Source organism: Streptomyces caelestis (assembly GCF_001279005.1).
GTDB classification, from domain to species: Bacteria; Actinomycetota; Actinomycetes; order Streptomycetales; family Streptomycetaceae; genus Streptomyces; species Streptomyces heliomycini.
The window spans coordinates 1-56,501 of record NZ_LGCN01000143.1 but is presented as its reverse complement, the minus strand read 5'-3'; the positions used below and the strand labels follow the sequence as shown (position 1 = coordinate 56,501).

The 56,501-nt window shown below is 71.5% G+C and carries 52 protein-coding genes, 1 tRNA gene and 2 pseudogenes (1 of these 55 running past the window's edge); 19 read left to right on the top strand and 36 right to left on the bottom strand.

From position 1 onward, the window contains the following. A protein-coding gene (locus ADK41_RS14055; protein WP_030828963.1) for a PepSY domain-containing protein crosses the window boundary here: on the top strand, positions 1-268 show its end. It extends 377 nt beyond the left edge of the window; only the last 268 of its 645 coding nucleotides appear in the window; its start codon lies off the left edge, out of view; its stop codon occupies positions 266-268. 163 nt (positions 269-431) lie between these two features. Here the strand turns inward: ADK41_RS14055 and meaB are convergent, their stop codons facing one another. Next, a complete protein-coding gene (gene meaB / locus ADK41_RS14050; RefSeq protein WP_030828960.1) occupies positions 432-1,388 on the bottom strand; it encodes a methylmalonyl Co-A mutase-associated GTPase MeaB in 957 nt (318 codons plus the stop codon). A 40-nt stretch (positions 1,389-1,428) separates the two neighbouring features. Continuing rightward, positions 1,429-2,577, bottom strand: a complete 1,149-nt coding sequence (locus ADK41_RS14045; protein WP_030828957.1) for an acetyl-CoA C-acetyltransferase — start codon at positions 2,575-2,577, stop codon at positions 1,429-1,431. 240 nt (positions 2,578-2,817) lie between these two features. Here ADK41_RS14045 and mce point away from each other — a divergent pair, with 240 nt between their 5' ends. From mce to ADK41_RS14010, 7 genes are all read left to right on the top strand, one after another. After that, positions 2,818-3,258: a methylmalonyl-CoA epimerase gene (gene mce / locus ADK41_RS14040; protein ID WP_030828954.1), complete on the top strand. Its 441-nt coding sequence runs from the start codon at positions 2,818-2,820 to the stop codon at positions 3,256-3,258. A gap of 228 nt (positions 3,259-3,486) precedes the next feature. Continuing rightward, entirely contained in the window at positions 3,487-7,365 is a 3,879-nt protein-coding gene (scy, locus tag ADK41_RS14035) for a polarized growth protein Scy (protein WP_030828950.1), read from the top strand. A gap of 187 nt (positions 7,366-7,552) precedes the next feature. Beyond that, positions 7,553-8,491, top strand: coding sequence for a cellulose-binding protein (locus ADK41_RS14030; protein WP_030828947.1), 939 nt, complete (start codon positions 7,553-7,555; stop codon positions 8,489-8,491). A gap of 74 nt (positions 8,492-8,565) precedes the next feature. Further along, positions 8,566-9,519, top strand: coding sequence for an ABC transporter ATP-binding protein (locus ADK41_RS14025; protein ID WP_030828944.1), 954 nt, complete (start codon positions 8,566-8,568; stop codon positions 9,517-9,519). A gap of 2 nt (positions 9,520-9,521) precedes the next feature. Next, a complete protein-coding gene (locus tag ADK41_RS14020) occupies positions 9,522-10,295 on the top strand; it encodes an ABC transporter permease (protein ID WP_030828940.1) in 774 nt (257 codons plus the stop codon). 121 nt (positions 10,296-10,416) lie between these two features. Beyond that, a complete protein-coding gene (locus tag ADK41_RS14015) occupies positions 10,417-11,682 on the top strand; it encodes an ABC transporter ATP-binding protein (protein WP_030828937.1) in 1,266 nt (421 codons plus the stop codon). Continuing rightward, positions 11,679-12,551, top strand: coding sequence for an ABC transporter permease subunit (locus ADK41_RS14010; RefSeq protein WP_030828935.1), 873 nt, complete (start codon positions 11,679-11,681; stop codon positions 12,549-12,551). The genes ADK41_RS14015 and ADK41_RS14010 overlap by 4 nt, the downstream gene beginning before the upstream one ends. Before the next feature lie 6 nt (positions 12,552-12,557). On the opposite strand, the gene ADK41_RS14005 is transcribed toward ADK41_RS14010, so the two are convergent. Beyond that, complete coding sequence (locus tag ADK41_RS14005; RefSeq protein WP_030828932.1) at positions 12,558-12,890, bottom strand: hypothetical protein; 333 nt, start codon at positions 12,888-12,890, stop codon at positions 12,558-12,560. 241 nt (positions 12,891-13,131) lie between these two features. On the opposite strand from ADK41_RS14005, the gene ADK41_RS14000 reads away from it, so the two are divergent. Next, on the top strand, positions 13,132-14,160 hold the full coding sequence (locus ADK41_RS14000) for an LLM class flavin-dependent oxidoreductase (protein WP_030828929.1): 1,029 nt from the start codon (positions 13,132-13,134) through the stop codon (positions 14,158-14,160). 82 nt (positions 14,161-14,242) lie between these two features. Here the strand turns inward: ADK41_RS14000 and ADK41_RS13995 are convergent, their stop codons facing one another. Then, on the bottom strand, positions 14,243-14,635 hold the full coding sequence (locus ADK41_RS13995) for an SCO5389 family protein (RefSeq protein ID WP_030828926.1): 393 nt from the start codon (positions 14,633-14,635) through the stop codon (positions 14,243-14,245). A 289-nt stretch (positions 14,636-14,924) separates the two neighbouring features. Here ADK41_RS13995 and nucS point away from each other — a divergent pair, with 289 nt between their 5' ends. Next, on the top strand, positions 14,925-15,596 hold the full coding sequence (gene nucS, locus ADK41_RS13990) for an endonuclease NucS (RefSeq protein WP_030828923.1): 672 nt from the start codon (positions 14,925-14,927) through the stop codon (positions 15,594-15,596). A 75-nt stretch (positions 15,597-15,671) separates the two neighbouring features. Here the strand turns inward: nucS and ADK41_RS13985 are convergent, their stop codons facing one another. The 3 genes from ADK41_RS13985 to ADK41_RS13975 form a co-directional block, all read right to left on the bottom strand. Next, a complete protein-coding gene (locus ADK41_RS13985) occupies positions 15,672-18,233 on the bottom strand; it encodes an ATP-binding protein (protein WP_030828920.1) in 2,562 nt (853 codons plus the stop codon). A 265-nt stretch (positions 18,234-18,498) separates the two neighbouring features. After that, positions 18,499-18,822 carry an anti-sigma factor antagonist gene (locus ADK41_RS13980; RefSeq protein WP_030828917.1) on the bottom strand — a complete coding sequence of 108 codons (324 nt, stop codon included), beginning with the start codon at positions 18,820-18,822 and terminating at the stop codon, positions 18,499-18,501. Between the two features lie 155 nt (positions 18,823-18,977). Beyond that, entirely contained in the window at positions 18,978-19,826 is an 849-nt protein-coding gene (locus ADK41_RS13975; RefSeq protein ID WP_030828913.1) for a 3-hydroxyacyl-CoA dehydrogenase family protein, read from the bottom strand. A 233-nt stretch (positions 19,827-20,059) separates the two neighbouring features. Here ADK41_RS13975 and ADK41_RS39235 point away from each other — a divergent pair. Then, a pseudogene (locus ADK41_RS39235) lies at positions 20,060-20,723 on the top strand (maltokinase N-terminal cap-like domain-containing protein). Positions 20,724-20,729: 6 nt separating this feature from the next. On the opposite strand, the gene ADK41_RS13970 reads toward ADK41_RS39235, so the two are convergent. Then, positions 20,730-21,365 carry a TetR/AcrR family transcriptional regulator gene (locus ADK41_RS13970; RefSeq protein WP_030828910.1) on the bottom strand — a complete coding sequence of 212 codons (636 nt, stop codon included), beginning with the start codon at positions 21,363-21,365 and terminating at the stop codon, positions 20,730-20,732. A 91-nt stretch (positions 21,366-21,456) separates the two neighbouring features. Between ADK41_RS13970 and ADK41_RS13965 the strand changes: the two genes are divergently transcribed. The 3 genes from ADK41_RS13965 to ADK41_RS13955 all read left to right on the top strand — a co-directional run bounded on the left by ADK41_RS13965 (position 21,457) and on the right by ADK41_RS13955 (position 23,667). After that, on the top strand, positions 21,457-22,239 hold the full coding sequence (locus ADK41_RS13965) for an ATP-binding cassette domain-containing protein (RefSeq protein ID WP_030828907.1): 783 nt from the start codon (positions 21,457-21,459) through the stop codon (positions 22,237-22,239). Positions 22,240-22,249: 10 nt separating this feature from the next. Further along, positions 22,250-22,999: an ABC transporter permease gene (locus ADK41_RS13960; protein ID WP_030828904.1), complete on the top strand. Its 750-nt coding sequence runs from the start codon at positions 22,250-22,252 to the stop codon at positions 22,997-22,999. 95 nt (positions 23,000-23,094) lie between these two features. Continuing rightward, on the top strand, positions 23,095-23,667 hold the full coding sequence (locus ADK41_RS13955; RefSeq protein WP_030828901.1) for a cob(I)yrinic acid a,c-diamide adenosyltransferase: 573 nt from the start codon (positions 23,095-23,097) through the stop codon (positions 23,665-23,667). A 3-nt stretch (positions 23,668-23,670) separates the two neighbouring features. Here ADK41_RS13955 and ADK41_RS13950 read toward each other — a convergent pair whose 3' ends face one another. Beyond that, positions 23,671-23,868, bottom strand: a complete 198-nt coding sequence (locus ADK41_RS13950) for a DUF5708 family protein (RefSeq protein WP_030828899.1) — start codon at positions 23,866-23,868, stop codon at positions 23,671-23,673. Further along, entirely contained in the window at positions 23,865-24,449 is a 585-nt protein-coding gene (locus ADK41_RS13945; RefSeq protein WP_030828896.1) for a hypothetical protein, read from the bottom strand. Before ADK41_RS13945 ends, ADK41_RS13950 begins: the two co-directional genes overlap by 4 nt. Before the next feature lie 152 nt (positions 24,450-24,601). On the opposite strand from ADK41_RS13945, the gene ADK41_RS13940 reads away from it, so the two are divergent. From ADK41_RS13940 to ADK41_RS13930, 3 genes are all read left to right on the top strand, one after another. Further along, positions 24,602-25,795, top strand: coding sequence for a sensor histidine kinase (locus tag ADK41_RS13940; RefSeq protein WP_030828893.1), 1,194 nt, complete (start codon positions 24,602-24,604; stop codon positions 25,793-25,795). After that, complete coding sequence (locus tag ADK41_RS13935) at positions 25,792-26,433, top strand: response regulator (protein WP_030828890.1); 642 nt, start codon at positions 25,792-25,794, stop codon at positions 26,431-26,433. Before ADK41_RS13940 ends, ADK41_RS13935 begins: the two co-directional genes overlap by 4 nt. 137 nt (positions 26,434-26,570) lie before the next feature. Then, positions 26,571-28,394: a glycoside hydrolase family 18 chitinase gene (locus ADK41_RS13930; RefSeq protein ID WP_030828887.1), complete on the top strand. Its 1,824-nt coding sequence runs from the start codon at positions 26,571-26,573 to the stop codon at positions 28,392-28,394. A gap of 65 nt (positions 28,395-28,459) precedes the next feature. Here the strand turns inward: ADK41_RS13930 and ADK41_RS13925 are convergent, their stop codons facing one another. From ADK41_RS13925 to ADK41_RS13805, 25 genes are all read right to left on the bottom strand, one after another. Beyond that, the gene (locus tag ADK41_RS13925) at positions 28,460-28,906 is read right to left on the bottom strand and encodes a DUF2550 domain-containing protein (protein WP_030828884.1); all 447 of its coding nucleotides are present in this window, start codon (positions 28,904-28,906) and stop codon (positions 28,460-28,462) included. 127 nt (positions 28,907-29,033) lie between these two features. Next, positions 29,034-29,411 (bottom strand): F0F1 ATP synthase subunit epsilon, encoded by a 378-nt coding sequence (locus ADK41_RS13920; RefSeq protein WP_030828881.1) that lies wholly within the window; start codon positions 29,409-29,411, stop codon positions 29,034-29,036. A 131-nt stretch (positions 29,412-29,542) separates the two neighbouring features. Next, entirely contained in the window at positions 29,543-30,979 is a 1,437-nt protein-coding gene (atpD, locus tag ADK41_RS13915) for a F0F1 ATP synthase subunit beta (RefSeq protein WP_030828878.1), read from the bottom strand. Beyond that, positions 30,976-31,896: a F0F1 ATP synthase subunit gamma gene (locus ADK41_RS13910; RefSeq protein ID WP_030828875.1), complete on the bottom strand. Its 921-nt coding sequence runs from the start codon at positions 31,894-31,896 to the stop codon at positions 30,976-30,978. Before ADK41_RS13910 ends, atpD begins: the two co-directional genes overlap by 4 nt. Positions 31,897-31,917: 21 nt before the next feature. Then, positions 31,918-33,507, bottom strand: coding sequence for a F0F1 ATP synthase subunit alpha (atpA, locus tag ADK41_RS13905; protein ID WP_030828872.1), 1,590 nt, complete (start codon positions 33,505-33,507; stop codon positions 31,918-31,920). A 134-nt stretch (positions 33,508-33,641) separates the two neighbouring features. Then, positions 33,642-34,457, bottom strand: coding sequence for a F0F1 ATP synthase subunit delta (locus ADK41_RS13900; protein WP_030828869.1), 816 nt, complete (start codon positions 34,455-34,457; stop codon positions 33,642-33,644). Beyond that, positions 34,454-34,996, bottom strand: coding sequence for a F0F1 ATP synthase subunit B (locus ADK41_RS13895; protein WP_030828868.1), 543 nt, complete (start codon positions 34,994-34,996; stop codon positions 34,454-34,456). The genes ADK41_RS13900 and ADK41_RS13895 overlap by 4 nt, the downstream gene beginning before the upstream one ends. Positions 34,997-35,037: 41 nt before the next feature. Continuing rightward, a complete protein-coding gene (atpE, locus tag ADK41_RS13890; protein WP_009321656.1) occupies positions 35,038-35,268 on the bottom strand; it encodes an ATP synthase F0 subunit C in 231 nt (76 codons plus the stop codon). A gap of 74 nt (positions 35,269-35,342) precedes the next feature. Continuing rightward, on the bottom strand, positions 35,343-36,170 hold the full coding sequence (atpB, locus tag ADK41_RS13885; protein ID WP_030828866.1) for a F0F1 ATP synthase subunit A: 828 nt from the start codon (positions 36,168-36,170) through the stop codon (positions 35,343-35,345). 225 nt (positions 36,171-36,395) lie between these two features. Beyond that, the gene (locus tag ADK41_RS13880; protein WP_030828863.1) at positions 36,396-36,833 is read right to left on the bottom strand and encodes a hypothetical protein; all 438 of its coding nucleotides are present in this window, start codon (positions 36,831-36,833) and stop codon (positions 36,396-36,398) included. 312 nt (positions 36,834-37,145) lie between these two features. Next, positions 37,146-38,462: an MraY family glycosyltransferase gene (locus tag ADK41_RS13875; RefSeq protein ID WP_030828861.1), complete on the bottom strand. Its 1,317-nt coding sequence runs from the start codon at positions 38,460-38,462 to the stop codon at positions 37,146-37,148. A gap of 138 nt (positions 38,463-38,600) precedes the next feature. Then, positions 38,601-39,839 carry a serine hydroxymethyltransferase gene (glyA, locus tag ADK41_RS13870; RefSeq protein ID WP_030828859.1) on the bottom strand — a complete coding sequence of 413 codons (1,239 nt, stop codon included), beginning with the start codon at positions 39,837-39,839 and terminating at the stop codon, positions 38,601-38,603. Between the two features lie 246 nt (positions 39,840-40,085). Beyond that, complete coding sequence (locus ADK41_RS13865; RefSeq protein ID WP_030828856.1) at positions 40,086-40,763, bottom strand: low molecular weight phosphatase family protein; 678 nt, start codon at positions 40,761-40,763, stop codon at positions 40,086-40,088. Then, positions 40,760-41,407: an L-threonylcarbamoyladenylate synthase gene (locus ADK41_RS13860; protein ID WP_030828853.1), complete on the bottom strand. Its 648-nt coding sequence runs from the start codon at positions 41,405-41,407 to the stop codon at positions 40,760-40,762. The genes ADK41_RS13865 and ADK41_RS13860 overlap by 4 nt, the downstream gene beginning before the upstream one ends. Before the next feature lie 53 nt (positions 41,408-41,460). After that, the gene (gene prmC, locus ADK41_RS13855; RefSeq protein WP_030828850.1) at positions 41,461-42,306 is read right to left on the bottom strand and encodes a peptide chain release factor N(5)-glutamine methyltransferase; all 846 of its coding nucleotides are present in this window, start codon (positions 42,304-42,306) and stop codon (positions 41,461-41,463) included. A gap of 27 nt (positions 42,307-42,333) precedes the next feature. Then, positions 42,334-43,401: a peptide chain release factor 1 gene (gene prfA, locus ADK41_RS13850; RefSeq protein ID WP_030828846.1), complete on the bottom strand. Its 1,068-nt coding sequence runs from the start codon at positions 43,399-43,401 to the stop codon at positions 42,334-42,336. Positions 43,402-43,506: 105 nt separating this feature from the next. After that, positions 43,507-43,728, bottom strand: a complete 222-nt coding sequence (gene rpmE, locus ADK41_RS13845) for a 50S ribosomal protein L31 (RefSeq protein WP_030828843.1) — start codon at positions 43,726-43,728, stop codon at positions 43,507-43,509. 194 nt (positions 43,729-43,922) lie between these two features. After that, complete coding sequence (locus ADK41_RS13840; protein WP_030828840.1) at positions 43,923-44,996, bottom strand: LCP family protein; 1,074 nt, start codon at positions 44,994-44,996, stop codon at positions 43,923-43,925. A gap of 345 nt (positions 44,997-45,341) precedes the next feature. Continuing rightward, on the bottom strand, positions 45,342-47,378 hold the full coding sequence (gene rho / locus ADK41_RS13835; RefSeq protein WP_030828837.1) for a transcription termination factor Rho: 2,037 nt from the start codon (positions 47,376-47,378) through the stop codon (positions 45,342-45,344). Between the two features lie 402 nt (positions 47,379-47,780). Then, positions 47,781-48,698 (bottom strand): homoserine kinase, encoded by a 918-nt coding sequence (gene thrB / locus ADK41_RS13830; protein ID WP_030828834.1) that lies wholly within the window; start codon positions 48,696-48,698, stop codon positions 47,781-47,783. Positions 48,699-49,059: 361 nt separating this feature from the next. After that, positions 49,060-50,118: a threonine synthase gene (gene thrC, locus ADK41_RS13825; RefSeq protein WP_030828831.1), complete on the bottom strand. Its 1,059-nt coding sequence runs from the start codon at positions 50,116-50,118 to the stop codon at positions 49,060-49,062. 6 nt (positions 50,119-50,124) lie between these two features. Continuing rightward, the gene (locus ADK41_RS13820) at positions 50,125-51,417 is read right to left on the bottom strand and encodes a homoserine dehydrogenase (RefSeq protein ID WP_030828828.1); all 1,293 of its coding nucleotides are present in this window, start codon (positions 51,415-51,417) and stop codon (positions 50,125-50,127) included. 206 nt (positions 51,418-51,623) lie between these two features. Further along, the gene (gene lysA, locus ADK41_RS13815; RefSeq protein ID WP_030828825.1) at positions 51,624-53,015 is read right to left on the bottom strand and encodes a diaminopimelate decarboxylase; all 1,392 of its coding nucleotides are present in this window, start codon (positions 53,013-53,015) and stop codon (positions 51,624-51,626) included. A gap of 20 nt (positions 53,016-53,035) precedes the next feature. Continuing rightward, positions 53,036-54,052, bottom strand: a complete 1,017-nt coding sequence (nrtL, locus tag ADK41_RS13810; protein ID WP_030828822.1) for an ArgS-related anticodon-binding protein NrtL — start codon at positions 54,050-54,052, stop codon at positions 53,036-53,038. A 77-nt stretch (positions 54,053-54,129) separates the two neighbouring features. Beyond that, on the bottom strand, positions 54,130-54,612 hold the full coding sequence (locus ADK41_RS13805) for a response regulator (protein ID WP_078662015.1): 483 nt from the start codon (positions 54,610-54,612) through the stop codon (positions 54,130-54,132). Positions 54,613-54,716: 104 nt separating this feature from the next. Between ADK41_RS13805 and ADK41_RS13800 the strand changes: the two genes are divergently transcribed. Further along, positions 54,717-54,788: transfer RNA gene (locus ADK41_RS13800), tRNA-Arg, on the top strand. A gap of 342 nt (positions 54,789-55,130) precedes the next feature. Further along, positions 55,131-55,739, top strand: a complete 609-nt coding sequence (locus ADK41_RS13795) for a hypothetical protein (RefSeq protein WP_158717682.1) — start codon at positions 55,131-55,133, stop codon at positions 55,737-55,739. Between the two features lie 72 nt (positions 55,740-55,811). Here the strand turns inward: ADK41_RS13795 and ADK41_RS13790 are convergent. Beyond that, positions 55,812-56,270: pseudogene (locus ADK41_RS13790) on the bottom strand (tyrosine-type recombinase/integrase); the annotation flags it as partial. Positions 56,271-56,501: the final 231 nt, after the last annotated feature.

The following is a 56,501-nucleotide window of genomic DNA, read 5'->3' as shown; positions in this document are numbered from 1 at the left end:
GGGCGACGGCAAGGTCCTGGGCGCCCAGAAGGACGACGAGGACGACGCCGCCGAGGTGCGGGCCGCGTTGAAGGGGGCGTCGGTGTCGGCCGCGGAGGCCGCGGAGGCGGCTGCCGCCGAGGGGACGGTGACGTCGGTGGAGCTGGACGACGACAAGGGGTGGGAGGCCGAGACGCGTGCCTCCGGCGGGGACGAGCGGGACTGGCGGGTCGACCCGGGCAGCGGCAAGGTCACGGCCGACCGGGGCGACGGCTCCGACGACGACTGAGCGGGGGGCGGGCGTTGAGGGTTTTCGCCCCCGCCGCCCCTTCCCTCCCCGTCCCCGGGGGCTGCGCCCCCGGACCCCCCTTCGGCCCTGCGGGCCTTGTCCTCAAGCGCCGGACGGGCTGGTTGACGCCGGACGGGCTGGTGGTGCCGGACGGACTGAGAAGTCAGCCCCGTGTCAGCCCCGCCACCAGTTCGTCCGCCGCCCGGTACGGGTCCAGGTCGCCGGCGATGATGCGTTCGGCCAGGGCGTCCAGGCGGCGGTCGCCGTGGAGGTCGCCGATGCGTTCGCGCAGGGCCGTGACCGCGATGGTCTCGACCTCGCGGGAGGCGCGGGCCAGGCGGCGGGCCGTCAGGACACCATGCTCCTCCATCCAGGCCCGGTGCTTCTCCAGGGCCTCGACGACCTCGTCGACGCCCTCCTGGCGCGCGGCGACCGTCTTGACGATCGGGGGGCGCCAGTCGCCGGGGGCGCGGGACTCGCCGAGGCCCAGCATGTGGTTCAGCTCGCGGGCGGTGGCGTCGGCGCCGTCGCGGTCGGCCTTGTTGACGACGTAGACGTCGCCGATCTCCAGGATCCCGGCCTTGGCGGCCTGGATGCCGTCGCCCATGCCGGGTGCCAGCAGCACCACCGACGTGTCGGCCTGGGAGGCGATCTCCACCTCCGACTGGCCCACGCCCACCGTCTCGACCAGGACCACGTCGCAGCCCGCCGCGTCCAGGACGCGGATGGCCTGCGGGGCGGCCCACGCGAGGCCGCCCAGGTGACCGCGGGTGGCCATGGAACGGATGTAGACGCCGGGGTCGGAGGCGTGCTCCGACATGCGGACGCGGTCGCCGAGCAGGGCGCCGCCGGAGAAGGGGGAGGACGGGTCGACGGCCAGGACGCCGACCCGCTTGCCCTGTTTGCGGTACGCGGTCACCAGGGCCGAGGTGGACGTCGACTTGCCGACGCCCGGGGAGCCGGTGAGGCCGACCACGTACGCGTTCCCGGTGAGCGGCGCCAGGGCCGCCATAACCTCCCTGAGCTGCGGGGACGCCCCCTCCACCAGGGAGATCAGCCGGGCCACGGCCCGCGGCCTGCCGTCCCTGGCCTGGGCGACCAGCGAGGAGACGTCCTGCATCACAGCTCCGTTCACGAGAGGGAAATCGGCACAACCCGGCTCAGGCCTTGGGGACCCGCACGATCAGCGCGTCGCCCTGGCCGCCGCCGCCGCACAGCGCCGCCGCGCCGATGCCGCCGCCGCGCCGCTTCAGCTCCAGGGCGAGGTGCAGCACGAGCCGGGCGCCGGACATCCCGATCGGGTGACCCAGCGCGATGGCGCCGCCGTTGACGTTCACCTTTTCGGTGGAAACGCCGAGGTCCTTCATTGACTGCACGGCGACCGCGGCGAAGGCCTCGTTGATCTCGACGAGGTCGAGGTCGGAGACCTCCAGGCCCTCCTTCTTCAGCGCGTGCCGGATCGCGTTGGACGGCTGCGACTGGAGGGAGTTGTCGGGTCCGGCCACGTTGCCGTGGGCGCCGATCTCGGCGATCCAGTCCAGGCCCAGTTCCTGCGCCCTGGCCTTGCTCATCACGACCACGGCCGCCGCGCCGTCCGAGATCTGCGAGGAGGAGCCGGCGGTGATGGTGCCGTCCTCGGCGAACGCCGGACGCAGCCTGCCGAGGGACTCGGCGGTGGTGTCGCCGCGGATGCCCTCGTCCTTGCTGAACAGGACCGGGTCGCCCTTGCGCTGCGGGATCTCGACCGGGGTGATCTCGGCCTCGAAGACGCCGTTCTTCTGCGCGGCGGCGGCCCGCTGGTGGGAGAGGGCGGCGATCTCGTCCTGCTCGGGGCGGGCGATGCCGAGGCGGGTGTTGTGCTTCTCGGTGGACTCGCCCATGGCGATGTTCTCGAAGGAGTCGGTCAGACCGTCGTGCGCCATGGCGTCGAGCATCTGCACCGCGCCGTACTTGAAGCCCTCGCGGGACTTCGGCAGCAGGTGCGGGGCGTTGGTCATGGACTCCTGGCCGCCGGCGACGACCACGTCGAATTCACCCGCGCGGATCAGCTGGTCCGCGAGCGCGATGGCGTCGAGGCCGGAGAGGCACACCTTGTTGACGGTGAGCGCCGGGACGTTCATCGGGATGCCGGCCTTGACGGCGGCCTGGCGGGCCGGGATCTGCCCCGCCCCGGCCTGGAGCACCTGCCCCATGATCACGTACTGGACCTGGTCGCCACCGATCCCCGCACGGTCGAGGGCGGCCTTGATCGCGAAGCCGCCGAGGTCGGCTCCGGAGAAGGACTTCAGCGAGCCGAGCAGCCGGCCCATGGGGGTGCGGGCGCCCGCGACGATGACGGACGTCGTGCCGTTCGCCGCGGAAGATGTGGATGATGCAGATGCTGCGGATGATGCGGAAGTCATGAGCTGCGGTCCCCTTCCGGCTGCACAGCCGAGGAGTGAACGAGGGTTTACTTCGAATGTACTGACGTGCGGTGGACCACGTCATCGGCCTTTCGGTGTGATCGCGCGCACGTTGCGTAACCACCGCGGGAGCGCTGCACTGAATCCATGCTGACGCGAATCGACCACATCGGGATCGCCTGCTTCGACCTCGACAGGACCGTCGAGTTCTACCGGGCCACCTACGGCTTCGAGGTGTTCCACTCCGAGGTCAACGAGGAGCAGGGCGTGCGCGAGGCCATGCTCAAGATCAACGACACCTCCGACGGCGGGGCCTCCTACCTGCAGCTGCTGGAGCCGACCCGGGAGGACTCCACCGTCGCCAAGTGGCTGGCGAAGAACGGGGAGGGCGTCCACCACATCGCTTTCGGCACGGCGGACGTGGACGCGGAGGCCGCCGACATCAAGGGCAAGGGCGTACGCGTTCTGTACGAAGAGCCCCGGCGCGGCTCCATGGGGTCACGAATCACCTTCCTGCACCCCAAGGACTGCCATGGCGTACTGACAGAACTGGTCACTTCGGCGCCCGTTGAGTCGTCCGAGCACTGACCCACGTACATAAGGGCCGGTAGGGTTGGGTCCGGTCGCCGCTCATGCGTGGTGACCCAGTCCCGTCGTCTCCGGCGGCGGGATCGCCGGGGTCCGGGTTTCGGGGGGCGAGCGCGGGGCGGCAGCCCATGCTCCGCCGTTGATCTGACACCATTCCCCGGGGGCCCCGTTCGGCGGATGGACGGAGCTCGGCCAGACTTGCGACCAGGGGACGGATGGGACCGCGCAGTGCGGGGCTACGAGAGCCAGGAGCGAGAGCCGGCGGCTGACGTCGACCACCTCTCTCGGTTCGAAGCCGAGATGAAGCGGCTGAAGACCGAGCGGGAAAAGGCGATCCAGCACGCCGATGACCTCGGCTACCAGGTCGAGGTGCTGCGCGCCAAGCTGCACGAGGCGCGGCGCACCATCATGTCCCGGCCCGCGTACGACGGCGGTGACCTCGGCTATCAGGCCGAGCAGTTGCTGCGCAACGCGCAGCTGCAGGCCGACCAGCTGCGCGCGGACGCCGAGCGGGAGCTGAGCCAGGCGCGGGCGCAGACCCAGCGGATCCTCCAGGAGCACGCGGAGCAGGCGGCCCGGCTCCAGGCGGAGCTGCACCAGGAGGCGGTGACGCGGCGCCAGCAGCTCGACCAGGAGCTGGCGGAGCGCCGGCAGACCGTCGAGTCGCACGTCAACGAGAACGTGGCCTGGGCTGAGCAGCTGCGGGCCCGCACCGAGCAGCAGGCCCGCCGGCTGCTCGACGAGTCCCGCGCGGAGGCCGAGCAGGCCCTGGCCGCCGCCCGCGCGGAGGCCGAGCGGCTGACGGCCGAGGCCCGGCAGCGGCTGCAGGGCGACGCCGAGGCGGCCCGCGCGGAGGCCGAGCAGATCCTGCGTCGCGCCCGCGCGGACGCCGAGCGGCTGCTGAACGCCGCCTCGACGCAGGCCCAGGAGGCCACCGACCACGCCGAGCAGCTGCGGACGTCCACGGCCAGCGAGTCGGAGTCCGCGCGCCGTCGGGCGCAGGAGCTCGGCCGGGCCGCCGAGGAGCGGATGTCCCAGGCCGAGTCCGCGCTGCGCGAGGCCCGTGCCGAGGCGGAGAAGGTGCTCGCCGAGGCGAAGGAGTCCGCCGCGAAGGCGCTCGCCTCCGCCGAGTCCGCCAACGAGACCCGTACGCGGACCGCCAAGGAGCAGGTGGCGCGGCTGGTCGGCGAGGCCACCAAGGAGGCGGAGGCCACCAAGGCGGATGCCGAGCAGCTGGTCGCGGACGCCCGCGCGGAGGCCGAGAAGATCGTCGCCGAGGCCGCCGAGAAGGCCCGCGCGGTCACCGCGGAGGAGTCCGCGACGCAGCTGTCCAAGGCGGCCAGGACCGCCGAGGAGGTGCTCAACAAGGCGTCGGAGGAGGCCAAGCGGACCACCAGGGCGGCGGCCGAGGAGGCCGAGCGGATCCGCGGGGAGGCCGAGGCCGAGGCGGACCGGCTGCGCGCCGAGGCGCACGACATCGCCGAACAGCTCAAGGGCGCGGCGAAGGACGACACCAAGGAGTACCGCGCCAAGACGGTCGAGCTGCAGGAGGAGGCCCGTCGGCTGCGCGGCGAGGCCGAGCAGCTGCGCGCCGACGCGGTCGCCGAGGGCGAGAAGATCCGCGCGGAGGCCCGCAAGGAGGCCGTGGCGCAGATCGAGGAGGCGGCGAAGTCCGCCGAGGAGCTGCTCGCCAAGGCGAAGGCGGACGCCGACGAGCTGCGCTCCACCGCGCAGGGCGACAGCGAGAAGGTCCGCACCGAGGCCATCGAGCGCGCCACGACGCTGCGCCGGCAGGCCGAGGAGACCCTGGAGCGCACCCGCCAGGAGGCCGAGCGGCACCGCGCGGAGGTCGTCGAGCAGGCCGACGCGCTCAAGGAGGACGCCGAGCGGGCCGCGCGCGAGCTGCGCGAGGAGACCGAGCGGGCCGTGGAGGCCCGTCGCGCGCAGGCCGCCGCGGAGCTGACGCGGCGGCACGCGGAGGCCGAGGAGCGGCTCGCCGCGGCCGAGCAGGCGCTGAGCGACGCGCGCGAGGAGGCCGCCCGGATCCGCCGGGAGGCGTCCGAGGAGACCGAGCGGCTGCGCGCGGAGGCCGCCGAGCGGATCCGTGCGCTGCGGCAGCAGGCGGAGGCGGAGGCCGAGCGGCTGCGGGACGAGGCCGCCGCGGACGCGTCGGCGTCCCGTGCGGAGGGCGAGGCCGTCGCCGTACGGCTGCGGTCGGAGGCCGCGGCCGAGGCGGAGCGGCTGAAGTCGGAGGCGCAGGACAGCGCCGACCGGATGCGCGCGGAGGCGCAGGCCGCCGCCGAGCGGATCGGTACGGAGGCGTCCGAGACGCTGGCCGCCGCGCAGGAGGAGGCCGCCCGGCGGCGCCGCGAGGCCGAGGAACTCCTCGGCGCGGCCCGGCAGGAGGCCGACCAGGAGCGCGAGCGGGCCCGCGAGCAGAGCGAGGAGCTGCTGGCGTCGGCGCGCACCCGCGTGGAGGAGGCGCAGGCCGAGGCCGTGCGGCTGGTCGAGGAGGCGGACCGGCGCGCCACGGAGACGGTGTCGGCGGCCGAGCAGCACGCGCAGCAGGTGCGGGACTCCGTCGCGGGGCTGCACGAACAGGCGCAGGAGGAGATCGCCGGGCTGCGCAGCGCCGCCGAGCACGTGGCGGAGCGCACCCGTCGCGAGGCCGAGGAGGAGGCGGACCGGGTCCGCGCCGACGCCTACGCGGAGCGGGAGCGGGCGAGCGAGGACGCGGGCCGGCTGCGGCGCGATGCGCAGGAGGAGACGGAGGCCGCGAAGGCGCTGGCCGAGCGGACGGTGTCCGAGGCCATCACGGAGGCCGAGCGGATCCGCGCGGACGTGTCCGAGCACGCCCAGCGGGTGCGCACGGAGGCGTCGGACGCGATCGCCGAGGCGGAGCAGGCCGCGGCCCGTACCCGGGCGGACGCCCGTGAGGACGCCAACCGGATCCGTTCGGACGCGGCGACGCAGGCGGACACCCTCATCACCGAGGCCCGCAGTGAGGCGGAGCGCCTCACCGAGGAGACGGTCGCGGATACCGACCGGCTGCGCACGGAGACGGTCGCCGAGGCCGAGCGGGTGCGCGCGGAGTCGGTGTCCGCGGCGGAGAAGCTGATCGCGGACGCCACCGGGGACGCGGAGCGGCTGCGGGCCGAGGCCGCGGAGGCGGTCGGGTCCGCGCAGGCGCACGCGGAGCGGATCCGCCGGGAGTCCGAGCGGGTCAAGGCCGACGCGGAGTCGGAGGCCGAGCGGATGGTGTCCGCCGCGCGCGGGGAGGCCGAGCGGACGCTGGACGAGGCCCGCAAGGACGCCAACAAGCGGCGCTCCGAGGCGGCCGAGCAGGTGGACACGCTCATCACGGAGACCGCCGCCGAGGCGGACAAGCTGCTCACCGAGGCGCAGCAGCAGGCGCTGAAGACGACGGCGGAGGCCGAGTCGCAGGCGGACACGATGGTCGGCGCGGCCCGGCAGGAGGCCGAACGGATCCTCTCCGAGGCGACCGTCGAGGGCAACTCCCGGGTGGAGAGGGCCCGTACGGACGCGGACGAGCTGCTGGTCGGCGCGCGCCGGGACGCGACGCAGATCAGGGAACGCGCCGAGGAGCTGCGCGACCGCCTCACGCGTGAGATCGAGGAGCTGCACGAGCGGGCCCGCCGTGAGGCGGCGGAGACGATGAAGTCGACGGGCGACCGCTGCGACGCGCTCATCAAGGCCTCCGAGGAGCAGCTCGCCAAGGCGGAGGCGAAGGCCAAGGAGATCGTCTCCGAGGCCAACTCCGAGGCCGGCAAGGTGCGCATCGCCGCCGTGAAGAAGGCCGAGGGCCTGCTGAAGGAGGCCGAGCAGAAGAAGGCCCGCCTGGTGAAGGAGGCCGAGGAGCTGAAGGCCGAGGCGGTCCGGGAGGCGCGGCGCACGGTCGAGGAGGGCAAGCGCGAGCTGGAGGTGCTGGTGCGGCGCCGCGAGGACATCAACGCCGAGATCTCCCGTGTGCAGGACGTGCTGGAGGCGTTGGAGTCCTTCGAGGCGCCCGGAGGCGCCAAGGACAACGGGGTCAAGGCGGGGGCCGGGGCGGGTGCTACCCGTACGGGTGGCAAGTCGGCGGAATAGCCGGCAAAGCGGACGAAATCCCTTGTACGGTGGGGGCTTTGATCATGGCTTTGGCAAGTCTTCCAGCGGCGAGCCACTCAAAAGGGGTGTCATTCTCCGTATCAAACGTGCATCCGCTCGATGACACAGCGCTTCGGCCCCTAGGATTCCACCTATCACCTCACCGGTCTCATTCGACAGGAACCCCATGAGCGACACTTCCCCCTACGGCTTCGAGCTTGTGCGGCGTGGGTACGACCGCGCTCAGGTGGACGAACGTATCTCCAAGCTCGTCTCCGACCGTGACAGCGCTCTCGCCCGCATCACCGCTCTGGAAAAGCGCATCGAGGAGCTCCATCTCGAGACGCAGAACGCCCAGGCCCAGGTCACCGACGCCGAGCCGTCGTATGCGGGTCTCGGCGCGCGCGTGGAGAAGATCCTCCGCCTCGCCGAGGAGGAGGCGAAGGAACTGCGCGAGGAGGCCCGGCGCGCGGCGGAGCAGCACCGCGAGCTCGCCGAGTCGGCCGCCCAGCAGGTGCGCAACGACGCCGAGTCGTACGCCGCCGAGCGCAAGTCGAAGGCGGAGGACGAGGGCGCGCGGATCGTCGAGAAGGCCCAGGGCGACGCCGCCCAGTTGCGTTCCGAGGCGCAGAAGGACGCGCAGTCCAAGCGGGAGGAGGCGGACGCCCTCTTCGAGGAGACCCGCGCCAAGGCCGCGCAGGCCGCCGCCGACTTCGAGACGAACCTCGCCAAGCGCCGTGAGCAGTCCGAGCGCGACCTGGCCTCGCGCCAGCAGAAGGCCGAGAAGCGCCTCGCGGAGATCGAGCACCGCGCGGAGCAGCTGCGGCTGGAGGCCGAGAAGCTGCGCACCGACGCCGAGCGCCGGGCCCGCCAGACGGTGGAGACGGCCCAGCGTCAGGCGGAGGACATCGTGGCCGACGCCAACGCCAAGGCCGACCGGATCCGTTCGGAATCCGAGCGCGAGCTGGCGGCGCTGACCAACCGCCGCGACTCGATCAACGCCCAGCTGACGAACGTCCGCGAGATGCTCGCCACGCTCACGGGCGCCGCGGTGGCCGCGACCGGTGCGCCCTCCACCGACGACGAGCCGATCTCCCGCGGGGTCCCGGCCCAGCAGTCCCGGTAACACCGGGCGAAGGATCGGCGAAGCCCTCTGCCACTGAGGTGGCAGAGGGCTTTGTCCCGTTCTAGCGTGGCCGCATGATCGAGCTCGAGGGGCTGACCAAGCGGTACGGCGAGAAGGTGGCGGTCGACGGTCTGACCTTCACCGTCCGGCCGGGCATCGTCACGGGCTTCCTCGGCCCGAACGGCGCCGGCAAGTCGACCACCATGCGGATGATCCTGGGCCTGGACCACCCGACCGCCGGGGACGTGCGGATCGACGGCACGCACTACGACCGGCTCGAGGACCCGCTGACGTGCATCGGCGCCCTGCTGGAGGCCAAGGGCGTGCACCCGGGCCGCAGCGCCTACCACCACCTGCTGTGCCTCGCGCAGAGCAACGGCCTCCCGCGGCAGCGGGTGCACGAGGTGCTGGACACGGTCGGGCTGACGGCGGTGGCGCGGAAGAAGGCCAAGGGGTTCTCGCTCGGCATGGGCCAGCGGCTCGGCATCGCGGCGGCGCTGCTCGGCGACCCGCGGATCCTGATGTTCGACGAGCCGGTCAACGGCCTCGACCCCGAGGGCATCCACTGGATCCGCACACTGATGAAATCGCTCGCCGCCCAGGGCCGTACGGTCTTCGTCTCCTCCCACCTGATGAGCGAGATGGCGCTGACCGCCGACCACCTCGTCGTCATCGGCCAGGGTCGGCTGCTCGCCGACACCTCCATGGCCGAGTTCATCGAGCGCAACTCCCGCTCGTACGTCCGTATCCGCGGCCCGCAGCGCGAGCGGCTGCTCGACGTGCTGCACCAGGCCGGGATCACCGCCGTGGAGAGCGGCGACGGGTCGCTGGAGGTGGACGGCTCCAAGGCCGAGTACATCGGGGAGCTGGCGGCCCGGCACCGGCTGGTGCTGCACGAGCTGAGCCCGCGGCAGGCCTCCCTGGAGGAGGCGTTCATGCGGCTGACCGCCCAGTCGGTGGAGTACCACGCCCACACCGGCGTCTCCGCGCCCCCGCAGCGGTGGGGCGACGACTGGAAGAGGGGCTGAGCATGGCGGCGACGCAGGTCGTCCGGTCGGAGTGGACCAAGATCCGGTCGGTGGCGTCCACCGTGTGGACGCTCTCCCTGGCGGTGGTCGTCACCATCGCGCTCGGCATGCTGATCTCGGCGCTGTCGAGGAACGAGTACGAGACCCTGGGCGCACGGGAGCGGCTCTCCTTCGACCCGACGTTCATCAGCTTCGCGGGGATGAGCCTCGGTCAGCTCGCGATGATCGTGTTCGGGGTGCTGGTGGTGTCGAACGAGTACAGCACCGGCATGATCCGCGCCTCGCTGGCGGCCGTCCCCCGGCGCGGCACGTTCCTGCTGAGCAAGCTGACGGTGGCCACCGCGCTCGCCTTCGTCGTCTCCATGGCCACCAGCTTCGCCGCCTTCTTCCTGGGCCAGGCGATGCTCGGCGCGTACAGGGCGTCGATCGGGGACGAGGGGGTGCTGCGGGCGGTCATCGGCGGCGGCCTCTACATGACGCTGATCGCGCTGTTCTCGATGGGCGTCGCCGCGATGCTGCGCTCCCCCATGCTGTCGCTGGGCATCCTGATGCCGTTCTTCTTCCTGATCTCCAACATCCTCGGCAACGTCGACGCCACGGAGAAGGTCGGCCGGTTCCTGCCCGACCAGGCGGGCAGCAGGATCATGCAGGTGGTGACGCCCCCGGGCGACGACACCCCGTACGGCCCCTGGGGCGGCCTGGGGATCATGGCGCTCTGGGTGCTCGCGGCGGTCGTCGGCGGCTACGTCCTGCTGAGGCGGCGCGATGCCCAGTGAACGACCGCGTGGGACCGGTTTTTACCTCGACTTGAGCGGAACCGACAGCGCCTCGATAAGCTCCTAACCCTTACGGGGGGCGTGTGCCCCGCTGTCCTGAACCTTCCGATGGGTGCGGAGCATGATCGAGGCAGTCGGCCTGACCAAGCGGTACGGCGACAAGACCGCTGTGTACAACCTCTCCTTCCAGGTGCGTCCCGGCGCCGTCACCGGGTTCCTGGGCCCCAACGGTTCGGGCAAGTCGACGACGATGCGGATGATCCTCGGCCTGGACAACCCCACCTCGGGACAGGTCACGATCGGCGGCTACCCGTACCGCAGGCTGCCCAACGCCCCCCGTCAGGTCGGCGCGCTGCTGGACGCGAAGGCGGTGCACGGCGGCCGGTCCGCCCGCAGCCACCTGCTGAGCCTGGCCCAGCTCTCGGGCATCCCGGCCCGGCGCGTGGACGAGGTGCTGGGCGTGGTGGGCCTGCACGACGTGGCGCGCAGGCGGTCCAAGGGCTTCTCGCTGGGCATGGGCCAGCGGCTCGGCATCGCCGCCGCGCTGCTCGGCGACCCCCAGGTGCTGTTGTTCGACGAGCCGGTCAACGGCCTCGACCCCGAGGGCATCCTCTGGGTGCGCAACCTGATGAAGGCGCTGGCCGCCGAGGGCCGTACGGTCTTCGTCTCCTCGCACCTGATGAGCGAGATGGCGCTGACCGCCGACCACCTCATCGTCATCGGGCGCGGACAACTGCTCGCCGACATGAGCGTGACGGACTTCATCTCCGCCAACTCCGCCGACTTCGCGCGCGTGCGCACGCCCGACACCGAGCCGCAGCAGCGCGAGAAGCTGTCCGCCGCGATCACCGAGGCCGGCGGCAACGTGCTGCCCGAACAGGACGGCGCGCTGCGGGTGACGGGACTGGCGCTGCCGCGCATCAGCGACATCGCCCACGACTCCGGCGTACGGCTGTGGGAGCTGTCGCCGCACCAGGCCTCGCTGGAGGAGGCGTACATGCGGATGACGCAGGGCGCCGTCGACTACCGCTCGACCACCGACCAGAAGGCCGGGCTCCAGCAGCCGCTGCCGCCCGGCGCGCAGCCGCCGATGCCGGTTCCGGGGCAGGGCCAGCCCGGCTGGTACGCCCCGCCGCCGCCCCAGCAGGGCGGGCAGCCCTTCGCCGCGCCGCAGGGCGTGCCCGCACAGGCCCCCGCGGGCCCCTACGGCGCTCCGGGCGCCCCTGGAGCGGCCCCGGGCGCCCCCGCCCCCAACCCGTACGCACAGCCCGCTCCGCAGGCCCCCCGGACGCCGCCCGGCGCGGCTCCGGCGGCGCCGCCCGCCGCACCCGCCGTGCCCCCGACCGCCCCCGCAGCCGACCTGACCAAGCCCGAGGACGCCCGATGAGCACGCCCCCGCCTCCGATGCCGCAGACCGCCGCACCCGACTGGCAGGCGGCGCCCGGCTCCCCGTACCCCACCTACACCTCGCCGATCCCCGTGGTCCGCACGCACCTCGGGCACGCGCTCGCCTCCGAGTGGACGAAGATCAGGTCCGTGCGCTCGACCATGTGGACGCTGGGCGTGTTCGTGCTGCTCGTGGTCGGCGTCGGCCTGCTGACCGGCCTGGTGGTGTCGAGCGCCGACCCCGACATGAGCGGCGAGAGCCCGCTGGCCCTCGGCTTCTTCGGACTGCTGCTCGGCGGCATGTGCATCATCACGCTGGGCGTGCTGACCACGGCGTCGGAGTACGGCACCGGCATGATCCGCACCACGATGGTCGCCTGCCCCTCGCGCGGACGGGTGCTGCTGGCGAAGGCCCTGGTGTTCTTCCTGATCGCCTTCGTGGTGACCCTGGTGTGCACGACGCTGGTCGGCTTCCTGCACGTGGCGCTGCTGGAGGGCCACAACGCGAAGGAGCCCACCGGCGAGGAGTGGCTGAAGGGCACGCTCGGCGTCTCGCTGTACGTGGCGCTGCTCGGCACGCTGTCACTGGCGATCGGCTCGATCATCCGGCACTCGGCGGGCGCCATCACCATCATGATCGGCGCCGTGCTCGCCCCGCTGGTGATCGCGCTGTTCATGTTCTCGTCCTCGCTGGCGGACGTGCAGCAGGCGCTGTTCGAGTACTCCATCCCGAACCAGATGAGCATCTTCTACGCCAACTCGCTGAGCGAGTCGGGCCCGTCGGGCTGGGACCCGCTGTGGATCATGCTGGTCGTCACGGCCGCCGCGCTCGGCGGCGCCTTCGCCCTGCTGCAGAAGCGGGACGTGTGACGGGGTTCAGAACCTCGGCGCGTTACGGGACCGCTGCACCCGCGTGGTGCGGCGGTCCTTCGCGTTCCAGCACGCCTTGTGCCAGTGCCGGCGGTCGTCGACGCCCGCGTGCTCGGGCCAGGCCACCACGTGCGGCACCCCGTCCGGGATCAACTGGTCGCAGCCGGGGCACCGGTAGGCCTTGCCCTGGGCGCTGGCGCCCGCCACGTGCCGCACGCTCCACTCCTCGCCCTGCCAGCTCTCCGTGGACTGCCAGCCGCCATAGCGGCCGGAACGGTCGTCCTCGGCGCTCCGGCCGGACGGACAGGCTCCCTTGGGTCGGTTGCGACGCGGGGACACAGGACACCTCACGGGGCTCTACGGGATGCTGGGGCCGCGTCCAGCCTACGCGGCGCGCCCAGGGGTACGCGTAGGGCGCCAATCGCCACAAGTCCCCTCCGCGGTGATGCGGCACCCCTCCTGAGCGGCCGATTCTGCAGACAATCCGCAAAGTCCCCCGCCCAGCCGTGTCCTCGGCACGTGTCGGGCGGTTATGCCCTGCGGGGGAGCTCCGTGTCGGAGCCAAGGAAGCAGGAAAGCGATGCGCGTGGGAAGTTTCGTGTTGGCCGCCCGGTTCCCCGGGCAGGGCGAGGGAGAGGCGCTGCACCGCGCGGTCCGCTCGGCCGAGGTCGCCGAGGAGGCGGGGCTCGACGCGGTCTGGCTGGCCGAGCACCACTTCGTGCCCTACGGCACCTGCCCGTCGGCCGTCACCCTGGCCGCGCTGCTGCTCGGCCGCACCCGCCGGCTGCGGGTCGGCACGGCGGTCAGCGTGCTGCCCACCGTCCATCCGGTCGCCCTCGGCGAACAGGCCGCGCTGCTGCACGTCACGAGCGGCGGCCGGTTCTCGCTGGGCCTCGGGCGCGGCGGACCGTGGGTCGACCTGGAGGTGTTCGGGGCCGGACTGGAGGCGTACGAGAAGGGGTTCCCGGAATCACTCGATCTGCTGGTGCGCTGGCTGCGCGAACCGGCCGTCGGGGCCGACGGCGAGCGGTACCGCTTCCGCGAGGTGCCCGTCGTCCCCCGCCCGTCGGAGGCCCTGGACGAGGCGGAGGGGCCCGAGGTCGTGGTCGCCTGCACCTCCCCGGCGGGCGTACGGCTGGCCGCCGAGCGCGGGCTGCCGATGCTGCTCGGCATGCACGTCGGGGACGAGGAGAAGGCCGAGATGGTCGCCCTGTGGCGGCGGCACGCGCGCGCCTGCGGGCGGCCGGCCCGGGAGATCCACCGCGCGGCCCACGTCTCGGCCGGCGTCTGCCAGATCGCGGACCGGCGCGCGGACGCGGCGGAGACCCTGATGAAGGCGATGCCCGGCTGGCTGAAGCAGGGTCTCGAGGCCCATGTCACGGTGGACGGGCGGCAGCGGCGGATGCGCGATCCGCTGGCGTACACCGAACTCCTCTGCGGGCTGCACCCGGTGGGTCCGCCGCGGCTGTGCGCCGACCGGCTCGCCGCGACCAGCGAGCGGACCGGCATCTCCCGCTTCGCCCTGCTCGTCGAGGGCTCCGGCGACCTGGCGGCGACCGAGGAGAACGTGCGGCGGCTCGGAACCGAGGTACTCCCCCACCTCGGCTGAGCGAGCGGGGTTCGCGCGGGCTTGCCGCCCCGGTACGACTGCACCTTCCGCGTACGGAGCGGCAAGCGAACGGTGGAACGCGTCAGCAGTCGCGCAGCTGCGGCGACTGGTTCAGTATCTGACCGCGCACCGAGGTGAAGCGGGCCAGCTTCTCGTCGACCGAGGAGTCAAGCGGGAACACGGCCACCCGGTGGCAGTTCTGGAAGGCCAGCCGTACACCGAAGTGGCGTTGCAGCGCCCCGCGTATCGCGTCACTCGCGAGCGCACGCAGCAGCTGACCGCGTGCCTGCTCGTCCGGCGGGGGCGTCTGGTTGTCGGCGAAGGCTCCGCCGTCCACCTTCAGCTGGGCCACCAGGGAGCTGATCATCTCCCACGCGAAGGGCAGGGAGGTCCGGACGCAGTCGACGAATTCAGCTTCGTCGACCTCGCCTCGCTCGGCCTGTTCGAGTAGGGCCGGTGAGACGTCGAGCGACATGGGTTCTCCTCTCGCACCCCCAACGATCAGGGGTTGCCTGACAGATAAGGGAGTGCGCGTTGTCGGACACGCTGCGTACACAGGTCGCGACCTCCCGTTCACCACCGTAAGCAACGGGCGGTGACGGCACCAGGCGAATGCCCGGATGCGGAACTTCCTGTGGGCCGGTAATCGGCCACCGCCGAAACACGCGTTTTCCTGGAGATTCAGGACGCGTCGCGTGGGACCCGAGGGGCCTGTGGGACGACGAATCGCGTCGGGGCGGGCCGGTCGAGTAGCGTTGCCGACCATGCGTCTCGTCATTGCCCGCTGCTCCGTGGACTACGCCGGGCGGCTCACCGCGCACCTGCCGTCGGCACCCCGTCTCATCCTGGTCAAGGCGGACGGCAGCGTCTCGATCCACGCCGACGACCGGGCCTACAAGCCCCTGAACTGGATGTCGCCCCCCTGCACGCTGAAGGAGGGCGCCGGCGACGAAGAGGGCGTCTGGACCGTCGTCAACAAGGCGGGCGAGAAGCTCATCATCACGATGGAGGAGGTCCTCCACGACTCCTCGCACGAACTGGGCGTCGACCCCGGCCTGATCAAGGACGGCGTGGAGGCGCACCTCCAGGAACTGCTCGCCGACCGCATCGAGACCCTCGGCGAGGGGTACACCCTCATCCGCCGCGAGTACATGACGGCGATCGGCCCGGTCGACATCCTGTGCCGGGACGCCGAGGGGCGGACGGTCGCGGTGGAGATCAAGCGGCGCGGCGAGATCGACGGCGTGGAGCAGCTCACGCGCTATCTGGAACTGCTGAACCGCGATCCCCATCTCGCCCCGGTGCGGGGCGTCTTCGCCGCGCAGGAGATCAAGCCGCAGGCCCGGGTCCTCGCGACCGACCGGGGCATCGGCTGCCAGGTCCTCGACTACGACGCGCTGCGCGGCATCGAGGACGACAAGCTGCGGCTGTTCTGACCGCCCCGGCACAGAGCGGAGGGCCGGGTTCCGTCGGGAACCCGGCCCTCACCCGTGTCCACGGGCGTCCGCGGGTCAGATCATCCGGTCCGGGCCGCCGGGCGTGCCGGCGTCGCCGCTCTGCGGGGCGCTCGCGCTCGTCTCCACGGGGGTCGACGGCGCGGTGTCGCTCGCCGTGGTCTCCGGTCCGTCCGGAGGCGTCTCCGGCTCTGTGGGGGTCTCCGGCTCCGTCGGCGTCCCCGGCTCCGTGGGAGTCTCCGGTTCCGTCGGCGTCTGCGGTTCCGTCGGCGTCTGCGACGTGGGCGGCGGCTTGGACGGCGACGTGGAAGGCGACTTCGAGTTCGAGGGGGACTCGGTCGGCTCGTCCGGCTCCGCCGTCCCGCTCGGACCGTCCGACGGCTCCCCCGACTCACCGGCCGTCGGCGTCGGGTCGTCGGAGGTGCCCGGGGTGCCGTCCGGGCCCGGGTCGGCCGGCCGGCCGGCGGCCTCGCCGGTGTCGCCCTCGTCCCCGGCCGCCGGATCGGCGCCGAGGCTGCCGTCGTCGACGCCCTGGCTGGCGGAGGGGTTGACGCCGACGTTCTCGGACGGGGTGCCGGCGTCGTTCTCCGACGTGGCGCCCAGGGTGACCACCGTGCCCAGCACGGCGACGAGCAGCGCGCCCGCGCCGGCCGCCACCAGATTGCGCTTGGCCAGTCCCTTGAGACCACCGCCCGGCTTGGCCGGCGGCGCGGACGGCGACGGCATCGGGCGGTGGACGACCAGGGCGGTGTCGGCGGGCGGCTGGAGCTCCGGGAAGGCCGTCGGCGCCCTGCGCGGCGGTGCGGCCGGCTCCTCGTAGTGGGCCTCGGGCACCTCCTCCCCCGCGGTCGGCACGATCGTCAGCGGGGTTCCGGAGCGGTCGGCGACCAGGGCCAGCGCCCTGCGTCCGGCGACGGTGCCGCGCTTGTCGGCGAGGGCACCGCGCAGCCCGATGGACGCCTCCAGTTCGGCGCGCGCCCGGTCGAGCTGTCCGGCGCACAGCGCGTGGACGCCGAGCTCGTGGTGGAAGTAGGCCTGTTCCGCCACGTCCCCCGCGAGCCGGGCGGCCTCCACACCGGCCCGCAGCGCCTTCTCCCAGGCGCCCCAGTGCAGGCCCGAGGCGAACGCGGGCGCGGCGGTACGGGCCAGCCGCACGGCCGCGCTCCGCTCGCCCTCGGTGGTGTCCGTGGCGAGCGGGGACAGCACGGAGAGCGCGGCGAGCACCGCGTCGGCCTCGGCGCAGACCCGCTCCGGGTCGACCGAGGGGTGTCCGGTCCACCAGGCGTAGTGCCGGGCGGCGTCGCGGACGTGGTCCTCGGCATCGTCGGCGTATCCGGCGGCCTCCAGCTGGGCCGGCACCCCGGCGGCGAGCCGGTAGCGGGAGCCGACCGGGGAGACCAGTCCGCAGGCGGCCAGCTCGCCGAGGGCGGCGTCGGCGTGGGTGTCGCCCACCAGGGCGGGCAGGTGCGCCTGGTGGGGCACCTCGCCGCCGAGCGCGACGGCGAACCGCAGGGTGGCGCGGGCGGAGGCGCTGAGCCGGGAGGCGAGCAGCGGGGCGGGGGCGGCGGCCTCGCCGAGCGAGGGCAGCGGCACCTCGTCGCCGTCCGCGGGGTCGTAGGCGGCCTCGTCGGGCCGTACGTCCTCGAAGACGCCGAACTCGTCGACGGCGTCGGCGCCGGCCCGCAGCCGGTCGCGCTGCCGCAGCAGGGCGCCGGCCTGGACGAAGCGCAGCGGCAGGCCCTCGGACTCGAACCAGAGGTCGCCGGCCCAGTTCGACTCGTCCTCGGTGAGGCTCCGGCCGACGGCGTGCTCGAGGAGGTCGAGGCCGGCCGCGCGGTCGAGACCGGGGAGGACGACCTCCTCGAGGCCGGCGCCGGCGGACGGCTCGGGCACGTCCGGGGTGGCGCCGAGCAGGAAGGCGCACTCGGGGGTGGCGTCCAGCAGCTCGTCGAGGGCGGCGCCGCCGAACTCCAGGTCGTCGAGGACGACGACGGCGCCGATCTCGCGGACGTGATCGGCGAGTTCGTCCCGGTCCGGGCGGTGCAGCGGGGCGTCGTGGACGGCGTGGAAGAGGTCGTGCAGCAGGTCGTCGGCGGAGCGGCGGTGGCCGTTCAGGCGGACGACGCCGTCGGGGGCGAGGTCCGCGCAGTCCTCGGCGACGATGTCGAGGAGGCGGGTGCGGCCGGAGCCGGCGGGGCCGGTGAGGCGTACGGAACGGCCGCGGGCCAGCAGCCGGACCAGCTTCTCGCGCTCGTCGTCACGGGCCAGCAGCGGCAGCGGGAGCTGCGCGGGCCCCGGCGGGACGGGCGGCCTGGCGGCCCGCTCCACCTCGGCGCGCTCGACCTCGGTGAGCTTCGCGGGGCGGGCCGGCCGTTCGGCGGGCGGGCAGGGCTCGATCTCGCTGCCGTCGACGGGGTTGACGGTCAGCAGGAAGTCGCCGGCGACGAGTTGCACCGTGCGGGCGGGCCCGGGCGCGTGCTGTCCGAAGTCGGACGTGAGGGATTCCCGGGGCGGACGCTGGCGCGGCGCGGGGCCTTTCCCGGTCTCGAATCGACTCGGCCGGGAGGCGCCCCCTTCCTCGTGGCCGTACTCCTCGGGTCCCGGGTTGTTCGGGTCCATAGGTCCTAGCCCCCAAAAAGCGTCGTGTGGTGGAAGCCCCTCCCGACCTCGCCGCACATCGCGCTGTCGCTCCTGGTCCGGGCCCGCCCGAGGGTTGCAGGGCAGCAGGCAGCCGAACCTTAAACCTTCGCTCAGTATCCACGACAGTCCGGGGTACCGGGCGGTCCGGGACATCACGGTCTCGTGAGGATTGTGCGCGCGTCGCACGGTTCGCCGGGGCCGGTCCCGGTCTTCGAGGGACGCCCCGCCCCGCACCCGTACGTCCTCATACGCGGGGCAGCGTGTCCACCCCGATGCCTCCCTCGATCGCCAGGATCCGGTGCAGCCGGGTGGCCACCAACAGGCGCTGCATCTGGGGCGGTACGTCCCGCAGCACCAGACGCCGGCCGCGGCGGCCGGCCCGTCGGTGGGCCCCCATGATCACGCCGAGTCCGGTGGCGTCCCAGGAGTCCAGATCGGACAGGTCCAGCACCAGGTCGCCGGCTCCGTCGTCGACGGCCGAGTGCAGGACCGTACGGGCGTCCGCCGCGCTGCGGACGTCGAGGCGGCCCCCGACGACCAGCTCGGCGTGGTCGCCCCTGATGTACATATGCGCTCCCCGTGTGACGTCTCGTGCTCCGCGTTTTCCTGACGACCGGTGACGCAACCTCTGACGGCGTGGCGGCGCCCGAAGTTGCTCCCCGTGAGCGAACCGATACCGAATTCACCCCGGCGTGTGATGCCCGCCGGGGCGGGCGCACGGTGTCAGTGCTTGTAAAAGCCCTGCCCGCTCTTGCGGCCGATGTCACCGGCGTCAACCATCCGGCGCATCAGCTCGGGAGCGGCGAACTTCTCGTCCTGGGACTCGGTGTAGATGTTCGACGTGGCGTGCAGCAGGATGTCCACGCCCGTCAGGTCGGCGGTGGCCAGCGGTCCCATGGCGTGGCCGAAGCCCAGCTTGCAGGCCAGGTCGATGTCCTCGGCGCTCGCCACGCCCGACTCGTACAGCTTGGCGGCCTCGACGACGAGGGCGCTGATGAGGCGGGTGGTGACGAACCCGGCGACGTCGCGGTTGACGACGATGCAGGTCTTGCCGACCGACTCGGCGAACTCCCGTGCCCTGGCGAGGGTTTCGTCGCTGGTCTTGTAGCCGCGGACCAGTTCGCACAGCTGCATCATCGGGACCGGCGAGAAGAAGTGGGTGCCGACGACCCGTTCCGGACGCTCCGTCACGGCCGCGATCTTGGTGATCGGGATGGCGGAGGTGTTGGAGGCGAGGACGGCGTCCTCGCGCACGATCTTGTCGAGCGTGCGGAAGATCTCGTGCTTGACCTCGAGCTTCTCGAACACGGCCTCGACCACGACGTCCGCGTCCGCGCAGGCGTCCAGATCGGTGGTCGGGGTGATCCGGGCGAGGGCGGCGTCGGCGTCGTGCGCCTCCAGCTTCCCCTTGCTCACGAACTTGTCGTACGACGCCTTGATCCCGTCGGTGCCGCGCGTGAGCGCCTCGTCGGTCACGTCCCGCAGGACGACGTCCCAGCCCGCCCGAGCGGAGACCTGGGCGATGCCGGACCCCATGAGACCGGCCCCGATGACGGCGAGCTTGCGTGCCACTGTGCGACTCCCCTGATACGCGCTGTCTTGTTCTCCAGGAGCGGACATTAGCGGGCGCGAGGGGCCGCGCGAGCGACTTAGTAACGCGTTTCACGTCTCACCCAGTGAGACCCCTGTCACGTCCTGTCCGGCGGGCCCGGCGGGCCCGGCGACTCGGCGGAAAGGCGGCCGGCGCGCGTGCGGCGGATGCGAGGGTGAGGGCCGGTGTCCGAACGACGGAGGAGAACCCCGGCATGGCCGTGATCCACCGCACCACCCTCCAGCCGACCAAGCTCGAACTGCTGACCGCCTGGCTGCCCTCGCGCCCCTGGTACCACGGGGGCGCGGGAGGACCGCGGTTGGCCAGGGCCGGCGGTTTCCGGCTCGACGACCCGAAGGGGGAGGTCGGCATCGAGTTCATGGTGGTGACCGACTCCTCCGGCGCCGGACCGGCCGCCTGTCTGGTGCCGCTCACCTACCGGGGCGCTCCCCTCGACGGGGCGGAGCACGCCCTCGTCGGCACCATGGAGCACGGCGTCCTCGGGCGGCGCTGGGTCTACGACGCCTGCCACGACCCGGTGGCCGTCGCCGAGTTGGCGGCGCTGATCGAGGGCCGGGCGCAGGCCCAGGCCCAGGGCGTCAGCGACACCCCCGACCGGGAGGTCGTCCGCGCCTACGCGGACCGGGCCCCGGTCCCGGCGGACTTCACCGCCGTGGAGGACACCGAGGAGCACACCGCGCTGTCCGCGCCGGACGGCACGGTCCTGCGCGTCCTGCGCACCCCAATAGCCCGCTCCGGACGGCTCGCCGCTTCCCGAGCCGGGGGCGTCGGGCCATGTCGCCGGCGCGTGGGAGCTGCCCGACGGCACCCGCGTGCGGGGCCTCCTGTGCGTCCTGCGCACGGCCCCCGCGGCGTAGCCCGGTTCAGCCGCGCACCGCGTAACCGAGGACCCCGTCACTCAGCAGCTCCTCGATGTCGTCGACCAGTCCGAGGACCTCGCGCGACACCTGGGCCGGTGCACGGCCCTTCATCATCTCCCGGCCGATCGCGGTGAACACCGTGCTGTGGATCCAGCAGATCTGACCGGCCACCAGGCCCGGCAGCGGGTCGCCGGGGGCCGCGCCGGTCTCCTCGCGGAGCGCCGCCTCGAGGTTGTCCTGGACCTCCTGCTGCAGGCTCCACAGCCGGGAGCGCAGCGGCGGGGAGTCGTGGATGACGCGCATGAAGCGGTCGTACCCCTCCATCAGGCCCACCCGGGGCGACACGCCCTCGATGTCGGCGCGCAGTTCGCGCAGTACGGCGCGGGCGGCCGACTCCCCCGCGCTCCGGCCGCGGACCCAGCGGGCGAGCCGGTCGACGACGTCCTTGGAGCGGTCGAAGAAGAGGTCCTCCTTGGCGGGGAAGTAGTTGTAGACCGTGTTCACGGAGACGTCGGCGGCCTCCGCCACCTCCGCCATCGTCACGGTCACGAAACCGTGCTCCAGGAAGAGTCCGGTGGCGATGTCCGAGATCCGCTGCCTGGTCTCGCGCTTCTTCCGCTCCCTGAGCCCTTCTGTCATGCCTCTCATCGTAGGTCGGCCCGGCGATCACTGGCCTCTCTTAAAGTTTGGGGCCGTTGCAAAAATTCAATGACTCTGTTTTTCTGGGGCCATGCCCATCATCAGCGCGGCCGGACTGGCCCGTACCTTCCAGACCAAGCGCGGCCCGGTGGAGGCCGTGCGCGGTATCGACCTCACCGTCCGCGAGGGCGAGATCCTCGGCTTCCTCGGGCCCAACGGAGCCGGCAAGACCACCACCCTCCGGATGCTCACCACCCTGCTCGCCCCCACCGGCGGCGCGGCCACCGTCGCCGGGCACGACCTGGCGACCGACCCGGCCGGCGTGCGGCGGGCCTGCGGCCATGTGGCGCAGTCCGGCGGAGTCGATCCGCAGATCACGGTGCGGGAGGAGCTGGTCACCCAGGGCCGCCTGTACCGGCTCGGCAGGGCGCGGGCCGCCGAGCGCGCCGAGGAGCTGGCCCGCGACCTGGACCTCACCGAGCTGCTCGACCGCACGTGCGCCGCGCTCTCCGGCGGCCAGCGGCGCCGCCTGGACATCGCGATGGCGCTCACCCACCGCCCGAAGGTGCTGTTCCTGGACGAGCCGACGACCGGTCTCGACCCCGGCAGCCGGGCCGGCCTCTGGGACCTGGTGCGGCGACTGCGCGACGAGCACGGCACCACCGTGTTCCTGACCACCCACTACCTCGACGAGGCGGACGCGCTCGCGGACCGGCTGGTCGTCGTCGACCGGGGCGTGGTCGTCGCCGAGGGCACACCGGCCGCCCTGAAACTGGAGCACGGCGGCTCGGTCGACGCCTCGCTCCAGGACACGTTCCTCGCCATCACCGGCCGCGGCGCCACGCCGGCCGACGCCGCCCCCGTAGCCGTATAGGACCTCCACGATGCTGCTCCACGACACCGCGCTCCTCTACGGGCGCTATCTGCGCCAGTCCCTGCGCTCCCGCTTCGCACTGCTCTTCGGCGTGCTGATGCCGCTGCTGTACCTGCTGTTCTTCGGCCCCCTGCTGACCGGCCTGCCGCTCGGCGGGACGGGCAGCTCCTGGCAGCTCCTCGTACCGGGACTGCTGCTGCAACTCGGTCTGTTCGGGGCCTCGTTCGCCGGTTTCGCGATCATCATCGAGAAGGGTCAGGGGGTGGTCGAGCGGATGCGGGTCACGCCGGTCAGCCGCCTCGCCCTGCTGCTGGGCCGGGTCCTGCGGGACGCCACCGTGTTCGTCTTCCAGGCGGTGCTGCTGGTGCTGGCGGCGCTGGTGATGGGGCTGCGGGCGCCCCTGGCCGGCGTGCTGATCGGCTTCGCCTTCGTCGCCCTGCTGACCGTGTCCCTGGCCGCGCTGTCCTACGCGCTCGCCATGCGGATGGAGACCCCGCAGACGTTCGGGCCGGCCGTCAACGCCCTGACCATGCCGTCGATGCTGCTGTCGGGCCTCATGCTCCCGATGACCCTGGGCCCCGCCTGGCTGGACGTCCTGTCCCACCTGATGCCGTTCCGCTATCTGGTCGACGCGGTGCGGGACGCCTACGTCGGCTCCTACGCCACGGCCCACATGCTGTACGGCGGCGTCGTCGCCGTCGGCTTCGCGGTACTCGCCGTGACGGTGGGCACACGCGTGTTCCGGACGGTCGGAGCGTAACCAGGGGGTGTCGTTCGGATCCTGCCGGGGCCGCGGGCCCTGGCACCGCTCACCGGGGCCGGCCTGTTCCGAACGACACCCCCTAGGCTGGCCCCATGGTCAACCTGACGCGTATCTACACCCGCACCGGCGACAAGGGCACCACGAACCTCGGTGACATGAGCCGGGTCGCCAAGACCGATCTGCGGATCTCCGCCTACGCCGACAGCAACGAGGCGAACGCGGTGATCGGCACCGCGATCGCGCTGGGCGGTCTGGAGGAGGAGGTCGTCGAGGTCCTCACCCGCGTCCAGAACGACCTGTTCGACGTCGGCGCCGACCTGTCGGCGCCGGTGGTGGAGAACCCCGAGTACCCGCCGCTGCGGGTCGAGCAGTTCTACGTCGACCGGCTGGAGGCGGACTGCGACCGCTTCAACGAGCGGCTGGAGAAGCTGCGCTCCTTCATCCTGCCCGGCGGCAGCGCGGGGGCGGCCCTGCTCCACCAGGCCTGCACGGTCGTACGCCGGGCCGAGCGCTCCACCTGGGCGGCGCTGGAGGTCCACGGCGAGACCATGAACCCCCTCACCGCCACCTACCTCAACCGCCTCTCCGACCTCCTGTTCATCCTGGCCCGCATCGCCAACAAGGAGACCGGGGACGTGCTGTGGGTGCCCGGCGGGGAGCGCTGAGCCCTACCGGGGCTCCGCCCGGCCGCGCGCGGCCCGGTACAGACCCAGCAGGATCTCGGCGCCGCCGGCGCACGTCATCACCACGCCGACCTTGACGGGATCGACCGCCGGCAGGTCCACGCTCCCGGCGAACAGCCACAGCCCCAGGCCGGCCACCAGCGTCGCGGCCCCCGCGAGGAGGTTCCCGGAAGCCCGCGTCATCGGCCCACACGCTCCTTGCCGGGGTCCGGCTCGGCCGGGGAACCGCCCGCCGGGGCCTTCTTCGGCCAGATCCAGTAGGTCAGGGTCACCAGGCCGTGGAGGCCGGCCGCCCGCCATGCCGTGAGGCGCCAGTCCTCCAGGGAGGTGGTGCGGCTCGGGTCGTCGACGTACCAGACGGCGAGCTGGAGCAGCGCGGTCGCCACGGCGGCGCCGATCAGCGTGCCCAGCCACACCTTGGTCTCGTGCCGGGCTCGGGGCATGCCGTGGCGCGGCGGGCCCGGCGGCCTGGGCGCGCCGCCCAGCCGATGGGCGGCGTGGCCGTCGAGCCACTTCACCGTGCGGTGGCCGTGGCCCACGGTGTAGCCGATGTAGAGCGCGGCCAGGCCGTGGGCCCAGTTCGGCTCGGCGCCGTTCCTCAGGTCCAGCGCGGTGGCGACCAGCAGGACGACCTCCAGCAGCGGCTCGCACAGCAGCAGCGCCAGGCCGGTGCGGGGCATCCTCAGCAGGTAACGGCAGGCCAGTCCGGCGGCCAGCAGCACCCAGAAGCCGATCTCACAGGCGGCGATCAAGGCGACGATCACGGTTCGCTCCCTTCGGTCACCCTTTCAGGCTCCCGTGCGGAGCGGCCCGTTTCGTCGTCGCCGCCGACGAACCCGCGGTACATCGAAAGATGCAGTCCAGGACCGTCCGCGGGGATCAGGCGCCGGGTGCGCGCACCGTGTTGGATGGTGCCATGGCCCTGCGACCGCCCCGCCCCCACCGCTTCGACGTGTGGGCCGCGCTGGCCGGACTCTCCGGCGGACTGCTGCTGTGGGGGATCGGGCTGGGCGTGCGGAGGGCGGACGATCCGCAGGTCCTCTTCGACGGCCGCTGGCCGCTCCTCGTGCCGCTCGCCGTGATCGCCGGCTGCGAGCTGCTGCGCCGCACCGCACCGCGCACCGCGCTGCTGATCGGCACGCTGGCGCTGGCCGCGGACACGGCGACCCGGGGCAGCATCGCCACGATCGTGATGTACACCGACCTGGTGTACACCGCCGTCCTGTACGGGACACCCGCCACGGCCCGCCGCCTGCCGTGGATCACCGGCATGCTCACGATCGCCGCGACGCTGGTGCCGTTCGCCGTGTGGCGGGTGCCGGAGGCGCTGCTGATCGGTCTCGTCGTCGGCGCCGTGACGTTCACGCCCGCGTCGACCGGTCTCATCGTGCGCAACCACCGCGACGCCGCCGAGGCCGCCCGGCTGCGCGCCGAACAGACCGCGCTGCTGGCGGAGATGGACCGCACCCAGGCGGTGACCGCGGAACGCGCCCGGATGGCCAGGGAGTTGCACGACATGGTCGCCAACCACCTCTCCGCCATCGCCATCCACTCCACGGCCGCGCTCTCCCTGGAGGACGAGCGGACCTCCCGCGAGGCGCTCGCCGTCATCCGGGAGAACAGCGTCCAGGGGCTGTCCGAGATGCGACGGCTCATCGGCATCCTGCGCGACGGGGCCGACGACCGGGAGCCCGCCGCGACCCCCACCCTCGACGGCCTCGGCGCACTGGTCGAGGGCGCCCGCGCCAACGGACTGGACGTCACCCTCGACGCCGCCCACGGCTCCGTGCCCGCACCGGTCGAACTCGCCGCGTACAGGATCGTGCAGGAGTCGCTGACGAACGCGCTGAAGCACGCCGCGCCGGGGAAGGTCGCCGTGCGGTTGCGCCGCCTCGACGGCGGCCTCGACATCCGGGTGAGCAGCCCGTACGGCGGCCGGGACACCCCGCGCGCACCGGGGTCCGGGGCCGGGCTGGTCGGCATGCGGGAGCGGGCGGCCCTGCTGGACGGCACGTTCGAGGCCGGACCCACGAGCGGTCCGGACGGCGGACTGTGGGTCGTACGCGCCTGTCTTCCCGTCACCGACATCACCCGAGGAGAACTGGAATGATCCGGGTCCTGGTCGCCGAGGACCAGTCCGCCGTCCGCGCCGGACTGGTGCTGATCCTGCGCAGCGCGCCCGACATCGAGGTGGTCGGCGAGGCGGAGGACGGTGAGCGGGCGGTGGCCCTCGCCCGCGAACTCCGCCCCGACCTGGTGCTGATGGACGTGCAGATGCCGCGCCTGGACGGGGTGTCGGCGACCCGGCAGGTGGTCGGGGAGGGGCTCGCCGACGTACTGGTGCTGACCACCTTCGACCTCGACGAGTACGTGTTCGGGGCGCTGCGGGCCGGGGCGGCCGGGTTCCTGCTGAAGAACACGGACGCGAAGGACCTCATCGCCTCGGTGCGCACGGTGGCGCGCGGGGAGGGAGTCGTCGCCCCGGCCGTCACCCGGCGGCTGATCGCGGAGTTCGCCGCCAAGCCCGCCCGCCGGACGACGGCCGACCCGGCGGTGCTGGACGCCCTCACCCGGCGCGAGCGCGAGGTGCTGTCCTGTCTGGGCGAGGGGTTGTCCAACGCCGACATCGCGGCGCGCCTCGACATGGCGGAGGCGACCGTGAAGACACACGTCAGCCGTCTGCTGGGCAAGCTGGAGCTGCGCAGCCGGGTGCAGGCGGCGGTGCTGGTCCGGGAATGGGGGATCTGACGGAAGCCGGCACGAGTTTCGGGGACAGTGGTCCAGACCTATTGACCTGTGGTCCAGACCTTTCTATTCTCGCGGCACCGCGGGCGTGATGGCTCAGTCACGTCCGCAACGGCTTCTCCCCCATAAGGAGGCGCAGCATGCGCTTCAGACACAGAGCCGCCGCGGGGTTCACGACCCTGCTGCTCCCCGTCGCCGGCCTCGTCGGCCTCGCCACTCCCGCCCAGGCCGCCGGCTCGGCGACCGCCACCTACGCCAAGACCCAGGACTGGGGCTCCGGCTTCGAGGGCAAGTGGACGGTGAAGAACACCGGCACCACGGCCCTCAGCGCCTGGACCGTCGAGTGGGACTTCCCCTCCGGCACCAAGGTCACCTCCGCCTGGGACGCCACCGTCACCAACTCCGGTGACCACTGGACCGCCAAGAACCTCGGCTGGAACGGCACCCTCGCCCCCGGGGCGTCGGTCAGCTTCGGCTTCAACGGCAGCGGCTCCGGCGCCCCCTCCGGCTGCAAGCTCAACGGCGGCAGCTGCGACGGCTCCTCCGTCCCCGGCGACGCGGCCCCCTCCGCGCCCGGCACCCCCACCGCCTCGAACATCACCGACACCTCGGTGAAGCTGTCCTGGTCGGCGGCGACCGACGACAAGGGCGTCAAGAACTACGACGTGCTGCGCGACGGCGCCAAGGTCGCCACCGTGACCGGCACCTCGTACACGGACACCGGCCTCAGCAAGGGCACCGACTACTCTTACACCGTGCAGGCCCGTGACACCGGCGACCAGACCGGACCGGCCAGCGGCGCGGTGAAGGTCCGCACCACCGGGACCACCGAGGAGCCGCCGCCCACCGGCGACAAGGTCAAGCTCGGCTACTTCACCGAGTGGGGCGTCTACGGCCGCAACTACCACGTCAAGAACCTGGTGACGTCCGGCTCCGCCGCCAAGATCACCCACATCAACTACGCGTTCGGCAACGTCAAGAACGGCCAGTGCACCGTCGACGACACCTACGCCGCCTACGACAAGGCCTACACCGCCGACCAGTCCGTCAGCGGCGCCGCCGACACCTGGGACCAGCCGCTGCGCGGCAACTTCAACCAGCTGCGCCAGCTGAAGGCGAAGTACCCGCACATCAAGGTGCTCTACTCCTTCGGCGGCTGGACCTACTCCGGCGGCTTCGGCCAGGCCGCGCAGAACCCGGCCGCGTTCGCCAAGTCCTGCAAGCAGGTCGTGGAGGACCCGCGCTGGGCCGACGTCTTCGACGGCATCGACATCGACTGGGAGTACCCGAACGCCTGCGGCCTCACCTGTGACACCAGCGGACCCGCGGCGTTCAAGAACCTCTCGCAGGCCCTGCGCGCCGAGTTCGGCAAGGATTACCTGGTCACCGCCGCCATCACCGCCGACGGCTCGAACGGCGGCAAGATCGACGCGGCCGACTACGGCGGCGCCGCGCAGTACCTCGACTGGTACAACGTGATGACGTACGACTACTTCGGCGCCTTCAACGCGCAGGGTCCGACGGCCCCGCACTCGCCGCTCACCTCGTACAACGGCATCCCGCAGGCCGGCTTCAACTCGGCCGACGCGATCGCCAAACTGAAGTCGAAGGGCGTCCCGTCCGCCAAGCTGCTGCTCGGCATCGGCTTCTACGGCCGCGGCTGGACCGGCGTCACCCAGTCCGCCCCCGGCGGCTCGGCGACCGGCGCGGCCCCGGGCACCTACGAGCCGGGCATCGAGGACTACAAGATCCTGAAGAACTCCTGCCCGGCCACCGGCACCATCGCCGGCACGGCGTACGCCCACTGCGGCGCCAACTGGTGGTCCTACGACACCCCGGCCACCATCGGCACGAAGATGTCCTGGGCCAAGAACCAGGGCCTGGGCGGCGCCTTCTTCTGGGAGTTCAGCGGCGACACCACCAACGGCGAACTGGTGACGGCCATCAACAACGGCCTGAAGTAACCCTCGAGCGGCACCGCACGGCCTTCGCCCTTCTCCGGACTCCGTCCGGGGGAGGGCGGACGCGGTTACGCGACGTTCACCCTCTGCCCGGGCGGGGCCGCCTCGAGCCATGCGAGGAAACCGGTCAGCGCGTCCTCGCTCATCGCGAGCTCCAGACGCGTGCCCCGGTGCAGACAGGCGAGGACCACCGAGTCCGACAGCAGCGCCAGCTCCTCCTCGCCCTCGGGCAGACGGCGGCCGGCCACCTCGATCGCGGAACGCTCCAGGACGCGGCGCGGCCGGGGGGCGTAGGAGAACACCCGGAACCACTCGACCCGGTCACCGTTGTAACGTGCCACCCCGTACGCCCAGCCCTTGCCGCCGGAGTCGCCCGACTCGGGCGCGTCCCAGCGCAGGCTGCAGTCGAACGTTCCGCCGGAACGCTGGATGAGACGGCGGCGCAGGCCGAAGACGAAGAGCCCCACCACAACGAGGGCCACCACGATTCCGCACACAGTCAGAGCGAGGACCATCGGCACCGACCTCCTCGTCTCCTAGGTAACGGAACGGAAAAATCATCCAGATCTGCCTCAGCCGCGACCGGCTCCGGATCGCTCCGGTGCCGGCCGCGGCTGAGTGACGTCATCCCACCGCGCGGTGTCAGCGTCCCGCCGACGCCGCCCGCAGACGGACATCCGCGCGGCGCTGGGCCTCGGTGTCGTCCTCCGCCTTCGCGCGGGCCAGTTCCTGCTCCGCGCTCTGGACGTCGATCTCGTCCGACAGCTCGGCGATCTCGGCCAGCAGCGACAGCTTGTCGTCCGCGAACGAGATGAAACCGCCGTGCACCGCGGCGACGACCGTCCCGCCCTCACGCGTGCGAATGGTCACCGGGCCCGACTCCAGCACACCGAGCAGCGGCTGGTGACCGGGCATGACGCCGATGTCGCCGGACGTGGTGCGCGCGACGACCAGGGTGGCCTCGCCGGACCAGACCTCTCGGTCGGCCGCGACCAGCGCGACGTGCAGCTCAGCAGCCAAGGTGGCTCCTCGGGTCACCACCCGGCGGTTGTGCCGGGTGTTGGTTACAAGTCTAAGGGGCGTGACCGAGGGGGCGGGACGTACCCGCCCCCTCGGGTGTGAACCTCAGGGGTTCACGGTGAGCCTGATGCTCAGGAGACGCCCAGCTCCTTCGCGTTCTTCTTCAGGTCCTCGATGCCACCGCACATGAAGAACGCCTGCTCCGGGAAGTGGTCGTACTCACCGTCGCAGATCGCGTTGAACGCGGCGATCGACTCGTCCAGCGGCACGTCCGAACCGTCCACGCCGGTGAACTGCTTGGCGACGTGGGTGTTCTGGGACAGGAAGCGCTCCACGCGACGGGCGCGGTGGACGACGAGCTTGTCCTCCTCGCCGAGCTCGTCGATACCGAGGATCGCGATGATGTCCTGCAGGTCCTTGTACTTCTGCAGGATGTTCTTCACGCGCATGGCCGCGTTGTAGTGGTCCTGCGCGATGTAGCGCGGGTCCAGGATCCGGGACGTCGAGTCCAGCGGGTCCACGGCCGGGTAGATGCCCTTCTCCGAGATCGGACGGGACAGCACCGTCGTCGCGTCGAGGTGGGCGAAGGTGGTGGCCGGGGCCGGGTCGGTCAGGTCGTCCGCGGGGACGTAGATCGCCTGCATCGAGGTGATCGAGTGACCGCGGGTCGAGGTGATGCGCTCCTGGAGGAGACCCATCTCGTCGGCCAGGTTCGGCTGGTAGCCCACCGCGGAGGGCATGCGGCCGAGCAGGGTCGACACCTCGGAACCGGCCTGGGTGAAGCGGAAGATGTTGTCGATGAAGAACAGCACGTCCTGCTTCTGCACATCGCGGAAGTACTCCGCCATGGTCAGACCGGCGAGGGCCACGCGCAGACGGGTGCCCGGGGGCTCGTCCATCTGGCCGAAGACCAGGGCGGTCTTGTCGATGACGCCCGACTCGCTCATCTCGTCGATGAGGTCGTTGCCCTCACGGGTGCGCTCACCGACGCCGGCGAACACCGACACACCGTCGTGGTTGTTGGCGACGCGGTAGATCATCTCCTGGATGAGCACCGTCTTGCCGACGCCGGCGCCGCCGAACAGACCGATCTTTCCACCCTTGACGTACGGGGTGAGGAGGTCGATGACCTTGACGCCGGTCTCGAACATCTCGGTCTTCGACTCGAGCTCGTCGAAGTTGGGCGCCTTGCGGTGGATCGGCCAGCGCTCACCCGTGTACTGCTCGTCGACGTTCAGCACCTCACCGAGGGTGTTGAACACCTTGCCGGTGGTGAAGTCGCCGACCGGCACCGAGATGGCGGAGCCCGTGTCGGTCACCGGGGCCTGGCGGACCAGACCGTCGGTGGGCTGCATGGAGATGGTGCGGACCAGGCCGTCACCCAGGTGCTGGGCGACCTCGAGGGTCAGCGTCTTGAGCTCGCCCTCCTTGGCCGGGTCGGCGACCTGGACGTGCAGCGCGTTGTAGATCTCCGGCATCGCGTCGACGGGGAACTCCACGTCGACGACCGGGCCGATGACCCGGGCGACGCGGCCCGTGGCCGTCGCGGTCTCAACAGTGGTGGTCATGAGTTGTCACTCCCCGCGTTCGCGTCGGCCAGGGCACTGGCGCCACCGACGATCTCGCTGATTTCCTGGGTGATTTCGGCCTGGCGAGCCGCATTGGCAAGACGGGAGAGCGTGTTGATCAGCTCGCCCGCGTTGTCGGTGGCCGACTTCATCGCGCGCCGCGTGGCGGCGTGCTTCGAAGCGGCCGACTGGAGCAGCGCGTTGTAGATCCGGCTCTCGACGTACCGCGGCAGCAGGGCGTCGAGGACGTCCTCCGCCGAGGGTTCGAAGTCGTACAGCGGCAGGATCTCGCCCTTGGTGGACGTCTCCTCCGCGACCTCTTCGAGGCGCAGCGGAAGCATCCGGGAGTCGACCGCCGTCTGCGTCATCATCGACACGAACTCGGTGTAGACGATGTGGATCTCGTCCACGCCGCCGTCCGCCGTCTCCGTCTGGAGCGCCTCGATCAGCGGGGCCGCGACCTTCTTGGCGTCCGCGTACGAGGGCTCGTCGGTGAAGCCCGTGAACGTCTCCGCGATCGTGCGCTCACGGAAGTTGTAGTGGGCGACACCGCGCCGGCCGACGATGTACGTGTCGACCTGCTTGCCCTCGCGCTCCAGGCGCGCGGTCAGCTGCTCCGCCGCCTTGATGGCGTTGGAGTTGAAGGCGCCGGCCAGGCCGCGGTCGCTCGTGAGGAGCAGGACCGCGGCACGGGTCGGGTTCTCCGCCTCCGTGGTGAGCGGGTGCTTGGTGTTCGACCCGGTTCCGACCGCCGTGACCGCGCGGGTGAGCTCCCGCGCGTACGGCGTGGAGGCCGCCACCTTGCGCTGCGCCTTGACGACGCGCGAGGCGGCGATCATCTCCATCGCCTTGGTGATCTTCTTGGTCGCGGTGACGGATCGGATGCGACGCTTGTAGACCCGGAGCTGGGCTCCCATGAGTCAGGTCCCTTCCTTACGTCACTTGGCGGCGGACGGGGCGTCCTCGCCGAGCAGCTTGCCGTCGCTCGTCTCGAACTGCTTCTTGAAGGTCGCGATCGCCTCGGCCACGGCCTGCAGGGTGTCGTCGGACATCTTGCCGCCCTCGCGGATGGAGGTCATGAGGCCCTGCTCGCTGCGGTGCAGGTACTCGAGCAGCTCCCTCTCGAAGCGGCGGATGTCGGCGACCGGCACCTCGTCCATCTTGCCGGTGGTGCCGGCCCAGACGGAGACGACCTGGTCCTCGGTGGACATCGGCTGGTACTGGTCCTGCTTCAGCAGCTCGACCATGCGCTGACCGCGCTCCAGCTGCGCCTTGGACGCGGCGTCCAGGTCGGAACCGAAGGCGGCGAACGCCTCCAGCTCACGGAACTGGGCGAGGTCCACGCGCAGACGGCCGGAGACCTGCTTCATCGCCTTGTGCTGCGCGGAACCACCGACTCGGGAGACGGAGATACCGACGTTCAGCGCGGGGCGCTGACCGGCGTTGAACAGGTCCGACTCCAGGAAGCACTGGCCGTCGGTGATGGAGATGACGTTGGTCGGGATGAACGCCGACACGTCGTTGGCCTTGGTCTCGACGATCGGCAGACCGGTCATCGAGCCCGCGCCCATGTCGTCGGAGAGCTTGGCGCAGCGCTCCAGCAGACGGGAGTGCAGGTAGAAGACGTCGCCCGGGTAGGCCTCGCGGCCCGGCGGGCGGCGCAGCAGCAGGGAGACGGCGCGGTAGGCGTCGGCCTGCTTCGACAGGTCGTCGAAGATGATCAGGACGTGCTTGCCCTCGTACATCCACTGCTGGCCGATGGCCGAACCGGTGTACGGCGCCAGGTACTTGAAGCCGGCCGGGTCGGACGCCGGGGCGGCGACGATGGTCGTGTACTCCAGCGCGCCGTTCTCCTCCAGCGCGCGGCGGACCGACGCGATGGTGGAGCCCTTCTGGCCGATGGCGACGTAGATGCAGCGGACCTGCTTCTTCGGGTCGCCGGAGCGCCAGTTGTCGCGCTGGTTGATGATCGTGTCGACGGCCAGGGCGGTCTTGCCGGTCTGGCGGTCGCCGATGATCAGCTGGCGCTGACCACGGCCGATCGGGGTCATGGCGTCGACGGCCTTGTAGCCCGTCTCCATCGGCTCGTGCACCGACTTGCGCTGCATGACCGTGGGGGCCTGCAGTTCGAGGGCACGGCGGCCCTCGGTCTCGATCTCGCCGAGGCCGTCGATCGGGTTGCCGAGCGGGTCGACCACACGGCCGAGGTAGCCCTCGCCGACCGCGACGGACAGGACCTCGCCGGTGCGGGTGACCGGCTGGCCCTCCTCGATGCCGCTGAACTCACCGAGGACGATGGCACCGATCTCGCGCTCCTCGAGGTTGAGGGCGAGGCCGAGGGTGCCGTCCTCGAACTTCAGCAGCTCGTTGGCCATGGCCGAGGGCAGGCCCTCGACCTTCGCGATGCCGTCGCCGGCAAGGGTGACCGTACCGACCTCCTCGCGCGAGGCCGCGTCCGGCTTGTACGACTGGACGAAGTTCTCCAGCGCGTCCCGGATCTCCTCCGGCCGGATCGTGAGCTCCGCCATCTGAGTTCCCTGCTCTCCTTGTTGGGCCCGAAGTTTCACTTGGGGGGTATGGGGACTCCCCCCGATACGAGGTGAATCCTCTGCACGGCCCAACCAGGGCCGTAATTACGTACTGCTATGAAGAAATGTGCTGCTCAGCCGGCCAGCCGACGGCTCGCGTCCTCGAGCCGGTCCGCCAGGGAGCCGTTGATGACCTCGTCACCGACCTGCACCCTGATCCCGCCGACGACCGCGGGGTCGACGTCGAGGTTGAGGTGCATCCGGCGGCCGTAGAGCTTCGCGAGGGCGTTGCCCAGGCGCTGCTTCTGCTGGTCGCTCAGCGGCACCGCGGAGGTGACGACGGCCACCGTGCGGTCGCGGCGCTCGGCGGCGAGCTTGGACAGGGACTCCAGTCCCGACTCCAGGCTACGTCCCCGCGGCGCGGTCACGAGACGCGTGACCAGACGCTCGGTGGCCGCGTTCGCCCTGCCCCCGAGCAGGCTGCGCAGCAGCTCGCCCTTGGCGGAGGCGGTGGCGCTCCGGTTGGTCAGCGCGGCGCGCAGCTCGGTGTTGGAGGAGACGATCCGGCCGAACCGGAACAGCTCGTCCTCGACGTCGTCGAGCGCGCCGGCCTTCTGCGCGGCGGTGAGGTCGGCGGTGGTCGCCAGCTCCTCCAGTGCGTCCACCAGGTCGCGCGACTGCGACCAGCGGGAACGCACCATGCCGGACACCAGGTCGGCGGCCGGGCCGCTGACCTGCGAGCCGAGCAGGCGCCGGGCCAGGTCGGCCTTGGCCTCGCCGGCCTGCGCCGGGTCGGTGAGGACCCGGCGCAGCGACACCTCGCGGTCGAGCAGCGCGGTGACGGCGGCCAGCTCACCGGCGAGCGAGCCGGCGTCCACGGACGTGGAGTCCGTCAGCGCGTCGAGACGCTCACGTGCGGCTGCCAGGGCCTCGCGGCTCGCTCCGTTCATCGTGCGGCCTCGGCCTTCTGGTCGAGCTCGTCGAGGAAGCGGTCGATCACGCGGCTCTGCCGGGCGTGGTCCTCGAGGGACTCGCCGACGAGCTTGCCGGCCAGGTCGGTGGCGAGCTTGCCGACGTCCTGGCGCAGCGCGGACGCGGCGGCCTTGCGGTCGGCCTCGATCTGCGTGTGGCCCGCGGCGATGATCTCCTCGCGCTGGCGCTGGCCTTCCGCGCGCATCTCGGCGATGAGCGCGGCGCCCTGCTCCTGCGCCTCCTGGCGCAGACGCGCGGCCTCGTGCCGGGCTTCGGCGAGCTGGGCCTTGTACTGCTCCAGGACGCTCTGGGCCTCGGTCTGGGCGGCCTCGGCCTTCTCGATACCGCCCTCGATGGCCTCGCGGCGCTCTTCCAGAACCTTGTTGATGTTCGGGAGGAGCTTCTTGGCGAGGAAGCCGAAGACGATGACGAAGGCGAGGAGGCCGATGACAAGCTCAGGGATCGGCGGGATGAGGGGGTTCTCCCCCTCGCTCGCCGCGATGAGCAGCTGGCTCATGTGAGTGCCTTTCGTCTAGTCGGCTGGACTGGTCTGGTGGCTCAGTAGCCGTAGACGAACGGCATGACCAGACCGATGAGGGCGAGCGCCTCACAGAAGGCGAAGCCGAGGATCTGGTTGGCACGGATCAGGCCGGCGGCCTCGGGCTGACGGGCCAGGGCCTGGGTGCCGTTACCGAAGATGATGCCGACGCCGACGCCCGGGCCGATCGCGGCGAGGCCGTAACCGATGGAGCCGAGGGAGCCTTCGACAGCAGCAAGGGTCTGGGACATGCCAGTTCTTCCTTTTCTTTACGGACCGGTGGGGGTTGGCCACCGGACGATTGTGGAGGTGGGAGGGCGGTGGCTCAGTGGTGCTCGGCGAGAGCGCCCTGGATGTACGTGCAGGTCAGCAGCACGAACACGTACGCCTGAAGGGCCTGGATGAACAGCTCGAAGGCCGTCATGACGATGACCATCACGAACGAGACGCCCGCGTAGGCGATGCCGATGCCGTTCAGCATGTACCAGCTGGCGATCGTGAAGAGCAGCAGCAGGGTGTGGCCGGCGAACATGTTCGCGAACAGTCGCACCGCGTGCGTGAACGGCCGGATCAGCAGGTTCGAGAAGAGCTCGATCAGCATGGCCAGCGGCAGCACCGCGCCGAGCGACTTGTCGTAGCCGGTGACGTTCTTCCAGAAGCCGACGAAGCCCTGCCGCTTGAAGGTCAGCACCACCCACGTGATGTAGACGAGGAGGGCCAGGACCAGCGGGTACGAGATGATCGAGGTGACCGGGAACTGGGCGATCGGGATGATCGACCAGAGGTTCATCATCCAGACGAAGAAGAAGAGCGAGACGACGAACGGTACGTACTTCTCGCCCTCCTTCCGGCCGATGGTCTCGTAGACGACGCCGCGGCGGATGAAGTCGTAGCCCGCCTCGGCGACCATCTGGAGCTTGCCGGGGACGACCTGCGGCCGGCGGAAGGCGGCCCAGAAGAAGCCGATGATGATGATCGAGCCGAGCAGCGCCAGCAGCATCGTCTTGTTGAAGTACAGGTTGCTGTCGCCGTCACCCCACAGGGGCTGGAACATGAACGAGTGCAGGCCCGGGGACACGTCGGCGAAGCCACACCCGTCGAAGAGGTGGCAGTTGGTGTCGAAGGCGAGCACCTGCGTCGGGTCAGCACTCACCGCGGGCTCCTTCAGCGTGGCGCATAGGTACGGCAACCTCGTTGTGTCGGCGCGGCGCTGAGCCGCGGTTCGGCACGGGACTGGTCTTACGGATGTGGGGGCGGCTGGGGGGCATCTCGCCTCGCGATGGTGCAGGCGTCAGTCGAGATGCCCGCGCCCGCGATGCCGCAGTTGGCACCGGACGATAGCAGGGTCTCGCATGCCTCTTTATCCCGGCCCTACCCGTCACGACGAGTGCCCCGATTTTTCGGACTTCGTGTCCGTCGTCGACTCGGGTTCGACGTAAAGGATCTTGGACTTCATGTGGGCGCGCGTCTGCGCGGCGATCCACGCGAGGGTGCCGGCGACGAGCGTGAACGCGAAGGCCTTGGGATGGAACAGCGTGGTGTTCTTGAACACGGCGAGGAAGACGAACAGCAGGAGGATCTGCGCCGCGTAGAGCATCAGCCCCATCGCCTGGAACAGATGGGGAAGCGATTTGGCGGTGCGCTGCAGCACGTAGAGGCCGATCCCCATGAAGAGGACCACGACCACGGTCGCGACGATCGCACCGACGGCGCCCTTGCCGCCCGCCGTCAAGCCACTGACGAGCGCGGCTACGGCGCCGACGGCAGCCGTGGGCACGGCGGCCTGGGCCAGGATCCGGACGTCTTGGGACGGCATGGCGGCAACTCCGCAATTCACAGGGGGCAGGGTGTCGTCATGGACGAGCGTAGACCCCCGGGCCGAGTGAGAATTCCTCGCACCGATGAACCGTCGCACTGCGGCTCGCTGGCTCTCTCCGGGGTTCTCGTGAACGGTATCACAAACTATTTGATGCAGTCTTTACCTGCCGAGTGTGCCCACTGTCACACATGAGAATGAATCTGCGCGCCTGAGCGAGATCCCGGCCTCTTTGTCTGATATTGGGGCGGTTCATACACCCAACACAGCCCCATCGGGGTCCCACGACTTGGCAATGCTCTAGTCGGATTCTTACCTTGGCCGTGAGCGGTCGACCACGCGTGCGCGGGAGCCGACGGCGCTCGCGCCGTTGACGCCGGAGACGCCCGCGGCGACCGGGGCGCGGTGGTCGTCGACGGACTCGGCGTCCGCCGGGGCCGACGCGTCCGGGGCGGTGGCCGGGGCCGCCCGGCGGCGGTAGCGCGGCGGCACGACGGCCTCCGCCCAGCGCGGGGCGCGCGGCGTGAAGCGGGGCAGCAGGAGCAGGACCAGGCCGAGCGCGGAGAGGATCACGACGCTCAGCACGATCCACATCGACGCCGAGTGCACGGAGTAGGTCAGTGCGCCGAAGCCGATCAGCGCCGACCAGAAGTACATGATCAGCACCGCCCGGCTGTGCGAGTGGCCGATCTCCAGCAACCGGTGGTGCAGGTGCCCCCGGTCCGCCGCGAACGGCGACTGGCCCCGCCAGGTGCGCCGCACGATCGCCAGGATCAGGTCGGCGGCCGGGATCGCGATGATCGTCAGCGGCATCACCAGCGGGATGTAGACCGGCACCATCTGGTGCACCGTGCTGCGCTCGGACCCGCCGAACAGGCTGTCCGGGTCCACCTGTCCCGTGATGGAGATCGCGCCCGCCGCCAGGACCAGACCGATCAGCATCGAGCCCGAGTCGCCCATGAAGATCCGCGCGGGGTGCATGTTGTGCGGCAGGAAGCCCAGGCACATGCCCATCAGGATGGCCGCGAACAGCGTCGCGGGAGCGGCGGCCTCGATGCCGTACGAGTACCAGATGCGGTAGGCGTACATGAAGAACGCGGCCGACGCGATGCACACCATGCCGGCGGCGAGGCCGTCGAGGCCGTCCACGAAGTTGACCGCGTTGATGGTGATGACGACCAGCGCCACCGTGAGCAGGGTGCCCTGCCACTGGGTCAGCGCGACCGTGCCGACGCCCGGGACCGGCAGCCACAGGATCGTCAGGCCCTGCATGACCATCACGCCGGCGGCGATCATCTGGCCGCCGAGCTTGATCAGCGCGTCGATCTCGAACTTGTCGTCCAGCACACCGATCAGCCAGATCAGCGCGGCCCCGGAGAGCAGCGCCCGCGGCTCGTTGGACCTCTCGAAGAGCTGGCTCAGGTTGGTGAGGTGGTCGGCGGTCAGCAGGCCCGCGCACAGGCCGAAGAACATGGCGATACCGCCGAGCCGCGGAGTGGGTTCCCGGTGCACGTCACGTGCCCGGATCTCCGGCATCGCCCCGGCCACGATCGCGAACTTCCGTACCGGCCCTGTCAGCAGATACGTCACCGCGGCCGTGATGCAGAGCGTCAGCAGGTATTCACGCACGGGCTTCCCCACAGGTCTCGCTGGCCATCACAGCCCCACACCCTAGCGAGGCACGCATACGGGTGAGGACTTCCGGGTACCGAGGATGGTTGCACGCGCGACGGTGCGTCCGTGCCGCCTCCCCCGGGACCGGCCCGCTCAACGGGGGTACGGCGGGAACGCCGCGGCCAGTTCCCGTACGTCCTCCCGGGCCCGCGCGGGCTCGGTGCCGCCCCGCAGGACGCTCGCCAGCAGCCCCGCGACGAACGTCATCTCCCTCGCCCCCATGCCCTGCGTGGTCACCGCCGCCGTGCCCAGGCGCAGCCCCCGGTCGTCGTCGTGCGGAAGCGCGCAGCAGTCCAGGACGATCCCCGCCGCCGCGAGCCGGCCGCGCGCGGTGCGCCCGTCGACGCCGAGCGGCGCCGGGTCGGCGACGACCAGGTGGGTGTCCGTGCCGCCGGTGACGACGATCAGCCCCTCGGCGGCCAGCGCGGCGGCCAGCGTCCGCGCGTTGGCGACCACCCGGTGCGCGTACGCGGCGAAGGCCGGCGTCGCCGCCTCCCCGAACGCGACGGCCTTGGCCGCGACGGCGTTCATCTGGGCGCCGCCCTGGGTGAAGGGGAAGACGGCGCGGTCGACCCGCTCGGCCAGTTCGGCGCCGCACAGGATCATCCCGCCGCGCGGGCCCCGCAGCACCTTGTGCGTCGTCGCGCACACGATGTCCGCGTACGGCACCGGGCTGGGCGCCACTCCCCCGGCGACCAGGCCGATGGGGTGCGCGGCGTCCGCGATGAGATAGGCGCCGACCTCGTCGGCGACCTCGCGGAAGAAGGCGTGGTCGAGGTGGCGCGGATAGGCGATGGAGCCGCAGACGATCGCCTTGGGGCGGTGGTTGCGGGCGAGGGCGCGGACCTGGTCGTGGTCGACGAGCCCGCTCTCCGCGTCCACGCCGTAGCCGACGAAGTCGAACCAGCGGCCGGAGAAGTTGGCGGGCGAGCCGTGGGTGAGGTGACCGCCGTAGTGCAGGCCGAGGGCGAGCACGGTGTCGCCGGGGCGCAGCAGGGCGGCGTACGCGGCGAGCACGGCGGACGAGCCGGAGTGCGCCTGCACGTTGGCGTGCTCGGCGCCGAACAGCGCCGTGGCCCGCTCCACGGCGAGGCGCTCGGCGAGGTCGACGACCTCGCAGCCGCCGTGGTACCGGTTGCCGGGGTATCCCTCGGCGTACTTGTTGGCCGGCGGTGAGGCGAGGGCGGCCAGCACGGCCGGCGACATGAAGTTCTCGGCGGCGATCAGCTGGAGCGTGCTCGACTGCCGCTCCCGCTCCGCGAGCAGCACATCGGCCAGCTCGGGATCCTGCCGCCGCACCGCATCGCCCTCGAGGACATGCCCGACCGCCATAACGCCCAATGTAGGCCACACCCCCCGAACCCGCCCCCGCTACCACACCCCGCACCGCCGTGGGCAGCCGTTCCACGTCGCTGTGGGCAGTCGTCCACGTCGCCGTGGGCAGTCGTTCCACGTCGCTGTGGGCAGTCGTTCCGCAGGGCGATGGGGGTACCTCCCATGCCTTTAGGGCAATGGGGGAGGGTGGGCACAGCGGAACAACGCCGGAGGCCCTGTGAACCCACCTCAGCAGCCGGACACCTACGCCCGAGCCGGCACCCCGGTCAGCGCGGTGACGACAGGATCCAGCGCCTCGAATATCTCGTCCCCGATGGACCGGAAGAACGTCAGCGGCGCCCCGTACGGGTCGTACACCTCGTCCGCCTCGGCCGTCGGCGCCAGAAGCCACCCGCGCAGCGCCGCGGCGGCCCGCACCAGCGCCCGGGCCCGCATGACCAGCCCCTCGTCCAACGGCGGCAACGTGGCCGGATCGATCGCGTCGACCAGCCGCGTGAACTCCTTGAGCGTGAACGTCCGCAGCCCCGCCGAGTGCCCCATCGAGATGACCTGCGCCCGGTGGTCCCGCGTGGCGGTCAGCACCAGGTCCGCCCGGATCACGTGCTCGTCCAGCAGCTCGCGCCCCGTGAACCCCGACGCGTCCGCCCCGAAGTCCGCCAGCACGGTCTCCGCGTGGGCCTCCATGGGCGCGCCCTCGTGCCCCCAGGTGCCCGCGCTCTCCACGATCAGCCCGCCCCCCAGGATCCCCAGCCGCTGGCTCACGAAATGCCGGGTCAGCCGCTCGGTGATGGGCGAGCGGCACACGTTTCCGGTACTGACGTGGAGGATGCGGAAGGTGTCGCGCGGAAACCCGAAGGTCGTCGTGATCTCCGCGCTGGATTCCCCGTTGCCTATGCCACGCCCCGACTCGGGGGCCGTCAATTCGCCACCTCGAGGTCGGGTACCACCTTGCGCAGTTCCTCCGGCGAGATCGCTCCCTCGCGCAGCAGCACCGGCACGGGGCGGGTGACGTCGACGATCGAGGAGGGCACGTTGCCGGGCGTCGGACCGCCGTCCAGGTACACGGAGACGGAGTCGCCGAGCATCTCCTGCGCGGCGTCGCAGTTCTCCGGCGCGGGGTGGCCGGTGAGGTTGGCGGAGGAGACGGCCATGGGCCCGACCTCGGTGAGCAGCTCGATGGCGACCGGGTGCAGCGGCATCCGCACGGCGACCGTGCCCCGGGTGTCCCCGAGGTCCCACTGGAGCGACGGCTGGTGCCTGGCGACCAGTGTCAGCGCGCCCGGCCAGAACGCGTCGACCAGTTCCCAGGCCAGCTCGGAGAAGTCCGTGACCAGGCCGTGCAGGGTGTTCGGGGAGCCGATGAGGACGGGCGTGGGCATGTTGCGGCCCCGGCCCTTGGCCTCCAGCAGATCGGCGACGGCCTCCGAGGTGAACGCGTCGGCGCCGATCCCGTACACGGTGTCCGTCGGCAGCACCACGAGCTCGCCCCGGCGGACGGCGGACGCGGCTTCACGCAGACCGGTCGCGCGGTCGGTCGCGTCGTTGGTGTCGTATCGCCGAGCCATCTAGCGGGCCTCCTCGTACGGGTGCTGCTGGGGGGATGAAGTATGCGGGACGGTCACGGCAGCGCCTTGCGGGCGGTGGCGAACCGGGGGCGGTTGTTCAGGTCGGGGTGGTCGGCCGCGTCGGTCCAGCCGCGGTCCTCGGCGAAGATCCACGGCACCTGGCCGCCCTGGGTGTCGGCGTGCTCGACGACGACCACCCCGCCGGGCCGCAGCAGCCGGTGTGCGGTGCGCTCCAGGCCGCGGATCAGGTGAAGCCCGTCCTCGCCGGAGAACAGGGCCAGGTCGGGATCGTAGTCGCGGGCCTCCGGCGCGACGTACTCCCACTCGGTGAGCGGGATGTACGGCGGATTGGAGACGACCAGGTCGACCTGGCCGTCGAGGTCCGGGAAGGCCGTCAGGGCGTCTCCCTGGCGCAGCTCGACCCGTGACCCCTCCATGTTCTTGCGGGTCCACGTCAGGGCGTCCTCGGACAGCTCCACGGCGTGCACGCGCGAGCGCGGCACCTCCTGGGCCAGTGCCAGCGCGATGGCGCCCGAGCCGGTGCACAGGTCGACGATGCACGGTTCGACGACGTCCATGGCGCGGACGGCGTCTATCGCCCAGCCGACCACCGACTCGGTCTCGGGGCGCGGCACGAACACCCCCGGCCCGACCTGGAGCTCCAGATAGCGGAAGTAGGCGCGTCCGGTAATGTGCTGGAGCGGCTCGCGCGCTTCGCGGCGCGCGATGACCTCCCAGTACCGGGCGTCGAAGTCCGAGTCCTTCACCACGTGCAGCTCGCCGCGCTTGACGCCGTGCACGAACGCGGCGAGCTCCTCCGCGTCGGTGCGCGGCGAGGGCACGCCGGCGTCGGCGAGCCGCTGGGTGGCCTGGGCCACCTCGGCGAGCAGCAGGTTCACGACGGTCCTCCGGGCTGTCTACGGGGTTTACGCGGCGGCGAGCTTGGCGGCCGAGTCCGCGTCGACGCAGGCCTGGATCACCGCGGCGAGGTCGCCGTCCAGGACCTGGTCCAGGTTGTACGCCTTGAAGCCGACGCGGTGGTCCGAGATGCGGTTCTCCGGGAAGTTGTACGTGCGGATCTTCTCGGAGCGGTCGACGGTGCGGACCTGGCTGCGGCGGGCGTCGGCGGCCTCCCGCTCCGCCTCCTCCTGCGCCGCCGCGAGGAGCCTGGAGCGCAGGATACGCAGTGCCTGCTCCTTGTTCTGCAGCTGGCTCTTCTCGTTCTGGCAGGAGGCCACGACTCCGGTCGGGATGTGCGTGATGCGCACGGCGGAGTCGGTGGTGTTGACGGACTGGCCGCCGGGTCCGGAGGAGCGGTAGACGTCGATGCGCAGGTCGTTCGGGTTGATCTCGACGTCGACCTCCTCCGCCTCGGGGGTCACCAGGACGCCCGCCGCGGAGGTGTGGATGCGGCCCTGCGACTCGGTGGCCGGCACCCGCTGCACGCGGTGCACGCCGCCCTCGTACTTCAGCCGGGCCCACACGCCCTGGCCGGGCTCGAGCTGCCCGCGGGCCTTCACCGCCACCTGGACGTCCTTGTAGCCGCCCAGCTCGGACTCGGTGGCGTCGATGATCTCGGTCTTCCAGCCGACGCGCTCGGCGTAGCGCAGGTACATGCGCAGCAGGTCGCCGGCGAACAGGGCGGACTCGTCGCCGCCCGCGCCCGCCTTGATCTCGAGGATGACGTCCTTGTCGTCGCTGGGGTCGCGCGGGACCAGCAGCAGCCGGAGCTTCTCGGTGAGCTCCTCGCGCTGCCGCTCCAGGTCCTTGACCTCGGCGGCGAAGTCGGGGTCGTCGGCCGCCAGTTCGCGCGCGGTCTCGACGTCGTCGCCCGTCTGCCTCCAGGAGCGGTACGTGGCGACGATCGGGGTGAGCTCGGCGTAGCGCTTGTTCAGCTTGCGCGCATTGGCCTGGTCGGCGTGGACCGACGGATCGGCGAGCTTCTTCTCCAGGTCGGCGTGCTCGGCGACGAGTTCCTCGACGGCCTCGAACATCTTGGGCTCCTGCTGGTACGTGGGTGAAGGGCGGGCGACCAAAAACGCCGGTCCCGGCCGCACCCCGGGGTGGGGCGCTGCCGTGGACCGGCGATTGGAGGCTCGCTACTTCTTGGAGCCGGCGGCCTTGCCGAAGCGGGCCTCGAAGCGGGCCACACGGCCACCGGTGTCGAGGATCTTCTGCTTGCCCGTGTAGAACGGGTGGCACTCGGAGCAGACCTCGGCGCGGATGGTGCCGCTGCCGATCGTGCTGCGGGTGGTGAACGACGCGCCGCAGGTGCAGCTGACCTGCGTCTCGACGTACTCGGGGTGGATGTCGCGCTTCAAGGTGTCTCCTAGGTTCGGGAGGGCGCCGGGTCGCCTCCGCGGGGTGCGGGAGCGTGAACCGGGGCCGACTCACCAGTCTGCCAGGACTGGGGTCATCACCCAAAACCGGGGGCGGTGGCCGGGTATTCCCGCGGGCCGGCGAGGGCGCCCCGCGCCCGTGCGGCAAAGCCGTGCATCGGCACGGCCGCGCGCTTTCAGGCGGTGTCCACGACGTCCTTCGCTCCGCCCTTGGCCGTGTTCCGGGTGACGCTCCCGGGGATGGGGTCGTCCTTCCTCAGGGCGTCCCAGACCTGTCCGGCCTCGGTTTCCCGCACCAGGACCCGGTTGCCGTCCGCCGGGTCGTACCGGACCGGCAGGGTGATCATGTGCATGTTGGCGGGGGTGATGTCCCTCAGGCCGTTGGCGAAGGCCATCAGGGAGTTCACCGAGCCCAGGTCGGAGTCGGTGGTGACGGCCTTGGTGGCGGTGTCGGCGAGGTCGTACAGCTTCTTGGGGTGGGTGAGGACGCCGACCTCCTCGACCTGCCGCACCAGGGCCTTGACGAAGGCCTGCTGGAGCTGGATGCGGCCGAGGTCGGAGCCGTCGCCGACGCCGTGCCGGGTGCGCACCAGGCCGAGGGCCTGCGCGCCGTCGAGCCGGTGGGTGCCGGCCTCGAGTCGCAGGTGGCTGTCGGGGTCGTCGATGTCCTTGCCGGTGGTGACCTCGACGCCGCCGAGTTCGTCGACGAGCTTCTGGAAGCCCGTGAAGTCGACCTCCAGGTAGTGGTCCAGGCGCAGGCCGGTGAGCGACTCGACGGTCTTCACCGCGCAGGCCGCCCCGCCCGTGGCGTAGGCGGAGTTGAACATCACGCCGCTCGCCGCGGGGTGGGTGACGCCGTCGGCGCCGGTGCACTCGGGGCGGTCGACGACGGTGTCGCGCGGGAGGGAGACCACGCTCGCCTTCTTACGGCCCTCGTGGACGTGCACGATCATCGCGGTGTCCGAGCGGGCGCTCCCCCCGTCGGCGCCGCCGCCGAGCTTCCCGTTGTCGCCGGAGCGGGTGTCGGAGCCGAGGACGAGTATGTTCTCGGAGCCGTTGTCGGCCTTCTCGGGCCGGTCGGCGCCGAGGATCCGGTCGATGTCGAGGCTCTCGATGTTGCCGTTGAGCTTGACGTACAGGTATCCGGCGCCGGCGCCGCCGAGGGCGACGACGCCGACGGCGGTCCAGGCCGCGGCCCTCAGGCCCCGGCGCCGCTTGCCTGGGCGGCTCGGTGTGCTCTCGGCGGACATGTGCTCCTCGGCTCGTCCTCGGTCGGCCGTCCCCGCACGCGGTGTCGGCCCCGGCCCTCACAGCCGTACGCCATCCATCGTCCCGCCGTCGGGGCGAACGGGAAAACGCGGGACGGGACCGCACGGCGGGCCGTGCCGGGCCGGCGGGCGTCCGGGGTGCGGGGTTTCGCGCGGAACCGGCGGTCGCCCCGCCGACCCGCGGGTCGACCGAAGGGGTGTACGTCCCGGCGCCGGTCCCGCCGGACCCGCCGGACCTCGTCGTGACGGAGCTCTCGGCGCACCTCTCGCCGCACGCGAAAGGGCCGCTCCCCGGCGGGAGCGGCCCTTTCGGCGGAAGGCCCGACGTCAGTCGCCGTTGCCCGGCGTCGGCGTCGTCTTCTGGATCTGCATCAGGAACTCGGCGTTCGACTTCGTCTGCTTCATCTTGTCGAGGAGCAGCTCGACCGCCTGCTGCTGGTCGAGGGCGTGCAGCACCCGCCGCAGCTTCCAGACGATGGCGAGCTCGTCGCTGGCGAGCAGGATCTCTTCCTTACGGGTGCCGGACGCGTCGACGTCCACCGCGGGGAAGATGCGCTTGTCGGCGAGCTTCCGGTCGAGCTTGAGCTCCGCGTTGCCGGTGCCCTTGAACTCCTCGAAGATCACCTCGTCCATGCGGGACCCGGTGTCCACCAGGGCGGTGGCGAGGATGGTCAGCGAGCCGCCGTCCTCGATGTTGCGGGCCGCACCGAAGAAGCGCTTCGGCGGGTACAGGGCGGTCGAGTCGACACCACCGGACAGGATGCGGCCGGAGGCCGGGGCGGCGAGGTTGTACGCACGGCCCAGACGCGTGATCGAGTCGAGCAGCACGACGACGTCGTGACCCAGCTCCACCAGGCGCTTGGCGCGCTCGATGGCGAGCTCGGCGACCGTGGTGTGGTCCTCGGCCGGGCGGTCGAAGGTCGAGGAGATGACCTCGCCCTTGACCGACCGCTGCATGTCGGTGACCTCTTCCGGACGCTCGTCGACGAGGACGACCATCAGGTGGCACTCGGGGTTGTTGTGGGTGATCGCGTTGGCGATCGCCTGCATGATCATGGTCTTGCCGGTCTTCGGCGGGGCCACGATCAGACCGCGCTGGCCCTTGCCGATCGGCGACACGAGGTCGATGATCCGCGTGGTCAGCACGCCCGGGTCCGTCTCCAGGCGGAGGCGGTCCTGCGGGTAGAGCGGGGTGAGCTTGTTGAACTCCGGGCGGCCGCGGCCGTGTTCGGGCGCCATGCCGTTGACGGAGTCGAGGCGGACCAGCGCGTTGAACTTCTCGCGGCGCTCGCCCTCCTTGGGCTGGCGCACGGCGCCGGTGACGTGGTCGCCCTTGCGCAGGCCGTTCTTGCGGACCTGGGCGAGGGAGACGTACACGTCGTTCGGACCGGGCAGGTAGCCGGAGGTCCGGATGAACGCGTAGTTGTCGAGGATGTCGAGGATGCCGGCGACCGGGATCAGGACGTCGTCGTCGGTGAGCTGCGGCTCGGAGGCCATCTCGTCGCGGCCCCGACGGCCACGGCGGTCGCGGTAGCGCCCGCGGCGGCCGCGGCGGCCGCCCTCGAAGTCGTCGTCGTCGTGCTGACGGTCCTGTCGGCCGCCGCCCTGCTGGCTCTGCTGACGGCCCTGGCCCTGCTGCTGGTCGTCGCCCTTGTTGCGACGGTCACCGCGCTCGCCGCGCTCGCCGCGGTCACCACGCTCGCCGCGGTCACGGTCGCGGCCGCGCTCACGGCGGTCGCGGCGGCGGCCCTCGCCGCCGTCGTGGTCGCCCTTGGCGTCGCCCTGCTGCTGCGACTGCTGCTGGGCCGGGTTCTCGGCCTTGGGCTCGGCCTTCGCCTCGGCGGTGACCGTCTCGGTCGCGGCGGCGGCCGGGGCGCCCGCCTCGGCGGTGGCGCGACGGCGGCGGCGCTCGGCGGGAGCGGCCTCCTCGGCCTGCTCGGCCGGGACCTTCGGGGAGGGCTGGCCCGGGATGTCGATCTGCTGCTGGGCCGCGGCCTTCTCGGCGGGGGCCTGCTCGGCCTTGGCGTCGGCCTTCTTCTCGGCGGCCTCACCCGTACGGGTCCGGGAGGTGGCACGGCGCTTGGGCTTGGTCTCGGCGGCGGCCTCGGCCTTGGCCGGGGCGGCGCCTCCGCCGGCCTGCGCCTCCTTGATGACCTCGATCAGCTGGCTCTTGCGCATACGCGCGGTGCCCCTGATTCCGAGGCCGGACGCGACCTGCTGCAGCTCGGCCAGCACCATGCCCTCGAGGCCGGTACCGCGGCGCCGCCGGGAGCCGGCACCGCCGGCAGGCGCGGAAGCGTCCGTGGCGGGCGCGGCAGCGGTCTCCTCGACACGTGCGCCCATCAGATCGGTGGTGTCGCTCACGAAGGGTCCTTCCCTGGAGCGGACGTCGGCCTGTCTGGCTCGGCGACCGGTTGTGCTGTCCGGCATCGGTCCTTGCTGTGTGAACCGTGCCGGGGCGGTTGTCCGCCTGAGCGGCGGAAGAGATATCTGGTGATGGCGCTTCCCCGAGCCGTGGCATCCAGTGTCACGTGGCGTGGTCGCACCGGTTCCGAAGCCCGCCCCACGGGCCGTTCAGCGTCCGCGTACGACGTACTGCCCGCGTACGTAGCAGAGAACACAGTGCGGCTTGGGGGGCTCCCGGAAGAATGTCTGTCCCGGACGGGGACACGAGGCACCTCGCCATGGTGGGGTCGGGTGCAGACTTGAGATTAACACTACCGGATCCAACAAACATTCCCCCTCTCGAAATCCGGCGACCGTGTGTCAGGTGGCGAGCGGAAGCACGCTCGCGCCCCGCACGTCGAGACCGAGCCGATTGGCGGCCCAGCCGGTGCCGGCCAGTGCTTCGACCTTGTCGGCCGTGCCCGCGTCCGCCAGCGCCATGACCGTGGGACCGGCGCCGGAGATCACCGCGGGGATGCCGTCCCCGCGCAGCCGCTCCACCAGGGCGGCGCTCTCCGGCATGGCCGGGGCGCGGTACTCCTGGTGCAGCCGGTCCTCGGTGGCGGGCAGCAGCAGCTCGGGGCGCCTGGTCAGGGCCTCGACGAGCAGGGCCGCACGGCCTGCGTTGGCGGCGGCGTCGACGTGCGGCACGGTGCGCGGGAGCAGGCCGCGCGCGGTCTCGGTGAGGACCGGCTTCCCGGGCACGAAAACCACCGGAACGATGGAATCGGCGGGATCCATCCTGATCGCCCGGGCCGCGCCGCCCTCCATCCAGGACAGGGTGAAACCGCCCAGCAGGCAGGCCGCGACGTTGTCGGGGTGACCCTCGATCTCGGTGGCGAGTTCGAGGAGCGCGGTGTCGTCGAGCCTGGCCTCGGCGCCTATGGTCACGGCGCGGGCGGCGACGATCCCGGCGCAGATGGCGGCGGAGGAGGAGCCCAGGCCGCGGCCGTGCGGGATGCGGTTGGCGCAGACGATCTCCAGGCCGCGCGGCTGTCCGCCGAGCAGGTCGAAGGCGGTGCGCAGGGAGCGTACGAGCAGATGGCTCTCGTCGCGCGGGAGGGTCTCGCCGCCCTCACCGGCGATGTCGATGTGCAGCCCGGAGTCGGCCACCCGGACGACCACGTCGTCGTAGAGACCCAGCGCGAGGCCGAGGGCGTCGAAGCCCGGGCCGAGGTTGGCGCTGGTGGCGGGGACGCGCACCCGGACGGCGGCGGCGCGGAACGCGGGACCGGCCATCGCTCGAAGACTCTCCTTGAGCTGCGTGACTGTCGAACGGAATTCGACGGACGTTCGTCGGACATACGAGGGCGTACGAAACCCCCTGGGATCGCCGCCGGCCGGGGTGGCCGGCCGCTCTCCGGACCCTCCGGGCCGCTTTCCGGACCACGGAGAGACCGCGGAGACACCGCGATGCCGCGGCATATGCGGTGGGCGGGTTCGGTACAGCCTATCGAAGGAAGGTTCAGTGACGACATAGGGCGCACAGGAGGCGCACGATGCGTGTCGCAAGCCCTCTGTGCACCCCTGGAGAGAACTTTCCCAGGCGGGCGCGTTCTTACGCCCGTTGCGCGGACCCTCTCCCGGATCGCCGCTCGCGCTAGACGAGGCCGAGCCGCTGGGCGGCGGTCGCGGCGTCCACGGGGACGGTGACCGGCTGCGGAGCGCCGGCGACGGCCCAGTCCGGGTCCTTCAGGCCGTTGCCGGTGACGGTGCACACGATCCGCTGCCCCGGGTCGACCCTGCCCTGCTCGGCGGCCTTCAGCAGACCGGCCACCGAAGCGGCGGACGCGGGCTCGACGAAGACGCCCTCCTGCGAGGCCAACAGCCGGTAGGCGCGCAGGATCTCACGGTCGGTCACCTCGTCGATGGCGCCGCCCGACTCGTCCCGCGCGGCGAGCGCGAAGTCCCAGGAGGCGGGGTTGCCGATGCGGATGGCGGTGGCGATGGTCGACGGGTCCTTGACGACCTCGCCGCGCACGATCGGCGCGCTGCCGGAAGCCTGGAAGCCCCACATGCGCGGCGTCCTCGTGCTGACGCGGTCGGCGGCGTACTCCTTGTACCCCTTCCAGTACGCGGTGATGTTGCCCGCGTTACCCACCGGCAGGACGTGGATGTCGGGCGCGTCGCCCAGCATGTCCACGATCTCGAAGGCGGCGGTCTTCTGGCCCTCGATGCGCACCGGGTTGACCGAATTGACCAGCGCCACCGGGTAGTTGTCGCTCAGCGCGCGGGCCAGCGTGAGGCAGTCGTCGAAGTTGCCGTCGACCTGGAGGATCTTCGCGCCGTGCACCAGCGCCTGGCCCATCTTGCCGAGCGCGATCTTGCCCTGCGGCACGAGCACGGCGGAGACCATGCCCGCGCGCACGCCGTACGCGGCGGCGGAGGCGGAGGTGTTGCCGGTGGAGGCGCAGATGACGGCCTGCGCGCCCTCCTCCTTGGCCTTGGAGATGGCCATGGTCATCCCGCGGTCCTTGAAGGACCCGGTCGGGTTCGCGCCCTCGACCTTGAGGTGCACCTCGCAGCCCGTGCGCTCGGAGAGCACCTGCGCGGGCACGAGCGGCGTGCCGCCCTCACGGAGCGTCACGACCGGCGTGGTGTCGGATACCGGCAGCCGGTCCCGGTACTCCTCGATGATTCCGCGCCACTGGTGGGTCATTGCTGGTTACTCTCCTTCAACCCGCATGATGCTGGCGACACCGCGCACGGTGTCGAGCTTGCGCAACGCCTCGACGGTCCCGCCGAGGGCGGCGTCGGACGCACGGTGGGTGACGACGACGAGGGAGGCCTCACCGTCCTTGCCCTGCTGGCGGACCGTGTCGATCGAGACACCGTGCTCGGCGAACACGGTCGCGACCTGGGCCAGGACGCCCGGTTTGTCGGCCACGTCGAGGCTGATGTGGTAGCGCGTGACGACCTCGCCCATCGACGAGACGGGCAGCGCGGCGTACGCCGACTCCCCCGGCCCGGTCGTCCCGCCGACCCGGTTGCGCCCCACGGCGACCAGGTCCCCGAGCACGGCGGAGGCGGTCGGCGCGCCGCCCGCGCCCGGCCCGTAGAACATCAGCTGCCCGGAGGCGTCCGACTCGACGAACACGGCGTTGTAGGCGCCGCGCACGGAGGCGAGCGGGTGGCCGAGCGGGATCATCGCCGGATGCACCCGCGCGGTGACCGACGCGCCGTCCCCGGCCCGCTCGCAGATGGCGAGCAGCTTGATGGTGCAGCCCATCTCCTTCGCGGAGGCGAAGTCGGCGGCGGTGACCTCGGTCATGCCCTCGCGGTGGACGTCGTCGAGGCGCACCCGCGTGTGGAAGGCGATCCCGGCCAGGATGGCGGCCTTGGCGGCGGCGTCGAAGCCCTCGACGTCGGCGGTGGGGTCGGCCTCGGCGTACCCGAGCGCGGTGGCCTCGTCGAGGGCCTCCTGGTAGCCGGCGCCGGTGGTGTCCATCTTGTCGAGGATGAAGTTGGTCGTCCCGTTGACGATGCCGAGCACCCGGTTGACCTTGTCCCCGGCGAGCGACTCGCGCAGCGGGCGGATCAGCGGGATGGCGCCGGCGACGGCGGCCTCGTAGTAGAGGTCCTTGCCGTGCTCCTCGGCGGCGGCGTGCAGCGCGGCGCCGTCCTGGGCGAGCAGCGCCTTGTTCGCGGAGACGACGGACGCGCCGTGCTCGAAGGCGGTGGTGATGAGCGTGCGGGCGGGCTCGATGCCGCCGATGACCTCCACGACGATGTCGAGGTCGCCCCGTTTGACGAGCGCGGTGGCGTCGGTGGTGACCAGGGCGGGGTCGATCCCCTCGCGCACCCGGTCGGGCCGCCGCACGGCCACGCCCGCGAGCTCCACCGGGGCCCCGATGCGGGCGGCGAGGTCGTCGGCGTGCGTCGTCATGATGCGCGCCACCTCTGAGCCGACCACTCCACAGCCCAGCAGCGCCACCTTCAGCGGACGCGTACGCATCATCCGACCTCGATTCCTGATTACCGTCTCGGTTGCACCAGTCTCACTCACCGGACGGGGGTTTCTTTCCCCGGTCCGGATCGTGAGACATCTATTTCATTTTCATGACCGAAAAGACAGAAGATCTTCCGCCGTCCGATCAGGTTCTTTGTCGCCACTCATCCGACATGGCCGCGCATCCGGCACCGTCGCCCCGCCGGCGTCGCGGCTCATCCGACGTCGAGACGGAGGAGGTCCTCCTCCGTCTCCCGCCGCACGATCACGCGCGCCTCGCCGTCCCGGACGGCGACGACGGGCGGACGCAGCACGTGGTTGTAGTTGCTGGCCATGGACCGGCAGTACGCCCCGGTCGCCGGCACGGCGACGAGGTCGCCCGGAGCCAGGTCCCCCGGCAGGAAGGCGTCCTTCACCACGATGTCACCGCTTTCGCAGTGCTTGCCGACGACCCGGCACAGCACCGGCTCGGCGTCGGACACCCGGGAGGCCAAGGCGACGCTGTACTCGGCGTCGTACAGCGCGGTGCGGATGTTGTCCGACATCCCGCCGTCCACGGAGACGTACGTCCGCAGCCCCTCCAGCGGCTTGACGGTGCCGACCTCGTAGAGCGTGAAGGCGGTGGGCCCGACGACGGCGCGCCCCGGCTCCACGGAGATCCGGGGGGTCGTCAGCCGCGCGGCCTCGCACTCCCGTGTGACGATCTCGGTCAGCGCCTTGGCGATCTCGTGCGGCTCGCGCGGGTCGTCGCCGCTGGTGTACGCGATCCCGAGCCCGCCCCCGAGGTCGATCTCGGGCAGCTCGACCCCGTGCTCGTCGCGGATCTCCCTGAGCAGCCCGACGACCCGGTGCGCGGCGACCTCGAAGCCCGACATGTCGAAGATCTGCGACCCGATGTGCGAGTGGATCCCGATGAGCTCGATCCCGTCGAGCTGCAGGGCCCGCCGCACGGCTTCCGCCGCCTGCCCGCCGGCCAGCGGGATGCCGAACTTCTGGTCCTCGTGGGCGGTGGCGATGAACTCGTGCGTGTGCGCCTCGACGCCCACGGTGATGCGGATCTGCACCCGCTGCCGCCTGCCGAGCTCCCGCGCGATGTGCGCGACGCGGACGATCTCCTGGAACGAGTCGAGCACGATCCGCCCGATCCCTGCCTCCACGGCCCGCCGGATCTCCGCGACGGACTTGTTGTTGCCGTGGAAGGCGATCCGCTCGGCGGGCATCCCGCCGGACAGCGCGGTGGCCAGCTCCCCGCCCGAGCACACGTCGAGGTTCAGCCCCTCCTCGTCCAGCCACCGCACGACGGCCCGGGAGAGGAACGCCTTGCCGGCGTAGAACACGTCGGCGTCGCCGCCGAAGGCGGTGCGCCAGGCCCGCGCCCGGGCCCGGAAGTCCCGCTCGTCGAGGAAGTAGGCGGGGGTGCCGAACTCCTCGGCGAGCCGCTTGACGTCGATCCCGCCGACGGTGAGCACGCCGTCCGCGTCACGGGTGACGGTCTCGGCCCACACCTTGGGGTCGAGGGCGTTGAGGTCGGCGGGCGGTGCGGAGTAGTGCCCCTCGGGGAGGACGTCGGCGTGACGGGGCCCGGCGGGGTGTGCGGAACGGCTCATGGTCTTCTCTCTGGGCTCTCTCAGAGGTGGTCGGGTGCGTCGATGCCGAGCAGGGACAGGCCGCCGGCCAGCACCGTCCCGGCGGCGTCGGCGAGCGCGAGCCGGGCACGGTGGGCGGCCGAGGGTTTCTCCTCACCGAGGGGCAGCACGGCGGGAAACAGGGGCAGTACGGCGTCGGCGACGGCGACGAGCTGCCGGGCGAGCCGGTCGGGCGCACGGTGGACCGCGGCGGCCGCGAGGATCCGGGGATGGTCGGCGAGGACCTGGACCAGCGTCCGGTCCTCCGCCACGGGACCGGGCTCGGGCCCGAAGCCGAGATCGGCGGCGTTGCGCAGGAGCGCCCGGGTCCGGGCGTGGGCGTACCGCACCCGGAAGAGGGGGTTGCCCTCCCGCTGCACCAGGTGCTCGCCGCCGATCCGGGGCCGGTCGTGCGGGGCGGGGTACAGCAGGGCCCAGCGGGCGGCGTCACGGCCGAGCGGGAGGGGGTCGGCGGGCGCGGGGACGGGCCGGACGACGGCGCCGTGGTCGTCGTCGAGGTGGTCGAGGTCGTCGTGGTCGTCGTGGTCGTCGTGGTCGTCGAGGTGGACGACGGCGCCCTGGGACCGGAGGATCCGGCCGAGCGCCTCGGCCTGGACGACGGCTCGCACCTCGGGGACCGCGCGGAGCCGGACGGTGTGGCCGCGCAGGGCGTCACCGTGCCCATACCGGGAACCGCATCGCAGGATCTCGCGGACGAGACCGGCGCTCCCGGCGCGGGCGAGGCTGATGTTGAGGAACCCGGGTCCGGTGACGACGACGTCGCTGATGCCGGGGGCTCCCAGAAGACGGGGCCGGAGGATCTCGGCGACCCGCTGGGCCTGCTCCCCCGCCGGCCGCGCGAGCTGAAGGGCGACATTGGTCGCGTAGTCCCCGCACCCTCCGGGCCCCGGAGGCGTCACGCGGACCCGCTCGGGCAGGACCGCCACCCTCAGCTCCCCCTCGTCGACGGCACGGCGCACCGCCTGCAGCACGGTGCGGGAGAGCTCGACGGGGGTCACGGGACAAGCGTAGGGGAGGAGGGGGGTGGGTAGACGAATGAGTTGGGCCACGGTCCCGAGATGTGGACGGCCGCCGCTCACCCTCCCGCGTGCCCGGCGGCCGGCTCGGCGTCCCCGGGCCCGCGCACACGTCCGAGGGGCCCCGGAATCAGCCGCTGGACGGTCCGGACGAGCTCCGCGGGATCGAAGGGCTTGGCGAGGAAGGCGTCCACCCCCACCTCGAGCCCGTTCTCGACCTCGTACCGGGTGCAGGCGCTCACCATGAGGAGCGGAAGGTGACCGGTCCGGGGATCGGCGCGCAGCCGGGCGGCCGTCCGGAACCCATCGAGCCGCGGCATGACGACGTCGAGGGTGACGAGGTCGGGCCGCACCTGATGGACGACTTCCAGACACTCGGCACCATCGGCCGCGGTCACGACCTCGATGCCCTCCAGCTCGAGGTTGACCCTGATCAACTGCCGGATGACCTTGTTGTCGTCCACAACAAGAACCCGGCCCGACGCCCCTGGCACCCCTCGAGAGTAGGCGGCCCCCGGCCACCGCGTCCGGCGTTTCCCCACTTCCACCCCGCGCGGGCGGCCCCTCCTGCGAAAACGGGTTCATGACCACCCCCGGGGAGCTGGTAGTGTTCTACCCGTCGCCGCGATCACCGCGCGGAGGACACGCCCCCGTAGCTCAGGGGATAGAGCAACGGCCTCCGGAGCCGTGTGCGCAGGTTCGAATCCTGCCGGGGGCACCCAGCATGAGGTGCCCAAAGACCCCGTCACCAGCGGAAACGCTGAGGCCGGGGTCTTCGCGTATGTGCAGGCGTGTGCAGCGCGCAGCGACCCTATGACTCAGTCTGTGGACTATTCGTGGACAGCATCTTGAGGCTTCTCCCCAGGTCAGCCCCGACAATGGCAGGCCCCCTGGACGAGTCAAGAGACCGGGTAGCAGACGCCACGCGGGGTGGGCCGTCGGCGGTGTCATGCCGGCAGCAACTCCCCCCTGCCGACTATCAGCGACTGGAGCGAGCGACGCGGGTGCGTTAGCTACCGTCTGCACATCAAGGGAACTCAGCTGAGCCCAGGGGGTGGAGATGTCCGGCGCGACTATCTCTGTGATCGTCGCAATCGTTGGTGTAGGTGGCACGTTGGCTTCGGCAGTGATCACTCAGGTCTTCGCTCAGCGGGCGGAGTTGCGGAGGCTGGAGCAAGAAGAACGGGTCCGTGTCACAGAGCAGCAGGCTTCTGAAGATCAACGCAGGATCGATCAGCTCCGGAGCTGTTACGTTCTGCTCAACGCCCATGATCGTCACTACAGAGACGCGATGCTGGCATACGCGTACGCACTGAAATCGGGACCTGCCGACGCGGAAGCAGCGGAAGTGAGCAGTGCGCGGCGTACCCAACGAGATACCCGTGCTGAAGCTCAGTTGGTGGCAAGCGACGCGGTTCTTGAGCTTGAGAGCAAAGTGAACGCCCAGCTCACGGTCGCCTACAGGCACCTGATGGAGCTAGCAGGTATGCCGGACTCACCCGCTCGTCAGGCGAAGCTCGCCCAGGTCATTGGTCTCTTGGACTCGCTCACCCCGCAGCAGGGGCATGTGCGAGCGCTCATGCGTCTGGAGGTACGTGCCACCCAAGAGCTTCCGAACTGGTACAACCCCGATCTCGGGTTGGCGACGCACCAGCAGATCAGCTCCTGACGATCTATAGCTGCGTTGCCAAAAATGTGGGCCCTCGGAGGTTCCGAGGGCCCACATCTGGCGCAACAGTGATCACTCGTATTCGCGCAGCAGCTCTTCGATCTTGCGGTTGACGATCTCCTGCCGTCCGTCGATGCACTTGGCGTAGCGGCTCAGCAGGACCTCCACGCTGTTGCCCGCACGCTCGGCGACCTCTGTCGGATCCACCCCGGAGTTGAGCCAAGTCGACAGTGTCGAATGCCGGAGGTCATACGGGCGAGCCGCGAGCGGAGAGGCGACCGCGGCCGGCGGAAGCGCCAGCGCACGGGCCTCCTGCCAGACGCGGTAGTACGTCGAGGAGCCGACCACTCCCCCACGCTCGTTGGTGAACAGCCGCCCGTCCTCGGCGGTGCCGAACGTGTCGAGGTGCTGCCGGAGGATGGCGACGAGCTGGGGCGGGATCGGGACGAGCCGGACCTCCTCCGCCGGGCGGTTCTTGAGGCCCCGGTCGTCATGGGTCTCACCGGAGTCCCTCCACTGCTTCCCGACGCTAACCTCGCGCTTTCATCAAGCGAGCTGTCCGGCAGGCGGGCAGAAAAGCAGAAAGTGCCTCTGACCAGCAACAATGAGGATTGTCGAGGTCCTTGTTCCTGCCACCGCCGGAGGCACTTCCCAGGTGAAGCACTCTATCGGGTCCTATCCCCGTGTCCGCGTCCAGGACGACGGCCGCCAGGTCGTCTCCCAGGCCGGTTCGGTCCTGCTGGTCGAAACGGTCCGCAAGAC

Bases quoted from the DNA above. Each gene is read 5' to 3' on its own strand.
- meaB (WP_030828960.1), bottom strand. From the start codon at position 1,388: ATGCAGGACGTCTCCTCGCTGGTCGCCCAGGCCAGGGACGGCAGGCCG.
- ADK41_RS14045 (WP_030828957.1), bottom strand. From the start codon at position 2,577: ATGGGCCGGCTGCTCGGCTCGCTGAAGTCCTTCTCCGGAGCCGACCTC.
- mce (WP_030828954.1), top strand. From the start codon at position 2,818: ATGCTGACGCGAATCGACCACATCGGGATCGCCTGCTTCGACCTCGAC.
- ADK41_RS14030 (WP_030828947.1), top strand. From the start codon at position 7,553: ATGAGCGACACTTCCCCCTACGGCTTCGAGCTTGTGCGGCGTGGGTAC.
- ADK41_RS14025 (WP_030828944.1), top strand. From the start codon at position 8,566: ATGATCGAGCTCGAGGGGCTGACCAAGCGGTACGGCGAGAAGGTGGCG.
- ADK41_RS14020 (WP_030828940.1), top strand. From the start codon at position 9,522: ATGGCGGCGACGCAGGTCGTCCGGTCGGAGTGGACCAAGATCCGGTCG.
- ADK41_RS14015 (WP_030828937.1), top strand. From the start codon at position 10,417: ATGATCGAGGCAGTCGGCCTGACCAAGCGGTACGGCGACAAGACCGCT.
- ADK41_RS14010 (WP_030828935.1), top strand. From the start codon at position 11,679: ATGAGCACGCCCCCGCCTCCGATGCCGCAGACCGCCGCACCCGACTGG.
- ADK41_RS14000 (WP_030828929.1), top strand. From the start codon at position 13,132: ATGCGCGTGGGAAGTTTCGTGTTGGCCGCCCGGTTCCCCGGGCAGGGC.
- ADK41_RS13995 (WP_030828926.1), bottom strand. From the start codon at position 14,635: ATGTCGCTCGACGTCTCACCGGCCCTACTCGAACAGGCCGAGCGAGGC.
- nucS (WP_030828923.1), top strand. From the start codon at position 14,925: ATGCGTCTCGTCATTGCCCGCTGCTCCGTGGACTACGCCGGGCGGCTC.
- ADK41_RS13985 (WP_030828920.1), bottom strand. From the start codon at position 18,233: ATGGACCCGAACAACCCGGGACCCGAGGAGTACGGCCACGAGGAAGGG.
- ADK41_RS13980 (WP_030828917.1), bottom strand. From the start codon at position 18,822: ATGTACATCAGGGGCGACCACGCCGAGCTGGTCGTCGGGGGCCGCCTC.
- ADK41_RS13970 (WP_030828910.1), bottom strand. From the start codon at position 21,365: ATGACAGAAGGGCTCAGGGAGCGGAAGAAGCGCGAGACCAGGCAGCGG.
- ADK41_RS13965 (WP_030828907.1), top strand. From the start codon at position 21,457: ATGCCCATCATCAGCGCGGCCGGACTGGCCCGTACCTTCCAGACCAAG.
- ADK41_RS13960 (WP_030828904.1), top strand. From the start codon at position 22,250: ATGCTGCTCCACGACACCGCGCTCCTCTACGGGCGCTATCTGCGCCAG.
- ADK41_RS13955 (WP_030828901.1), top strand. From the start codon at position 23,095: ATGGTCAACCTGACGCGTATCTACACCCGCACCGGCGACAAGGGCACC.
- ADK41_RS13950 (WP_030828899.1), bottom strand. From the start codon at position 23,868: ATGACGCGGGCTTCCGGGAACCTCCTCGCGGGGGCCGCGACGCTGGTG.
- ADK41_RS13940 (WP_030828893.1), top strand. From the start codon at position 24,602: ATGGCCCTGCGACCGCCCCGCCCCCACCGCTTCGACGTGTGGGCCGCG.
- ADK41_RS13935 (WP_030828890.1), top strand. From the start codon at position 25,792: ATGATCCGGGTCCTGGTCGCCGAGGACCAGTCCGCCGTCCGCGCCGGA.
- ADK41_RS13930 (WP_030828887.1), top strand. From the start codon at position 26,571: ATGCGCTTCAGACACAGAGCCGCCGCGGGGTTCACGACCCTGCTGCTC.
- ADK41_RS13925 (WP_030828884.1), bottom strand. From the start codon at position 28,906: ATGGTCCTCGCTCTGACTGTGTGCGGAATCGTGGTGGCCCTCGTTGTG.
- atpD (WP_030828878.1), bottom strand. From the start codon at position 30,979: ATGACCACCACTGTTGAGACCGCGACGGCCACGGGCCGCGTCGCCCGG.
- ADK41_RS13910 (WP_030828875.1), bottom strand. From the start codon at position 31,896: ATGGGAGCCCAGCTCCGGGTCTACAAGCGTCGCATCCGATCCGTCACC.
- atpA (WP_030828872.1), bottom strand. From the start codon at position 33,507: ATGGCGGAGCTCACGATCCGGCCGGAGGAGATCCGGGACGCGCTGGAG.
- ADK41_RS13900 (WP_030828869.1), bottom strand. From the start codon at position 34,457: ATGAACGGAGCGAGCCGCGAGGCCCTGGCAGCCGCACGTGAGCGTCTC.
- ADK41_RS13895 (WP_030828868.1), bottom strand. From the start codon at position 34,996: ATGAGCCAGCTGCTCATCGCGGCGAGCGAGGGGGAGAACCCCCTCATC.
- atpE (WP_009321656.1), bottom strand. From the start codon at position 35,268: ATGTCCCAGACCCTTGCTGCTGTCGAAGGCTCCCTCGGCTCCATCGGT.
- ADK41_RS13880 (WP_030828863.1), bottom strand. From the start codon at position 36,833: ATGCCGTCCCAAGACGTCCGGATCCTGGCCCAGGCCGCCGTGCCCACG.
- glyA (WP_030828859.1), bottom strand. From the start codon at position 39,839: ATGGCGGTCGGGCATGTCCTCGAGGGCGATGCGGTGCGGCGGCAGGAT.
- ADK41_RS13860 (WP_030828853.1), bottom strand. From the start codon at position 41,407: ATGGCTCGGCGATACGACACCAACGACGCGACCGACCGCGCGACCGGT.
- prfA (WP_030828846.1), bottom strand. From the start codon at position 43,401: ATGTTCGAGGCCGTCGAGGAACTCGTCGCCGAGCACGCCGACCTGGAG.
- ADK41_RS13840 (WP_030828840.1), bottom strand. From the start codon at position 44,996: ATGTCCGCCGAGAGCACACCGAGCCGCCCAGGCAAGCGGCGCCGGGGC.
- thrB (WP_030828834.1), bottom strand. From the start codon at position 48,698: ATGGCCGGTCCCGCGTTCCGCGCCGCCGCCGTCCGGGTGCGCGTCCCC.
- thrC (WP_030828831.1), bottom strand. From the start codon at position 50,118: ATGACCCACCAGTGGCGCGGAATCATCGAGGAGTACCGGGACCGGCTG.
- ADK41_RS13820 (WP_030828828.1), bottom strand. From the start codon at position 51,417: ATGATGCGTACGCGTCCGCTGAAGGTGGCGCTGCTGGGCTGTGGAGTG.
- lysA (WP_030828825.1), bottom strand. From the start codon at position 53,015: ATGAGCCGTTCCGCACACCCCGCCGGGCCCCGTCACGCCGACGTCCTC.
- ADK41_RS13795 (WP_158717682.1), top strand. From the start codon at position 55,131: ATGTCCGGCGCGACTATCTCTGTGATCGTCGCAATCGTTGGTGTAGGT.